Annotated in this window: 49 protein-coding genes (1 of these 49 running past the window's edge); 26 read left to right on the top strand and 23 right to left on the bottom strand. The window is 68.0% G+C overall.

Annotated elements, in window-relative coordinates:
- Both ACO6D6_RS12515 and ACO6D6_RS12510 read left to right on the top strand, forming a co-directional pair.
- On the top strand, window positions 1–788 hold the end of the coding sequence (locus tag ACO6D6_RS12515; protein WP_484785579.1) for an MMPL family transporter. 1858 nt of this gene lie to the left of the window's left edge; the window shows 788 of its 2646 coding nt (coding positions 1859–2646); its start codon lies beyond the left edge, outside the window; its stop codon occupies window positions 786–788.
- The gene (locus ACO6D6_RS12510; RefSeq protein ID WP_484785578.1) at window positions 785–3427 is read left to right on the top strand and encodes an ABC transporter permease; all 2643 of its coding nucleotides are present in this window, start codon (window positions 785–787) and stop codon (window positions 3425–3427) included. Before ACO6D6_RS12515 ends, ACO6D6_RS12510 begins: the two co-directional genes overlap by 4 nt.
- 352 nt (window positions 3428–3779) lie before the next feature.
- On the opposite strand, the gene ACO6D6_RS12505 is transcribed toward ACO6D6_RS12510, so the two are convergent.
- From ACO6D6_RS12505 to ACO6D6_RS12490, 4 genes are all read right to left on the bottom strand, one after another.
- The gene (locus tag ACO6D6_RS12505) at window positions 3780–4748 is read right to left on the bottom strand and encodes a Fic family protein (protein WP_484785577.1); all 969 of its coding nucleotides are present in this window, start codon (window positions 4746–4748) and stop codon (window positions 3780–3782) included.
- 200 nt (window positions 4749–4948) lie between these two features.
- Window positions 4949–6133 carry an ABC transporter permease gene (locus ACO6D6_RS12500; protein WP_484785576.1) on the bottom strand — a complete coding sequence of 395 codons (1185 nt, stop codon included), beginning with the start codon at window positions 6131–6133 and terminating at the stop codon, window positions 4949–4951.
- Entirely contained in the window at window positions 6120–7262 is a 1143-nt protein-coding gene (locus ACO6D6_RS12495; RefSeq protein ID WP_484785575.1) for an ABC transporter permease, read from the bottom strand. Before ACO6D6_RS12495 ends, ACO6D6_RS12500 begins: the two co-directional genes overlap by 14 nt.
- A 1-nt stretch (window position 7263) precedes the next feature.
- Entirely contained in the window at window positions 7264–8247 is a 984-nt protein-coding gene (locus ACO6D6_RS12490) for an ABC transporter ATP-binding protein (RefSeq protein WP_484785574.1), read from the bottom strand.
- 180 nt (window positions 8248–8427) lie between these two features.
- Here ACO6D6_RS12490 and ACO6D6_RS12485 point away from each other — a divergent pair, with 180 nt between their 5' ends.
- Window positions 8428–9585, top strand: coding sequence for a sensor histidine kinase (locus tag ACO6D6_RS12485; protein ID WP_484785573.1), 1158 nt, complete (start codon window positions 8428–8430; stop codon window positions 9583–9585).
- Complete coding sequence (locus ACO6D6_RS12480; protein ID WP_484785572.1) at window positions 9582–10241, top strand: response regulator; 660 nt, start codon at window positions 9582–9584, stop codon at window positions 10239–10241. The genes ACO6D6_RS12485 and ACO6D6_RS12480 overlap by 4 nt, the downstream gene beginning before the upstream one ends.
- 224 nt (window positions 10242–10465) lie before the next feature.
- Here the strand turns inward: ACO6D6_RS12480 and ACO6D6_RS12475 are convergent, their stop codons facing one another.
- A complete protein-coding gene (locus ACO6D6_RS12475) occupies window positions 10466–10873 on the bottom strand; it encodes a winged helix-turn-helix transcriptional regulator (protein ID WP_014847424.1) in 408 nt (135 codons plus the stop codon).
- Between the two features lie 109 nt (window positions 10874–10982).
- On the opposite strand from ACO6D6_RS12475, the gene ACO6D6_RS12470 reads away from it, so the two are divergent.
- The gene (locus tag ACO6D6_RS12470) at window positions 10983–12008 is read left to right on the top strand and encodes an NADP-dependent oxidoreductase (RefSeq protein WP_484785571.1); all 1026 of its coding nucleotides are present in this window, start codon (window positions 10983–10985) and stop codon (window positions 12006–12008) included.
- Between the two features lie 33 nt (window positions 12009–12041).
- A complete protein-coding gene (locus ACO6D6_RS12465) occupies window positions 12042–12230 on the top strand; it encodes an alpha/beta fold hydrolase (RefSeq protein WP_484785570.1) in 189 nt (62 codons plus the stop codon).
- A 296-nt stretch (window positions 12231–12526) separates the two neighbouring features.
- Here ACO6D6_RS12465 and ACO6D6_RS12460 read toward each other — a convergent pair whose 3' ends face one another.
- From ACO6D6_RS12460 to ACO6D6_RS12440, 5 genes are all read right to left on the bottom strand, one after another.
- Window positions 12527–12787 carry a ribbon-helix-helix protein, CopG family gene (locus ACO6D6_RS12460; RefSeq protein ID WP_041696659.1) on the bottom strand — a complete coding sequence of 87 codons (261 nt, stop codon included), beginning with the start codon at window positions 12785–12787 and terminating at the stop codon, window positions 12527–12529.
- A 456-nt stretch (window positions 12788–13243) separates the two neighbouring features.
- Window positions 13244–14155 (bottom strand): aldo/keto reductase, encoded by a 912-nt coding sequence (locus ACO6D6_RS12455; RefSeq protein ID WP_484785569.1) that lies wholly within the window; start codon window positions 14153–14155, stop codon window positions 13244–13246.
- Between the two features lie 29 nt (window positions 14156–14184).
- A complete protein-coding gene (locus tag ACO6D6_RS12450) occupies window positions 14185–15195 on the bottom strand; it encodes an alpha/beta hydrolase (protein WP_484785568.1) in 1011 nt (336 codons plus the stop codon).
- A 44-nt stretch (window positions 15196–15239) separates the two neighbouring features.
- Window positions 15240–16292, bottom strand: a complete 1053-nt coding sequence (locus ACO6D6_RS12445) for an alpha/beta hydrolase (RefSeq protein WP_484785567.1) — start codon at window positions 16290–16292, stop codon at window positions 15240–15242.
- 16 nt (window positions 16293–16308) lie between these two features.
- Complete coding sequence (locus ACO6D6_RS12440) at window positions 16309–17187, bottom strand: aldo/keto reductase (RefSeq protein ID WP_484785566.1); 879 nt, start codon at window positions 17185–17187, stop codon at window positions 16309–16311.
- Window positions 17188–17371: 184 nt separating this feature from the next.
- On the opposite strand from ACO6D6_RS12440, the gene ACO6D6_RS12435 reads away from it, so the two are divergent.
- From ACO6D6_RS12435 to coaBC, 4 genes are all read left to right on the top strand, one after another.
- Window positions 17372–18262 (top strand): LysR family transcriptional regulator, encoded by an 891-nt coding sequence (locus ACO6D6_RS12435; protein WP_484785565.1) that lies wholly within the window; start codon window positions 17372–17374, stop codon window positions 18260–18262.
- 338 nt (window positions 18263–18600) lie between these two features.
- The gene (locus tag ACO6D6_RS12430; RefSeq protein ID WP_484785564.1) at window positions 18601–19350 is read left to right on the top strand and encodes an MIP/aquaporin family protein; all 750 of its coding nucleotides are present in this window, start codon (window positions 18601–18603) and stop codon (window positions 19348–19350) included.
- Between the two features lie 49 nt (window positions 19351–19399).
- Window positions 19400–20923 (top strand): glycerol kinase GlpK, encoded by a 1524-nt coding sequence (glpK, locus tag ACO6D6_RS12425; RefSeq protein WP_484785563.1) that lies wholly within the window; start codon window positions 19400–19402, stop codon window positions 20921–20923.
- Between the two features lie 135 nt (window positions 20924–21058).
- Window positions 21059–22357, top strand: a complete 1299-nt coding sequence (gene coaBC / locus ACO6D6_RS12420; RefSeq protein WP_484785562.1) for a bifunctional phosphopantothenoylcysteine decarboxylase/phosphopantothenate--cysteine ligase CoaBC — start codon at window positions 21059–21061, stop codon at window positions 22355–22357.
- A 126-nt stretch (window positions 22358–22483) separates the two neighbouring features.
- On the opposite strand, the gene ACO6D6_RS12415 is transcribed toward coaBC, so the two are convergent.
- Entirely contained in the window at window positions 22484–23656 is a 1173-nt protein-coding gene (locus tag ACO6D6_RS12415) for a DUF1444 domain-containing protein (RefSeq protein WP_484785561.1), read from the bottom strand.
- A gap of 230 nt (window positions 23657–23886) precedes the next feature.
- Here ACO6D6_RS12415 and ACO6D6_RS12410 point away from each other — a divergent pair, with 230 nt between their 5' ends.
- From ACO6D6_RS12410 to ACO6D6_RS12395, 4 genes are all read left to right on the top strand, one after another.
- Window positions 23887–24249 carry a hypothetical protein gene (locus tag ACO6D6_RS12410; RefSeq protein ID WP_484785560.1) on the top strand — a complete coding sequence of 121 codons (363 nt, stop codon included), beginning with the start codon at window positions 23887–23889 and terminating at the stop codon, window positions 24247–24249.
- Window positions 24250–24539: 290 nt separating this feature from the next.
- On the top strand, window positions 24540–25208 hold the full coding sequence (locus ACO6D6_RS12405) for an ABC transporter ATP-binding protein (RefSeq protein ID WP_484785559.1): 669 nt from the start codon (window positions 24540–24542) through the stop codon (window positions 25206–25208).
- Window positions 25205–27565, top strand: coding sequence for a hypothetical protein (locus ACO6D6_RS12400; protein WP_484785558.1), 2361 nt, complete (start codon window positions 25205–25207; stop codon window positions 27563–27565). The genes ACO6D6_RS12405 and ACO6D6_RS12400 overlap by 4 nt, the downstream gene beginning before the upstream one ends.
- Before the next feature lie 400 nt (window positions 27566–27965).
- Window positions 27966–29405 (top strand): ATP-binding protein, encoded by a 1440-nt coding sequence (locus tag ACO6D6_RS12395; protein WP_484785557.1) that lies wholly within the window; start codon window positions 27966–27968, stop codon window positions 29403–29405.
- Window positions 29406–29643: 238 nt separating this feature from the next.
- On the opposite strand, the gene ACO6D6_RS12390 is transcribed toward ACO6D6_RS12395, so the two are convergent.
- The 6 genes from ACO6D6_RS12390 to ACO6D6_RS12365 are packed head-to-tail and all read right to left on the bottom strand — an operon-like array spanning window position 29644 to window position 37967.
- Window positions 29644–31059: an ABC transporter ATP-binding protein gene (locus tag ACO6D6_RS12390; RefSeq protein ID WP_484785556.1), complete on the bottom strand. Its 1416-nt coding sequence runs from the start codon at window positions 31057–31059 to the stop codon at window positions 29644–29646.
- Entirely contained in the window at window positions 31052–31837 is a 786-nt protein-coding gene (locus ACO6D6_RS12385; RefSeq protein WP_484785555.1) for an ABC transporter permease subunit, read from the bottom strand. The genes ACO6D6_RS12390 and ACO6D6_RS12385 overlap by 8 nt, the downstream gene beginning before the upstream one ends.
- Before the next feature lies 1 nt (window position 31838).
- On the bottom strand, window positions 31839–32819 hold the full coding sequence (locus tag ACO6D6_RS12380; protein WP_484785554.1) for an ABC transporter permease: 981 nt from the start codon (window positions 32817–32819) through the stop codon (window positions 31839–31841).
- Between the two features lie 7 nt (window positions 32820–32826).
- On the bottom strand, window positions 32827–34335 hold the full coding sequence (locus ACO6D6_RS12375) for an ABC transporter substrate-binding protein (RefSeq protein WP_484785553.1): 1509 nt from the start codon (window positions 34333–34335) through the stop codon (window positions 32827–32829).
- A 45-nt stretch (window positions 34336–34380) separates the two neighbouring features.
- Window positions 34381–36138 (bottom strand): ABC transporter ATP-binding protein, encoded by a 1758-nt coding sequence (locus tag ACO6D6_RS12370; protein WP_484785552.1) that lies wholly within the window; start codon window positions 36136–36138, stop codon window positions 34381–34383.
- Window positions 36135–37967 (bottom strand): ABC transporter ATP-binding protein, encoded by a 1833-nt coding sequence (locus ACO6D6_RS12365; protein WP_484785551.1) that lies wholly within the window; start codon window positions 37965–37967, stop codon window positions 36135–36137. Before ACO6D6_RS12365 ends, ACO6D6_RS12370 begins: the two co-directional genes overlap by 4 nt.
- Window positions 37968–38063: 96 nt before the next feature.
- On the opposite strand from ACO6D6_RS12365, the gene ACO6D6_RS12360 reads away from it, so the two are divergent.
- On the top strand, window positions 38064–38723 hold the full coding sequence (locus tag ACO6D6_RS12360; protein ID WP_484785550.1) for a TetR/AcrR family transcriptional regulator: 660 nt from the start codon (window positions 38064–38066) through the stop codon (window positions 38721–38723).
- 137 nt (window positions 38724–38860) lie between these two features.
- Here ACO6D6_RS12360 and dhaL read toward each other — a convergent pair whose 3' ends face one another.
- Together dhaL and ACO6D6_RS12350 are read right to left on the bottom strand one after the other, a co-directional pair.
- Window positions 38861–39481 carry a dihydroxyacetone kinase subunit DhaL gene (gene dhaL, locus ACO6D6_RS12355; protein ID WP_484785549.1) on the bottom strand — a complete coding sequence of 207 codons (621 nt, stop codon included), beginning with the start codon at window positions 39479–39481 and terminating at the stop codon, window positions 38861–38863.
- Between the two features lie 54 nt (window positions 39482–39535).
- Window positions 39536–39778 carry a PLD nuclease N-terminal domain-containing protein gene (locus ACO6D6_RS12350; protein WP_484785548.1) on the bottom strand — a complete coding sequence of 81 codons (243 nt, stop codon included), beginning with the start codon at window positions 39776–39778 and terminating at the stop codon, window positions 39536–39538.
- 81 nt (window positions 39779–39859) lie between these two features.
- Here ACO6D6_RS12350 and ACO6D6_RS12345 point away from each other — a divergent pair, with 81 nt between their 5' ends.
- The 8 genes from ACO6D6_RS12345 to ACO6D6_RS12310 all read left to right on the top strand — a co-directional run bounded on the left by ACO6D6_RS12345 (window position 39860) and on the right by ACO6D6_RS12310 (window position 49966).
- Window positions 39860–40870 (top strand): AMP-binding protein, encoded by a 1011-nt coding sequence (locus tag ACO6D6_RS12345; RefSeq protein WP_484785547.1) that lies wholly within the window; start codon window positions 39860–39862, stop codon window positions 40868–40870.
- Between the two features lie 9 nt (window positions 40871–40879).
- The gene (locus ACO6D6_RS12340) at window positions 40880–41773 is read left to right on the top strand and encodes a 1,4-dihydroxy-2-naphthoate polyprenyltransferase (RefSeq protein ID WP_484785626.1); all 894 of its coding nucleotides are present in this window, start codon (window positions 40880–40882) and stop codon (window positions 41771–41773) included.
- On the top strand, window positions 41770–42717 hold the full coding sequence (locus ACO6D6_RS12335) for an o-succinylbenzoate synthase (protein WP_484785546.1): 948 nt from the start codon (window positions 41770–41772) through the stop codon (window positions 42715–42717). Before ACO6D6_RS12340 ends, ACO6D6_RS12335 begins: the two co-directional genes overlap by 4 nt.
- On the top strand, window positions 42714–44267 hold the full coding sequence (menD, locus tag ACO6D6_RS12330; protein WP_484785545.1) for a 2-succinyl-5-enolpyruvyl-6-hydroxy-3-cyclohexene-1-carboxylic-acid synthase: 1554 nt from the start codon (window positions 42714–42716) through the stop codon (window positions 44265–44267). Before ACO6D6_RS12335 ends, menD begins: the two co-directional genes overlap by 4 nt.
- A 17-nt stretch (window positions 44268–44284) precedes the next feature.
- On the top strand, window positions 44285–44770 hold the full coding sequence (locus ACO6D6_RS12325; RefSeq protein ID WP_484785544.1) for a hypothetical protein: 486 nt from the start codon (window positions 44285–44287) through the stop codon (window positions 44768–44770).
- 215 nt (window positions 44771–44985) lie between these two features.
- Window positions 44986–46515 carry a Re/Si-specific NAD(P)(+) transhydrogenase subunit alpha gene (locus ACO6D6_RS12320; RefSeq protein WP_484785543.1) on the top strand — a complete coding sequence of 510 codons (1530 nt, stop codon included), beginning with the start codon at window positions 44986–44988 and terminating at the stop codon, window positions 46513–46515.
- Between the two features lie 3 nt (window positions 46516–46518).
- On the top strand, window positions 46519–47913 hold the full coding sequence (gene pntB / locus ACO6D6_RS12315) for a Re/Si-specific NAD(P)(+) transhydrogenase subunit beta (protein WP_484785542.1): 1395 nt from the start codon (window positions 46519–46521) through the stop codon (window positions 47911–47913).
- Between the two features lie 106 nt (window positions 47914–48019).
- Entirely contained in the window at window positions 48020–49966 is a 1947-nt protein-coding gene (locus ACO6D6_RS12310; protein ID WP_484785541.1) for an acyltransferase family protein, read from the top strand.
- Window positions 49967–49984: 18 nt separating this feature from the next.
- Here the strand turns inward: ACO6D6_RS12310 and ACO6D6_RS12305 are convergent, their stop codons facing one another.
- Genes ACO6D6_RS12305 through ACO6D6_RS12295 form a run of 3 tightly spaced genes read right to left on the bottom strand, consistent with a single transcriptional unit; the run spans window position 49985 to window position 52973 of the window.
- On the bottom strand, window positions 49985–51682 hold the full coding sequence (locus ACO6D6_RS12305) for a TM0106 family RecB-like putative nuclease (RefSeq protein WP_484785540.1): 1698 nt from the start codon (window positions 51680–51682) through the stop codon (window positions 49985–49987).
- Window positions 51679–52371, bottom strand: a complete 693-nt coding sequence (locus ACO6D6_RS12300; RefSeq protein ID WP_484785539.1) for a demethylmenaquinone methyltransferase — start codon at window positions 52369–52371, stop codon at window positions 51679–51681. The genes ACO6D6_RS12305 and ACO6D6_RS12300 overlap by 4 nt, the downstream gene beginning before the upstream one ends.
- 32 nt (window positions 52372–52403) lie before the next feature.
- On the bottom strand, window positions 52404–52973 hold the full coding sequence (locus ACO6D6_RS12295) for a maltokinase N-terminal cap-like domain-containing protein (RefSeq protein WP_484785538.1): 570 nt from the start codon (window positions 52971–52973) through the stop codon (window positions 52404–52406).
- A 122-nt stretch (window positions 52974–53095) separates the two neighbouring features.
- On the opposite strand from ACO6D6_RS12295, the gene ACO6D6_RS12290 reads away from it, so the two are divergent.
- The 3 genes from ACO6D6_RS12290 (at window position 53096) to ACO6D6_RS12280 (ending at window position 56292) form a co-directional block, all read left to right on the top strand.
- Window positions 53096–53746: an ABC transporter ATP-binding protein gene (locus tag ACO6D6_RS12290; RefSeq protein WP_484785625.1), complete on the top strand. Its 651-nt coding sequence runs from the start codon at window positions 53096–53098 to the stop codon at window positions 53744–53746.
- Window positions 53743–55368 (top strand): DUF6297 family protein, encoded by a 1626-nt coding sequence (locus ACO6D6_RS12285; RefSeq protein WP_484785537.1) that lies wholly within the window; start codon window positions 53743–53745, stop codon window positions 55366–55368. Before ACO6D6_RS12290 ends, ACO6D6_RS12285 begins: the two co-directional genes overlap by 4 nt.
- Window positions 55369–55455: 87 nt before the next feature.
- Entirely contained in the window at window positions 55456–56292 is an 837-nt protein-coding gene (locus ACO6D6_RS12280) for a hypothetical protein (protein WP_484785536.1), read from the top strand.
- A 94-nt stretch (window positions 56293–56386) separates the two neighbouring features.
- Here the strand turns inward: ACO6D6_RS12280 and ACO6D6_RS12275 are convergent, their stop codons facing one another.
- A complete protein-coding gene (locus ACO6D6_RS12275; protein WP_484785535.1) occupies window positions 56387–56653 on the bottom strand; it encodes a DUF1540 domain-containing protein in 267 nt (88 codons plus the stop codon).
- Between the last annotated feature and the right edge of the window lie 367 nt (window positions 56654–57020).

Raw genomic sequence — 57020 nt, 5'->3', positions numbered from 1 at the left:
AGAAACCCGTCGACGCGATCCGTGACGGCATGGCCGCATCCGGGCCGGTGGTGGTGGCCGCCGCCGTGATCATGTTCTCGGTGTTCGCGTTCTTCGTCCCGGAGGGCATCAGCTCCATCAAACAGATCGCCTTCGCTCTCGCCGTCGGGGTGGCGATCGACGCCTTCTGCGTGCGCATGACGCTGGTGCCGGCGGTGATGGCGCTGCTCGGGAAGCGGGCCTGGTGGCTGCCGCGCTGGCTGGACAAGGCGCTGCCCACCTTCGATGTCGAGGGCGAGGTCCTCACGGAGAAACTGAAACTGGCCCGGTGGCCCGGCGGCGACCACCTGCTCTACGCCGAGGAGGTCGCGGTCGAGGGACTGCTGCCGCCCACCAGCCTGGTGCTGGAGGCCGGGAACGTGATCGGCGTCGCGGGCCCCGTCTCGTCCAGGACCGGGTTGGCGCTGGCGCTTTCGGGCAGGCTCGGCATCACCTCGGGGCGCGCCCGGGTGGCGGGGGAGCTGCTGCCCGGAGCCGCCACCGCCGTGCACCGCCGCACCCGCTACGCCGACCTCACCAACGACCCCACCGCCCTGTCCTCGCTGCGCCCCATCCCGGGCAGCGTCGTCTTCGTCGACTCGGTGGAGACCATCGATGTCGGTGACGAACGCCTGGCCGGTCTGATCGACCGGTTCCGCGGCGATGGAACCTCGGCGCTGGTGCTGTGCGCCAGCAGCGAATCGATCCTCGAAGCCCTTCCCGTCGACGGCGTGTTCGTCGTCGACCAGCCCGTCAGGAGCATCCGATGAGACCTGAAAGCATTCATTCCGGACATCGCCTCGGTTGGCCGGGGCTCGTCGTGCTGGCCCTGGTGCCGCTGCTCGCGGTCGGCGCCCTGCTGGGGCTGGTGCGCGGCAGCAACAACCAGGGAATCCAAGCCGCCGTGGTCAACCACGACAAGGCGGTGACCGTCAACGGCCAGATCGTGCCGCTGGGGCGGCAGTTGGCCTCCGAGATGGTGGCCCGGGAGGGAACCAACATCTCGTGGACCATCGCCGATGCCGAGGACGCCGAGGCCGGGTTGAAAGACGGCCGCTACTCCGCCGTGGTCACCATCCCCGAGGGGTTCTCCGAGGCCGCCACCTCCTTCAGCAGCAACGACGCCGCCATCGCGAAACAGGCCACCATAGACGTCGTGGTTTCCAAGAACGCGCCCTTCGCCGACGCGGCCCTTGCACACGACATCGCGGGCCTGGCCACCGACACCATCAACGCCACCCTCACCAAGGCCTACCTGGAGAACATCTACATCGGTTTCAACAAGGTGGGGGAGCAGTTCAAGCAGGTCGTCGACGGGGCGGGCAAACTCAATGAGGCCGGCTCCCAGCTCGCCGACGGCGCAACCACCGCCGCCGAGAACTCCGGGAAGCTCGCCGACGGGCTTGGTGAGCTGTCCACCCAGGGGCAGAAACTCGGCAGCGCCGCGAACACCCTGGCCGAGGGGTCGCAGAAACTCAGCGGCGCAGCGGGAACCCTGGCGGGCGGGGCAGGGAACCTCGCGAACGGCACCCGGAGCTTCGCGGGGGGCATCGCACAGCTGAACGCCCAGGCGCCGCGGCTCGCGGACGGGGTCAACCAGCTCACCGACGGGGCCACGCCACTGCTGGAGGGGGTTCCCGGATACACCTCGGGCACCGTCGGTGTCCTCGACGGGGTGGGTGAACTGCGAAACGGCTTGGCACAGCTCGAATCCAGCCTGAACTCCCAGCTCGACCCGGAGGCCATGAAGGAGGCCCAGGCGGCCCTCGGACAGCTCGTCCCGGCGCTGCGCGAGGCCCAGCAGGCCCTCAAACAGTACTTCCCGGGGGCGAGCGACATCACCATCGAGGAGGTGCGTTCCAAACTCGCGGCCTTCGACGCACAGCTGAACAAGCTCGACTCCACCCTGGCCGGTTACGCCTCCGGTGAGACCCCGCCGCCTTCGGAACTGAAGGAGTTCGCCCAGCGGCTGGTCGCGAACTGGAAGTGCCCGATCGAGGACGCCGAAACCTGCAAGCTGCTCCGAGAGGCCTACCAGCAGGGGGTCGGGGATGCCCTGACCAAGGGTTTCCAGCAGGGGGCGAAAGCAGCCCTCGGGGTGCTGCAGCAAACCGACCCGAAGACCGGAAAGACCCTGCTGGAAACCGCCCGCGGGTTCTCGCGGATGGGATTGGGAATGACCGAGTCGGCCATCAAGCTGCGCGACGCGATGGCCAAGATCGTGCCCGCTGGAACCGATCCCCTGACCGCCCTGGAGCAGCTGCCGTCGAAGATCACCGAGCAGGCGCAGAAACTGACCGGCGGGGTCACGAAACTCCGCGAGGGCGCCGACACCATCCTCACCAAGGCCGAGCCGCTGCGCACCAACGCCGAACAGCTCGGCACCGGCGCAACCCAGCTGCTGGGCGGTTTGCGGCAGCTGCGGAACCAGACCTCCGCGTTGCCGGCCGCGACGGCCCGCCTGGCCGAGGGGGCGAATCAACTCGCCAGCGGATCGTCGAAGCTGGCCGACGGGGCCGGGCAGCTCTCCTCGGGGGTGGGGCAGCTCTCCTCCGGGGCCGGGCAGCTGGCCGACGGCACCGGCAGGTACGTGACCGGCGTCGGCCAGGCCGCCGACGGGGCAACCCAGCTCGCCGCGGGGCTGCTGCGGCTCGGCGCGGGGTCGCGGGAACTGTCGCAGGGGCTCGGGACCTTCCACGACAAGCTCTCCGAGGCCGGGGACAAGCTGCCCAGCTACAGCGATTCCGACCGCGACACGTTGTCGCAGGTGGTCGCCTCGCCCGTGCTGAAGGACGGGAAGGTCTACGAGGCGATGATGGTGCCGCTGGCCGCGCTGCTCGCGGTGGCGGCCCTGTGGCTCGGGTCGCTGCTGTCGTGGAGCTTCGCGCGTCCCGTTCCCTCCGACCTGATCGCGTCCTCCCGCACCAGCGCGACCCTGTGGCTGCGCACCCTCTGGCCCCCGGCCGCGCTCGGAGCGGTCCAGGGCCTGCTGCTCGGCGTCACGGTCGGCATGGCACTCGAACTGACGCCGGGACGCACCATCGGCGCGGCCGCCCTGCTGGCGATGGTCGGGGTGAGTTTCGCCGTCGTCAACCACGCCCTGACCGGCTGGTTCGGCAACGTGGGCCGCGGGATCTCGGTGCTGGCCCTGGTGATCACCGTCGCCCTCGGGCTGACCTCCACCACACCGGGCTGGGTCCAGGGGGTCGCGGGAATCTCGCCGCTGCACAACGGTTTGCTGCTGGTGCGTACCTTCCTGGCCAGCGGGTCGGGCCTGGTGGCGCTCGGCGGGGCGGCCCTGCTGTTCGGGGCGATCGCCGTCGGGTTGTCGTACCTGGCGATCGCAACCCGCCGGCGCCTGACCGCCGACCAGTTCCGCAGCCGCGTGGTAAGGGCAGTGGGGGTGTAACCGGGTCCGGGACGCTCCTGTGCCCTGATCAGGAACCCGGTTGCGCGGCACCCCCGGAACGGGAGCTGGGCGCCGAGCGGGATTCAGGCCGCAGCGACTGCGCCCTGGGGGAGCACGGACCGGATGCCCCCCCAGGCGACGAAGAGCCGCCAAACACCCGGACGACATGACGCCATTTGCATGGTTGAAATGACGCCATATGGACGGTTGCATTGGCGCCAACTGCCGGGTTGGGGCGGCTGCTGGCGAGAGAAACGGGAGGAAGGGCGGCTCGACGACTATCTGCCGCGTTTCACGGATCCGGATGGTGCCGTGCCCTTCCCGTTTCGGGCCCTGCGACCCCGACCGGCATTCACGTGGGGCCTGCGTCGCCGATGATCCGCCATGTTCCCGCCCGGGCGCTGCCGTGCCGGGCCAAATGTCCCGACCGACGCAGCCCGGCGACCAGGCGCTCCGCCGTCCTGCGCGAGCATCCCAGGTGCTCGGCCAGCGTCGCGATGGTCGCATCCGGGTTGGCGCCGAGGAACGACAGCGCACGTTCTCGGCGGTCCCGAATCGAGTGAGTCGTCGTATAGGGAGTGAGCGCGTCACGGATGACCGTGAGCATGAAGGTTACGAAGGCCTCACCCGAGCCCTGCGCGTTCGAGCGGGCGATGGCTCTGTAGTAGCTCTCCTGGCGGTCCCGGATCACGCTTTCGACCGGCAGCCACGCCAGCGCCGGCCGCCACCGCGACAGCAACAGTGTGTGCCACAGGCGTCCCGTCCGCCCGTTTCCGTCCGAGAAGGGGTGGATGAACTCGAATTCGTAGTGGAAGACGCAGGAGACCAGCAGCGGGTGGAGATCGGTCGAGGCCATCCAGCCGAACAGATCCGACATGACCTCGGGGACGTATCGGGCCGGTGTGCCCGCATGTATGAGCCTGCTCCCCTCGAAAACCCCCGCGTTCCCGGAGCGGTACCGTCCGGCGTCGCCGATGAGCCCGCGCATCATGACGCCGTGGACGCGCAGGAGATCGTCCGGGGAGAGGGGGTCCAGGTCATCCATGAGCTGGTAGGCGCGACGAGCGTTGGTCACCTCGAGGATCTGATCAGCGGGACCGAGGACGCGCTTGCCGTCGAGGATGGCCGTGACGGCCTCGCGTGAGAGCGTGTTCCCCTCGATCATGAGGGAGGCGTGAATGGTGGTGATGCGCAGCTCGCGGTGCAGCACGGGGTTCGTACCGAGGGTCGACGCGGGGCCGAGCGCCCCGACGAGTTCGGCGATCTCCATGCACAACCCGTCAATCTCGGAGGTGCGGTTCAGCGGCGGCTCGTAGACCATGCGATCGTCCCCTCAGGTATCGATGTCGTCGCGTCCGGGGCGTGAAGACGATTACCGCCATATTTTACCGCCAGTGGCGGTGATCAATGCCGGCCCGCGTTCGTGTTTTCCTCCTCGTCGTAGTGTGAAAATCTGGAGTTGTGGTCCACATTTTCACGAAGCGTCGTAGAAACCCCGCTATCGCCGGGCATGAGGACCCCTCACAGCGATGACCGCGCCCGGGTGCGGCCCACCGCCATGGCGACGGCGAAGATCGCGACGGCGAACAGGGCGCAGATCCCGCAGTCGGCGAGCAGGGGGCCGATGGCTTCGGCGGACAACGAGGTGGCGGTGAAAGCCCCTGAGATCGCCTGGGCCGCCCAGTAGCCGGGCGTGAGCCTGGCGGCCTGGACGACGGCGTCGGGCATCCACTCGATGGAAACCCAGGAGCCGGCCAGGAAGGACAGCGCCATGCCGCCGATGTTGGCGACCGCGTTGGCCGCGTTCTGGCCCAGGCCGATCTGCCCCACGAGGAATCCGAGCGAGACCGCCACGAGCATGTAGGCACCCAGGGCCGCCCCGACGACCCCCAGCAGCGGCGCCGACGTCGTCACTGCACCGGTCCCGAAGGCTGCGACGGCCAGTCCGAAGATCCACAGCCACCCGACCAGGCCGATGACGAGGCAGGCTCCCATGACCCCGAGGCTGCGGGACCTGCTGCTCACCGGTGCCGCGGTGAGACGGGAACGCACTGCCCGGCGCCCCAGCGACGCCATGAGCGTCGAGATCGTCACGACCGCGAAGGCCATGATCGGGTAGATGGAGAACTTGGCGTAGACGGTGAGGCCGTACGACAGGGGCGTCGCGTCCTGGGCGACCCGCTCGGCCGGGGCGGAGTGGTTCATCGTGTCCCTGGCCAGGGAGACGGCCCGGGCCGGGTCGTCGGTGAGCGTCGAGAGATAGTCGGCGACCTGCCCCAGGTAGGAGTCGGTGCGCACGTTCATCAGCGACCCCGCGGCCGATTCGTATCCGATGACCGTGTCCATCCGGGGCGGTTCGGTGCCCTGGCGGATGGCCTCCTGGAGCCGCTGCCCGTAGCCGGCGGGGATGATGAGGATGTAGTTGATGCGGTTCTGCGCGGTGGCGTCCTGGAAAGCCTGCCTGGAGTCCTCCAGTGGCCTCGCCTCGCCGACGGACTCGACGTAGTCCTTGACTCCGCGGGAGATCGTGGAGCCGTCGCGGTCGATGACGGCGACACTCGCAGTGGCCTGTCTAACCTGGTCGGAGGAACTCCCGGTCTGGGTTGCTCCGGCGAGCAGGCCGAGCAGGGACAGCGCCACCAGATAGACCAGGATGTAGACCCGATGGGCCGCCACCACTTTCAACGAGGTCTTAAAGGTGCTCATGGTTCATCCTCCTGGCACGGATCAGGGCGATGGTGAGGAACAGGCAGGTCATGCCCAGCAGGGCCGCGCAGCTGCGGGCGAAGGGCGCCAGGGAGTCGTAGTAGAGCAGTCCGTAGAAGCAGCGGGAGGCCTGCCACAGGGGGTTGAGTTGCGCCAGCAGCGGGGCACTGCGTTCGACGGAGTCGGCCAGGGCCTGTGCCCCGGTGCCGTACAGGCCGGTGAACAGCGACAGCAGGCAGGTGATCGCGGAGACCATCCCGACCCCCAGCTTCCCGAACGTTCCCAGCACGGCACCCGCCGCGCTCGACATGAGGCTGGCCACTCCGATCGCCACCAGGCACAGCGGCAGGTGCGGTCCGAAGTCCACCCCCACCACCGTCGCGATGAAGGCGAAGGCGATGAGCAGGCAGGCCAGGACACACGCCCACGAGGCCGCGAGCGTGGCCGTCAGCACCTTCCACCGCGGCAGGCCTGCCATGGTTTGCCGTGCTCCCAGGGGTGAGTTGGCCACGATGCCCTGCACGGCGATCATCGCGACGGTCATGCCCATGCCGCTGGCGAAGGCCAGCAGCGCGAAGTAGTAGCGGGTCGCGGGTTTGACGGGAGCCGGCGTCACCGAGACCGGCTGGGTGAAACCGTGCCCGGCCTGAAGGGACATCACCTGCCCAGGTGGTGTTCCGGCCTCGATGAGGGCCTCGTGTTCGGCCCGGGTCTGGGTGTAGGAGTCCATGACCACCCGCAGAACCCGCAGGGACTCCTGCACGTCACCCTTCTGGGTCACGTGCAGCACGGGTTCGCCGTTCTCGACGGCGAGGTAGCCGTTGGTGTCCCCGCGTTTCGCGGCGGCCTCGGCCTCGGATGCGGTGGAGTGGGTGACCCTGGTGATGAGGTGGGGGTCGGCGTCGTCGGCGGAGATCCGTTCCACGAGGGCGTCCAGGCCGGGGGCCGCCCGGTAGGCCTCGTCCTGGACGACGCCGAAGCTCATGGGGCTGGCCTCGTAGGACTCCTCCAGGTTGGAGAACTGCACCATGAAGATGACGGACAAAACGATCGGGAAACCGAGCGTCCACACGATCAGGGCCTTGTCGCGCAGGAGCCTGAGCACCTGGTGGGAGAAAACGGCCAGCATCTCAGGCCGCCTCGTCCCGCAGGGCCCGCCCGGTGATCTCCAGGAAGACATCGTTGAGGGTCGGGGGCTCGGAGGTCACCCGGCCGCAGGTGGCTCCCGCCGCGGCCAGCGCCCCCATGACATCGGAGAGGTTGTGTGCCCCGGGAGAGCACTCGACGAGGACCTCCGGTTCCTGGTAGGTGGCGGTGCGCACGTGCTCCAGGCGGCGCAGACCCTCAAGGGCCTCCTCACCCAGCGGGACCGGGTCCGCGATCTCCACCCGGATGCGCTCACCGGTGCCGATCATGGCCTTGAGTTCGTCGGAGGTGCCGGAGGCGACCTGCCTGCCGCGGTCCATGATGACGATCCGGTGGCACAGCTGCTCCACCTCCTCCATGTAGTGGCTCGTGTAGATGATGGTGGCGCCCTGCTCGTTGAGGTGTTTGATGCCGTCGAGGATCGCATTGCGGCTCTGCGGGTCGACGGCGACCGTGGGCTCGTCCAGGATGATGAGGTCGGGGCCGTGGGCGATCCCGCAGGCGATGTTGAGGCGGCGCAGCAGACCGCCGGAGAGTTTCTTGGGCTTGAATTTCACGAACTTCTCCAGGCCCACGAAGGCGATCGCCTCGTCGACCAGGCGGCGGCGGGTGGCGCGGTCGTGCACGTACAGGGCACAGAAGGCGTTGACGTTCTCCGCCACGGTGAGCTCGTCGAAAACCGCGACATCCTGGGGCACCACACCGATGCGGCGTTTGAGTCCGTAGGCGGTGGGCGTCATGGGCTGGCCGAAAACCCGGATCGACCCCTTGTCGTAGGTGAGCAGTTGGAGGAGGCAGCTGATCGTCGTCGTCTTGCCCGAGCCGTTGGGGCCGAGCAGCCCCAGTACCTGGCCGCGCGGAATTCTCAGGGACAGGCCGTCCACCGCGACGAGTTCCCCATAGCGTTTGACCAGGGACTCCACCTCCACGGCGTGATCCGCGTCCCGGATGCTCCCCTTGAGTTCCATCTCAGCTCCTCGGTTCCCGCCGGTGCATCCGGCTCATGGCTCCCATGCTTCCGCCGCGCCGGTCGCGGCAGAAGTGCTTGCTGTCATGAGCTGAGCGGGCAGCCATGACATCTGTCATGAGCTTTGTCACGGGCGCCGGAAACAGGAGTGCGGGCTGGAGCGCCGGGCCCGGGAGTGCTGGTGATCGCCGATAATCGGGGCGTGAAGGTCTTGGTCGACAAAGGCGTGATCCTGTGCGGCTGCGTCCTGCTGGCCCTGCTCGCCGGTGAGGTGGACGCGGTCGCCGTGATCTGGCTGCTCCTGGCCGTGGCCACGAGCGGATTGAGCATGGCTACTGACCGGTGGCGCTGGGTCGTTGCCGTTCCGGCCGGCTACCTCCTGCTCGGAACCCTCGCGACGGCGTCGGTAGCGGGGGCGCCGCTGGCCGTCCACGACCTGGCGCGCATCGCAGCCCTCGGGACCCGGCGGCAGCGGGTGGTGGCTGCGATCGGCTGCGCACCGTTCCTGGTGTTCGTGGCCGGGCGGGTGCCGGGAACGCCGGTGCTGGCGCTCGTCCCGGTGATCTGCGCGCTCGCAGCCCTTCTGGCGCTGCGCACCACCGAGGAGGAGACCACGCGAGTGCGCCTGCACGCGATGCGCGACGACCTGCGGGAGAAGGTCCTCGCGCTGCAGGACGCAAACGCCCGGCTGCTGCAGGCCCAGGACCACGAACTGCGTGCCGCCGCCCTGTCAGAGCGCACCCGGATCGCCCGCGAGATCCACGACGGCGTCGGGCACGTCCTCACCCGCCTCCTGCTGCGGGTCAAGGCCTTTCAGGTCACCCACCGCGACGAACCGGGCGTCGTCGCCGATCTCGCCACCTTGGATTCGGACCTCGGCGAGGCCCTCGACTCCATGCGCCGATCCGTCCACGCCCTGTCCGAGGAGGGCGAGGAACTGGCAACCTCCCTCAATCTGCTGGGCTCGCGCTGCGGCATCGCTAAGGTGGACGTCGACTGCTCCATGCAGACCGAACCCCCACCGGCGGTGGCGCGCTGCGTCGTCGCAGTGGTGCGCGAGGCACTCACCAATGCCGCCCGCCACGGCCGAGCCGCCTCCGCGCGGGTGGCGGTCACCGACTATCCCGCTTTCTGGCAGGTCACGGTCGACAACGACGGCATCGTCCCGCCCGAGGACGAACCGCTCTTGGACGGCGACAAGAATGCAGGCCTGGGTCTGCGTTCCATGACCGAGCGGGTCGAGGCCCTGGGCGGTAGGGTGCGGATCACCCCGCGACCGCGGTTCACGGTCTTCGCCACGATTCCCAAGGATGCGGCAGGCAGAGAAGGAAAGTCATGAAGGTCCTCATCGTCGACGACGACGCGCTCGTCGCCCAGTCGCTGTCCACGATCCTGTCGGTCGAGGCTGATGTCGAGGTCGTCGGCCTGGGTCGTTCGGGCCCTGAGGCAATCGAGAAGTACCGGGAGCTGAAACCCGACATCCTGCTCATGGACATCCAGATGCCCGGCGGCGATGGGCTCAGCGCGGCCGAACGGATCCTGGCCGGGGACGTGGCTGCGCGCATCGTCTTCCTGACCACCTTCTCCGACGACGAGTACATCGTGCGGGCCCTCAGGATGGGTTCGCGCGGCTACCTCATCAAACAGGACGTCGCCCAGATCGCCCCGGCGCTGCGATCGGTGATGGCCGGGGTGTGCGTGCTGGAGGGGGAGGTGCTCGAACGCAGCGCCACCATGCGGCTGAGCGCCCGGCCGGAACCTGACGGTCCTCAAAACAAACCCCTGAGGGGCACCGTCTTCGCGGCCCTGACCGACCGCGAGTACGAGGTGGTCGAGGCCGTCGCCGAGGGGCTGGACAACGCCGAAGTGGCGGCGAGGCTGTTCATGAGCGAGGGCACGGTGCGCAACCACATCAGCTCGATCCTGGCCAAACTGGGCCTGCGCAACCGCACCCAGGTGGCGGTCATGTACTACCGCTCCGCGCAGGCCGGATAGCGGAGCGCCCACGAGGAGGCCTTGCGGCGATCGCCGCAGGAACCGCAAAGCGCCATCGGGGCGTCGCTGGCCTGCGCAATGACCTGGAACTGCACGTGCTCAAGACCGCCCTCTCGAGCGAGTGCAGAAAGGACTTCAAGAGGGCGAAGAAACGTGGTCCTGATGTGTGACCGACGACGGTCATGGCGGGGTGGGTGAGACGGCGGCGGTGAACAAAGCTTCGGTCACGTTCCGATGTGGGCTTTGCGAAGTGCGGAGAGTCGCTCGGCGAAGCCATCGTGGTCGGAGCCCAGGTCGGGTGCGTTGTGTGCGGTCGTCGGGTCGATTCGTGCGCCGAGCCGTCCGAGTTCGATCAGCAGCGGCACTGTCGCCATGCCTTGTTCGGTCAGCGAGTACCTGCCCTGCTTGCCACGAGTGACTTCGTCCTTGGTGAGGAAGCCTGCTGCGACGAGATCGGTCAGTCGACGTGAGAGCACGGGGGCGCTGATGCGCTCCTCGCTGCCGGTGAGCAGGTCACGGAAGGAGCGTCGGTCGTGCAGGACGATGTCACGCAGGATCAGCAGGCTCCACCGGTCGCCGAGCATTTCGAGGCTCCGATTGATCGGACAGTGTGAGCGGGGCTGGGGAATCATCGGGCATCCTCGCTGGTAGTTGCATTTTGTTACCGCCTACTCTACTCTGGTTTTCAACTGATAACACATTGCAACCAGTTGCCGGGTTTCGCGGCACAGGAAGGACGCCATGAAAGCCTTTGTTCTGGAGAGATACGGTCAATCACTGCGCGCCGTCGACATGCCCGTCCCCGAACCCGGTCCGCGCCAAGTGCTCGTGAGGATGGTCGCCTCCGGTGTCAATCACGCCGATGAACGCACCCGTGTCGGTGAGTTCAAGGCCGTTTTTCGTCTCGACCTGCCGAAGGTGATGGGCGGGGAGCTTTCCGGCGAGGTGGTTGCCGTCGGGGATCAGGTCACGGAGTTCGCCGTCGGGGATCAGGTCTACGGCTACACCGGCGTGGTCGGCATGGGAACCTGGGCCGAGATCGTCGCGGTCGACGCCGAGACCTTGGCGCCCGCGCCTCGCGGCATTCCGCTGGCTCGAGCAGCTGCATTGCCGGTTGTCGCGCTGACCGCCTGGCAGGCGCTCGTGACGATCGGTCACCTTCAGCCGGGTCAGACGGTCCTGGTCCACGGCGGCGCCGGCGGTGTCGGCTCGGCCGTCATTCAACTCGCCAAACACCTGGGGGCCACTGTCGCCACCACGGTTTCGGCGGCCAGCGCTGAAACTGTCAAGGAGCTCGGCGCGGACATCATCATCGACTACCGCAACGACGACTTCGTCGAGAAGCTGACCAACACACCCGTTGACATCGTCGTCGACACCCAGGGGGGTGAGGTGAGCTTCCGGTCGCTTGAGGTGCTGCGCCGAGACGGGATCCTGATCGGTATCGCCGGAACGCCCGACCCGGCACTGGCCGACCAGGCCGGGGCCGGTTCGCTGGTCAAACTCGCCCTGTCCGCCCTCAGCCTCCGGTTGCGTCGCCGGGCCCGTAAACTCGGCGCGCGCTACCGGTTCCTGTTCATCGAACCCGATGGTGAGGCGCTGCGCATCATTGCCCGGCTCGTCGATGACGGCGTCATCAAACCCGCTGTCGATCGGGTCCTGCCCTTCGACGACACTTCCGAGGCACTCGATCAGCTGCTGGCCGGGGGAGCCCGCGGCAAGGTCCTCGTCACCACCATCCCGGAAGAGGTCACAATTCATGCCTGAGAACAACGTCGCCACGGTAGAAAGCGCCACCCGATGGACTTCCGCCCCACCCTCATCGCCAATGGCGACCACGACCGCATGGTTCCGACCTCGCTGTCCGAGGACATGCACCAGCGCATTCCCAACAGCACCGTGGTCATCTACCCCGACGCCGGCCACGGTGGTGTCTTCCACCGATACCAGGAGTTCATTCCGACGCTGTTGGCTCACCTCGACACGTGAGCTCCAGGGCCAATTCTGGTTCATGGCAGAGTTGCAGGGTGGAGGCCTTTGGCGGGCTTATTCAGGACACGAGTCGTCGATACGCGGCTCTGGCTTTCATCGCGTGAATGATCTCGACTTCACCGTCATCCCACAGCAACACGACGATTTCCAGGAGGCGGCCTGCCGTATCCAGCCGATCCTCAATTCACGCTGCGGGTTCTCGTCATCCAGTGGTCCGCCTGCCAGCGCTGACCGCGCGGCAGTGATCGCGTCCTCGTCGCTGATCCCGTGTTTACGTGCGGACAGGGCGACGATCACGCGCGAGCCCACTCGCGCACGGCAGCCCGGATCGCAGCGGAGCGGTCCAGGCCCTCACGCTCGGCGCGCGCCATCAACTCGGCCAGCTCTTCGTCGGAGAATCGCGTCGGCACCACCCGGGAGGCGCTTCCCGCCCGTGGTGGGCGTCCCCAACGCTTCTGCAACTCCTCAACGTCATAGCCCGCTTCGGCCTCATCTGCCCATGCCTGAACCTGAGCATCCGAGACCTCGCGTCCCTGAATCATCCGCTTACCCATGACAACAGTGTATTACGTAATACAAATTGGTTGGATCCGGATCGTGTGGGGCGCCAAGGATTGGTTGTACCGTGGACCTCGCAAGTGATCGCCTGTCTGGATCGCTTCCGTGAGGCGGATGCGATCATGGGGGCCGCTGCTTGTGGTGGAAGCAACGAGTAGGCGTTCCGTGTGTTTCGCGTGGAGTTGAACCATCCCGGGGTTGCTCTGGGACGTTACCCAAAGTCTTCGGCGATGACGCCTGGTGCGTGGTGGTCCGGATGCTTTCGGGGCAGGGTGCTTAAGGATCAGTCCGCCTGTGCTCTCATTGGTTCTTCGTTCCCATTCGAACCGTCATGGCTTCCCGGTACGCGGAACGAGAAATGGTTGTTTCCCTCGGGTATGCGCAGGGGATTGTTCCCCACGAAGCTTCGGTCCGTTGTCGCCCCCTCCGGTGGGCGGGGAACCGCTGGTGTGTCAGTAGAGGGCCGCGCCGGATGGGTCGGCCTTGCGGATGCGTTCGTTGACCAGCCAAGCGATCATCTTCGGGTCGCGGTGATCGAAAATGCGCGGGAAGGAGCCGTCATCCAGGGCGGCGAAGGCGGCCATGTCCTCCTCGTCGAGGGAGAAGTCGAACACGTCGAGGTTCTCCTCCATGCGGGCCCGGCGCACCGACTTCGGGATGACGATGACGTCCTGCTGGATCAGGGCGCGCAGCGTCACCTGCCCGGCGGTTTTCCCGTGTTTCGCGCCGATAGCGGTCAGCACCGGGTTGGTGAAGATGCCGTTCTTGCCCTCGGCGAAGGGCGCCCAGGCCTCGTGGACCACGCCGAGCGAGGTCATGAACTCATGCGCCTCGGCGTTCTGGCGGAAGGGATGGGTTTCCACCTGGTTGACCATCGGCGGGACCTCGGTGAGCAGGGCAATGTCCGCCAGACGGTCCGGGTAGAAGTTGGACACGCCGATAGCGCGCAGCTTGCCTGCTCGGTAGGCCTCCTCCAGGGCGCGGTACGCGCCGGGGAAGTCGGCGATCGGCTGGTGCAGGAGCATCAGATCGATGTAGTCCGTGCCAAGCAGGCGGAGGGACTCGTCGATGGAGGCGGCGGCCCGCTCCTGGGTGAGGTTGACCGGGGCGATCTTCGTCGTCAGGAAGACGTCCTCCCGGGCCAGACCGGAGTCTCTCAGGCCGGCGCCGACCTCCTCCTCGTTGGCGTAGGACTGGGCGGTATCGATCATCCGGTAGCCGACCTCGAGAGCTTCGTGCACGCAGCGCAGGGTCTCCTCCGGCGGGGTCTGGAAGACGCCGTATCCGAGGACCGGCATCTCGACGCCGTTCGCCAGGGCGCGGGTGGGGATGATGTGTGCAGAGGCGGTGTTCGTGATGTTCATGCGCTCCTTGTGTGCTGTGTGCGGGGTGGTTAGGTGGTTGGGAAGGCCTGCTGAAGGAAGGCGTCGTACTCCTCGATCCATCCGCCCTCGGCGCCGAAACCGTGCGGCCAGCCGTCGAGCACACGGGCTCTCAGCGTGACACCGGATCTCGCCAGCACATCCACCTGCGCCTCGAACTGGTCGTAAAAGGGGTCCTTGGTGCCGTAGCAGTAGTAGGTCGGAGCGGCTCCGGTGAGGCGGTTCGGATCGAGTTCCGCCACGGACAGGCGGCCGTAAAAGGAATAGATCATCGCGGTCGCGGCGGCATCGGCGCTCACGGCGTCGAGCGCGTCCGGTGTGTAGTCGGCGTCGAGTTCGGTCGGGGATGTGGCTCCGGACCAGTTCAGGATCGTCTCGCCGCACAGGATGCCGCCGGCGGAGTAGCCGCCCAGCGCGATGTGCTGCGCGCTGGGCAGGCTGTAGTCGGCGGCGTGGGCGCGTACGAACCGGGTGGCGCGGGCCAGGTCGCAGCCGGCCTCGGCCTGCGTGTGGGGCCGCACGCGGTAGTCGACGACGAAACAGTGGTAGCCGAGCGCGGACAGCCGTGCGGCCGTCGGATAACAGTCCGAGTTGTCCCCGCGCAGGGCGAAAGCCCCGCCCGCGCACAGGAGCACAGCCCCCTTGACGGTGGTGTTCCCTGCGGCGGGCACGCTCGTCACTGTGGGGCGGAAGCCCGCCGGGTCGTGGCCACCGCCGCCGGGCCCCGTGGTGGTGGGCGCATTGCCCTCCTCCCACAGGAACAGACACTGGCGGCGGGACGGATCCACCGTCGCCGTCGCGACCGTTGCTTCGACGCCGGCCGGGTCGGGGCTGACATGGCCGAGGTCCACCCCGGTGAAGTCCGGCTGGTCCATGGTGACGAGTTCCCGGACACCGGAAGGACCGGTGTTCGAGGCGCCGGGGTCGCCGGAACCCGTGGCCGGGTCGGTGCATCCGCTGACGGTGTGGCTAACGAAGAGGGCGCCGATGCCAGCGGTGAAGGTGCGTCTCGTGATTGTCATCTCCGTTTCCCTAACAGTTCTGTTGCGTGCCGGCCGGTTCCGGGTCACGGAACGGCGGCGTCGATCCGCGCCTGCCAAAAAGCGGTGGCATCCTCGATCCAACCCTCGGCGGCGGTTCCGACGCCGAGCCCGAAGCCGTGGGGCAGACCGTCGTAGGCGTGGAACTCCGACGGTGTCCCCGCAGCCGCGATGGCGTCGATGCGCGCCTGCATGGTGCGCCAGGGAGCGATCCCGTCCGCAGTGCCGACACAGGCGTAGGTCGGCGGTTCCGTCCCGGAGATCTCCGAGAGCCCCGTGTACTGCATGACGACAGCGCCCGGACCGGGCACGTCATCGCCCCCGAACCGGGAGGGGCTGTGGGAGCCGAGGGAGGCGGCCAGGCGCGCTCCCGCGGAGCCGCCCCACAGCGAGTAGCAGGCGAGGTCCACGCCGAACTCATCGGCGCGGGAGTGAATGAAGGAGACGGCGCGGGCCAGGTCCGCGCAACCGTTCCGAAGACTCGGGCGGTATTGCAGCGTGAAGGCCGTGTAGCCGTGGCGCGAGAGCCACAGGGCGTGCGGCATCGAGTCGTGGATGGAACCCACGTAGGCGAAACCACCGCCCGCGCTGCACACGGCCACGTGCGGACGCTCACCCGTCACCGTGCGCTGCGCCGGGAAGACGAACAAGCCGGTGTCCTTCAGGGTCGGATCTGCCGACTTCTCCGCCTCGGTGTAGATGTCGTGGAAGACGACCTCACCCTTCTCGCGGCGCCCGAGCAGGTCGCCCACGACGTCAACCGTGGTGTTCACGTTGACGAAGGAGTACCAGGGGAGCAGGCCGGCCACGTCGGCCAGGGTGTCACCGGGCCGGGGTGGGTTGAAGGTGATGGGGAACAGGAAACGGCCGTAGTCCTCCAGCAGCGGGTTGTTGATGACATCGGCGATGAGCGTGTCACCGTTCACGACTCCCTCACCTCCTGCTGTGCGTGGGCCCGGGTTCTCAGGGAGCTGCGTGCCCGAGGCCGGGGAGCAGCCCGTGACGGCCGCGAGGATGGCGGCCGCCACGGTGCCTCCCGTCGCGAGACCGAGTTCCCTGCGCGTCAGCACGGATCGCATGGACGAAGCGGCGCTTTCAGTACAGCGTTCCGCCGCCCAGCTGGTTGTTCTTGACGTAGTCACGCAGCATCCACGTGACCGCCTTGGGGTCGTAGTGGTCGAAGATGCGCGGCAGACTGCCGTCGTCGAGTGCGGAGAAGGCCGCCAGGTCCTCGGAGTTCAGCTCGAAATCGAAGACGTCGAAGTTCTCCTCCATGCGGTTGCGGTGAGTCGTCTTGGGGATGACGATGACATCCTTCTGCATCAGCGCCCGCAGGATCACCTGCCCGGGCCTCTTGCCGTACTTCTCACCGATCCCGGTGAGCACCGGGTTGGTGAAAACGTTGTTCTGGCCTTCGGCGAAGGGCGCCCAGGCCTCGTGGGCGACGCCGAACTCGGCCATCACCTCGTGGGCCGCGTCCTGCTGGCGGAAGGGGTGGGTCTCGATCTGGTTGACCGCAGGCGGGATCTCGGCGAGCAGGGCCACGTCGATGAGACGCTCGGGGTAGAAGTTGGATACCCCGATGGCGCGCAGCTTGCCGGCCTTGTAGGCGTCCTCCATGGCGCGGTAGGCGCCGGGGTAGTCACCCATCGCCTGGTGCAGGAGCATCAGATCGATGTAGTCGGTGTCCAGTTTGCGCAGCGACTCGTCGATGGAGGCGGCCGCCCGCTCGTAGTTCATGTTGGCCACCCAGATCTTGGAGGTGATGAAGACCTCCTCGCGGGGAATGCCGCTGGCGCGCACGGCGGCACCGACGCCCTCCTCGTTGTCGTAGGCCTGGGCGGTGTCGATGAGCCGGTAGCCGACATCGAGGGCCTCGGCCACGCAGCGTTCGGTCTCCTCGGGCGGGGTCTGGAAGACGCCGTAGCCGAGCATGGGCATCTCGACGCCATTGTTGAGAGTCTTGTGGAGCATGGTGGTGTCCTTCCGGTGGTGTGAGGCGGTCGGGTCTGCTGGGAGTAGTCCTTGGATGTGGTGACGAAGAGCGGCAACTTTCCCGGTATCGGGTAGTAGGGAATTCTGACCCTGCTGCATCAATTCTCGCCGGAAATCCGGCTTTGTAAAATGCAAATATCGAATTGGTTGATGCGCGAAGCGCATGAGCCGGGATGTGAACCGACACCGCGACGGTACGGAGGGGATGGGTGTGGAACTGGAGCAGCTGAGACAGCTCGACGCCATTGCGCGCGAGGGAACCATGAGCGCCGCCGCCCGCGTCCTGCACATCTCACAACCCGCCCTGTCCCGCTCGCTGGGGCGCCTGGAGACCGAACTCGGCCTGCAACTCTTCGACCGTGCCGGGCGCCGTCTCGTGCTCAACGACGCCGGCCGTGTCGCCCTCGAACACGCACGCCAGCTTCTCCGCGACGAGCAGGCGATGCGCGGTGCCCTGGAGGACCTGGCCCGCCGCACCCGCGCGCTGCGGGTGGGGACTGTCGCGCCTGCGCCGTTGTGGCGGCTGACCGCGCTCATGACGGAGCGTTTCCCGGAGCTCGTCCTGACATCCCGGATGCTCCCCGAGGACGAGGTGGAGGCCGGTGTTCTCGGCGGGGAACTCGATCTCGGCATCACCCTGCACCCCGCGGCCCAGCCGGTGACGCGTTCGTGCCCGCTCATGGTGGAGAACCTCTCCGTCGCACTACCGTTCGGGCATCCGCTCGCGACGAGGCCGAGCGTGGGAACGGCCGAACTCGACGGCGAGACCTTCCTGCTCTTCGAGGGCATCGGATTCTGGCGTGGGCTGTGCGACGAACACTTCCCGAACTCGGAGTTCGTCGTGCAGGAGGACCGCGCCGTCTTCGAGCAGCTCACGCGCAGCTCGTCGTTTCCCTATTTCGTCACCGATGCGCCCTTCTTCGCGGCCCGGCCGCCCGGTCGTGCGGTGGTGCCGATCCACGACGCCATGGCCCGCGCGACCTTCCACCTGCTGGTCCACCCCGGCGGTCGCAGGGAGGTCGTTGACGTCTTCGAATGGGTGCGTGACCGGTGAGGGATGCGGGGCAGCGGCGGCTTTCCCCGGCCTCGGTGCCCAGGGGATGGGGGCGATTCCTGGTTTGGCTGGCCCTTTCATCCCGGTCCGGGCGGAGCAGTCTGTCCGGTGGTTTCCTGCGACCGTGAGCGATCCGGGTGCACGAGCGGATGGTTCGTGCACCGTGCTCAAGAAGTGGTGCATGAACGTGCACAGGTCTTGCGTTTTTCCCGGTGGAAGCGCTTGGCTGTGCCTGTTCGAATGGTTCGGACGGTGACGAGGTCCCGCCTCGTCAGTCCTTGCAAGGGTGCCGCCCCGGCGTCGCCCGTGACAAAGTAGTCAGAACTGGAGTTCTAGAGATGTTCGCCATCTTCCTGTCGGAAGCAGTCGGTTCGATGCTGCTGATCCTCCTTGGCTGCGGCGTGGTCGCAAACACCGCGCTGGCCAAGTCCAAGGGACAAGGAACAGGTTTTCTGTTCGTGAACTGGGGGTGGGGCCTCGCGGTGTTCGTGGGTGTCATCGCCTCCGCCAAGTCCGGTGGCCACCTGAACCCGGCTGTCACCATCGGTCTGCTCGTCAATGACGTCGCCCAGGGAAAGCCCGCCATGGATTTCGGCACGGTGATGGCCTACATCGCTGGCCAGTTCGTCGGTTCGCTGATCGGTGCCTTCCTGTGCTGGGTGGCCTACAAGCAACACTTCGACGAGGAGGCCGATCAGAGTGCCAAACTCGCTGTGTTCTGCACGGCACCTGCCATCCGCAAACCGGTGTTCAATCTCCTCACCGAGATCATCGGCACCTTCGTGCTGGTTTTCGTGGTCATCGCTGGCGGCATCTACACCGACAACGCTGGAAAGACCGGCTGGCTGGGCGCGTTCGGCGTCGCCCTGTTGATCGTCGTCATCGGCACCGGCCTCGGCGGCCCCACCGGATACGCCATCAACCCCACCAGGGACCTGTGCCCCCGCATCATGCACGCCGTCCTGCCCATCAAGGGCAAGGGCGATTCCGACTGGAGCTACTCCTGGGTCCCGGTCGTCGGACCCATGATCGGCGGCCTGCTGGGTGGTCTGCTGGCAGCCCCGCTGCTGGTTTTCCCGCTGCAGTGATCCAACCCAGCCCCGAAAAGATACCGGCGTTTCACGAAGGAGCCATCACATGACAGACACCAAATACGTGCTCGCCATTGACCAGGGAACCACCTCGTCGCGCGCGATCATCTTCGACCACGCAGGCCGCATCGTCGCCGTGGGGCAGAAGGAACACGAACAGATCTTCCCCCGCGCCGGCTGGGTGGAGCACAACGCCGCCGAAATCTGGGACAACGTCCGTGAGGTCGTCGCCCAGGCTCTCGCGAAGGCGCAGCTGAACAAGGAGAACCTGGCCGCGGTCGGTATCACCAACCAACGCGAGACCACTCTCGTGTGGGACAGGAAAACCGGTGAGCCCGTCTACAACGCCATCGTCTGGCAGGACACCCGCACCCAGAAGATCGTCGAGGAACTCGGCGGTGAGCAGGGGGCCGACCGGTACAAGGAGATCGTCGGATTGCCGCTGGCCACCTACTTCTCCGGACCGAAGGTCAAGTGGATCCTCGACAACGTCGAGGGCGCCAGGGAACGCGCCGAGGCCGGCGACCTGGTGATGGGCACCATGGACACCTGGGTGCTGTGGAACCTCACCGGGGGTGTGAAGGGTGGCGCGCACGTCACCGACGTCACCAACGCCTCCCGCACCATGCTGATGAACCTCAAGACCCTCGACTGGGAGCCCTCCATCGCTGCCGACATGGGCATCCCGATGTCGATGCTGCCGGAGATCAGGTCGTCGGCCGAGGTCTACGGCGTGTGTCGTCCGCAGGGTCTTCTGGCCGGTGTTCCGGTTGCAGGCATCCTCGGTGACCAGCAGGCCGCGACCTTCGGGCAGGCCTGTTTCGAGAAGGGCATGGCGAAGAACACCTACGGCACCGGCTGTTTCATGCTCATGAACACCGGCGAGGAGATTGTCCCCTCCAAGAACGGCCTGCTGACCACGGTGTGTTACAAGATCGGCGACGCGAAACCCGTCTACGCGCTGGAGGGTTCCATCGCGGTGGCGGGGTCGCTGGTGCAGTGGCTGCGCGACAACCTGCGGATGTTTGACTCTGCTCCCGAGGTCGAGACCCTCGCGGCGACGGTCGACGACAACGGCGGTGCCTACATCGTGCCCGCATTCTCGGGTCTGTTCGCCCCCTACTGGCGGGCCGACGCACGTGGTGCGCTGGTGGGTCTCACCCGCTACGTCAACCGCGGTCACATCGCCCGCGCCGTCCTGGAGGCCACGGCCTTCCAGACCCGCGAGGTGCTGGACGCCATGGAAGCCGACTCGGGTGTGAAACTGACCGAGCTGAAGGTCGACGGCGGCATGACCGCCAACGAAACCCTCATGCAGTTCCAGGCCGACCAGCTCGGTGTCGACGTGGTGCGTCCCGTCGTCGCTGAGACCACGGCGCTCGGCGCGGCCTACGCGGCGGGCATCGCCGTCGGGTTCTGGAACGGTGAGCAGGACGTCATCGACAACTGGGCCGAGGACAAGCGCTGGGGCGCGGAGATGGACGAGGCCGAACGCGATCGCCTGTACCGCAACTGGAAGAAGGCCGTCACCAAGACCTTCGACTGGGTCGACGACGACGTCGTGGAGTGAGCTGATGATCGAAACGGGCCGCGGGAAACCCGCGGCCCGTTTCCCGTGCCCGGGGACGTGACCTGCTGGCCGCAGGCGGGGCCGACCTGGTGGCGGGCCCGTTTCCCGTGCCCGGGGACGTGGGATCATGGCTTCATGTCAGACACACCCGAGCCCACACCGGCCAGGCCGCGACGCATCGTCGTCGGGGTTTCCGGTTCCATTGCCGCCTACAAGGCCCCCTTCGTCATCAGAACACTTCGGGAGGCCGGGCACGAGGTCAAGACGGTGCCCACCGAGGCGGCGCTGCGGTTCATCGGGGCTCCGGCGTTGGCGGCCGTCTCCGGGGGTCCGGTGTCGTCGGGGGTCTTCGACGACCCGGCCGCTGTCGAACACGTCGCGGTGGGGGAGTGGGCGGAGCTCGTGGTGGTCGCTCCCGCGTCGGCGGATCTGCTGGCCCGTGTCGCGGCGGGACGGGCCGACGATCTGCTCACCGCGACGATCCTCACCACTACTGCGCCCGTGCTGCTGGCCCCCGCCATGCACACCCAGATGTGGCTCAACCCGGCCACCCAGGAAAACGTCGCGACGTTGCGCCGCCGGGGTTTGACGGTGCTCACCCCCGACTCCGGGCGCCTGACCGGCAAGGACTCCGGGGTTGGGAGGCTGCCCGATACCGACCGGATCGTCACCGAGGCCCTGGCCCTGCTGGAGAGCTCGGATGCCGAGGGCAGGCCCAACGGGTTGGAGGGTCGGCACGTGGTGGTCTCGGCGGGCGGCACCCGCGAACCGATCGACCCGGTGCGGTTCCTCGGGAACCGTTCCTCCGGGCGGCAGGGCTGCGCCATCGCGCGGGCCGCAGCGGTCCGCGGGGCGCGCGTCACCCTGGCCGCGGCGCACGTCGATGCCGGCATCCTGGCCCAGCTGCCGGCCTCCGTCGAGGTGATCCCGGTGAACACGGCCCTGGAACTCAACGATGTCGTGCGGCACCTCTGCACCGACGCCGACGCCGTCGTCATGGCCGCCGCGGTCGCGGATTACCGGCCAGCCACCGTTTCGGCCGCGAAGATCAAGAAACACGGCCTGGATGACGACGAGACGGGGATCGTCCCGCCGCCCGTGATCACGCTGGTGGAGAACCCCGACATCCTGGCCGGGCTGGTCTCCGACCCGCCCCGGGGCGAGGACGGGCGGACCCTGGTGGTCGGGTTCGCGGCCGAGACCGGCGACGAGAACGGCGACGTCCTGAGCCACGGGGTCGCGAAGGCGTGGCGGAAGGGCGCCGACCTGCTGGCCGTCAACGCCGTCGGTCCCGCCCTCGGGTTCGGTGACGTGCCCAATGCGGTCGTGGTTCTGGACGTCCAGGGTCGCGAGGTGGCCCGGGCCTCCGGCAGCAAGGACGACGTGGCCAGGGTGCTGGTGGACCTCATCGCCGAGCGCCTGGAGAACGACTGATCACCGCCCCGACCGCGACCGCCAGCCGGCCCTGCCCGAGGAGACGGTGATCCCACTCCGGAAACAGCTCCTCGACGGGGCCCGCACCCGGTGGGGCGGAGCGTGCGTGGCCGGTGGGAAAGCGGTTCAGAGGTCGATGGCCATGTCGGCGATGACCCTCAGGTCCTTCTCGGAGGGTTTCGAGACGATCCAACGGGTCGGCATGGCGTCCTCGTGCCTGGCCACCAGATGGGGCAGACGCGCCATGAGATGTTCGAACCACACGATGTACAGCCGGGTGTTGGAGATGTGGAAACCCACCTGGTCCACGCGTGGAATGCTGGTGGTTTCCAAGTCGCAGGAGACGGCAGCCCAGGTGATGAATCGGTCGTCCTTCACAGCCACGTTGAAACCGGCGATGTGGTCCACCGTCCCGGGGGAGAACTCCTCCAGCTGCGCCCGGCAGTTCTCGTGGGCGTTGCGTTCGGCGCGGAGTTTCAGCATCGTCAGGCGGCGCTGGAGTTCCGGTGAGACCGGGGGCAGGTACTCGCGCCACCTGCCGTCGACCAGCATGTGGGGGACCGGATGAATGATCTCGCGATCATCGACGAGGGGTTCGAGGTCATCCAGCAGGGCGGCCCAGCCGGGTGAGGCCGAGTTGATGAGTACCAGGTCCTTACGCAGGGCCGGGATCACCAGCCACGGGGTGTTCGTGGTGCGCTGGTAGTGGTTCAGCGCGTCGGCCAGCACCTCGGTGTGCGCGAACCAGGACGCCTGGTAGGCGTGCGGGGTGGTGAAGGTCACCACGTCGGGGCCGTGCGGAAGTTCCTGGACCAGTGGCGGCTGCGAGAGGTTCACCAGATTGATGCAGGCCCGTTCCCGAAGCCTGGCCACGTTCTCCGGGCTGCGATCCTCGGGGAGGTCGCTGCTGTTCAGGAACTGGATCTGACTGGGGGTGTCGATCGCCAACCCCATGCCGATGAACTCGGTGAGCCGGTCCCACATCGGGGTCCGGAAACTACCACGTGGCATGAAGTAGTCGATGCTGCGCACCACCGGGACCGCCTGTTCGACGTCAACGACCTCGGAGATCTCCTCGGTCGCCCAGCTGTTGACGATGTGATCGAGGCGCTCCTTCCATTCCTGGCGCGACTCGCCCGGCCGTTGGTCGAACAGGCCGAGGGCCATCCCGACCTCCTTGCCGCCGTGGAACTTCACCTGGACCATGCCCGCCCGGGTGAACTCATCGGGCTGCTCCAAGGGAACCTCCGCCACCACCGGGTAGCGACGCAACAGCTCACGAATGTCCTCGATCCTCATGTCCCAAACCTACGTTCCGCCAAGGCCATCCACGATTCGCAGAAACCAATGCACAAACCGCGGGCCGCCGGCAAAATATCCGAGCGGGTTTGAGGAAGGCTGTGGATAAGTCTCAACATGTCTTGAATCACCCTCTGCTCCATGGCTTGCCGTCCGAGTCGATCAGATCGGCTCACCGCTCGATATGCTGCGTTCAGTCCCTCGCTTTCAGCTGCACGGGATTTTGATTTATGCGTGGACGTGTATGGCTTTTCCTGATCGGTCAGGCAAGTTCTGTTCTTGCCGGGTCCATGATGTTGCTCGCGCTCGGTGTGTGGGCCAAACAACTCACCGGCTCCAACTCCCTCGCCGGGCTGTGCACCGCTGCCGTCATGGCGCCCCGGCTGCTCGGCATCTTTGTGGGGGAGCCTCTGGACCGGCTTCCACGCAAGGCTGCTCTGCTGGTGGCAGACCTTGCGACAGCAGCGGCGCTGGGCACGATGATCCTCGGCGCTGTTCTGGTGGCCAATCTGGACTTCCGCGTCCTGTATCTGGCGGCTGCAGTGGGACTGCTCGGCATCGGGACCTGGGGCGTCAAACGCTCCGCCCGCTGACCAGCTCTCCCGGATGGAACTGGATCGAGACGACGACCTGAGAAATCTGTAGCGGTCCAATGGAACTGCCCATATGCTTCTCGGCGAGAGCAGGAAGCTTTCAATGACACAACCGAGGTGGAGATGAAGAGGTCTCTTCATGGTTGCATCGTCGCGGCCGCGGCTCCCGTGGCTGTTGCGAAGCAGCTGCTCCTGTGCACCGGGTCCGATTACCGGGGATGGAGTGGTGTGTTCTCAAGGGCGGTGGGCAGGCCCTGCCGCACATCGAGATTCCGGCTGGGGTTAGGCTGATGATGCAAGTTCCCGTGAGGGTCGTTGGGGTGGAGTTCAGCTACCCCACCCCGGCGGGTGCCGTGAGGGCGCTCGACGGGGTGGATCTGGAGGTGGCGGCCGGGGAACTGGTCTGTCTCTACGGGGCCAGTGGCTCCGGGAAGTCCACCCTGCTGTCGGTGATCGGCGGGCTCGAGGTGCCGCAGGCCGGTTCCGTCCAGGTGGTGGGGCGCGAGATCGTCGGGTTGCCGGAGGGGGAACGCACGGATCTTCGGCTGCGTCAGGTGGGTCTGGTTTTCCAGGAACACAACCTCGTCGCCCAGTTCACGGCCAGCGAGAACCTCCAGATCGTGCTCCGGGCCCAGGGATGCCGGGATGCCGAGGCGGAATCTCGGCGGCTGCTTGACTTCGTCGGTATCGGGGAGTTGTGGAACCGGATGCCGGATGCCATGTCGGGCGGACAGCGGCAACGGGTGGGGGTGGCCCGCGCCTTGGCGGGGCAGCGGCCGGTCATGCTCTGCGACGAGCCGACGGGGGCGCTTGACAGCGGGACCTCGACAGCTCTGTTCGGGCAGATCAGGGAGCTCACCCGGCGGGCCGGGGTGGCGTGTCTCATCGCCACCCACGACCCCCTCGCGGAGAGATACGCCGATCGTGTACTAGAGATTGTGGATGGTCGGCTGTCATGAAACACCTGATACCGCTGCTGCTCCGGTCGCGGGTGTTCCGGGGACTTCTCGCGGCGGTGTGCGTCGTCGGTTTGGGTGCCGGGATCTTCAGGTGCAGCCTGGACTCCCTCACCCTCAGCCCCGAACAGACCGCTGAAAAGCTGCTCGGCTCGGCGGATGGTGTGCTGGAGACGTGGCAGGAGGGGCAGGTGGAGGTCGGAACCTATCCCGAGCCCCCGGCCCTGCTCGCCACCTCCACCGTGACCACGGTTACGGTCGAGTACTCGGGACAGGCGGACCTCGCCCAGAACGGTGAGGCCCACAGATTCGACTACACCGAACTGCCGCTGCCTTCTGTCGCCAGCCGGGGCCGGTATGAACTGGTGTCCGGGATGTGGCCGACGCGCCCCGGCGAATGCGTGGCGAGCGGTGACGCCGTGGGGCAGTGGTCCTCCACCCATCAGCAATGGTCCGTCAACGTCGTAGGAAAGTTCCGCGAGATCTACTCCCTCAGCGGCAACCGGCTGGCCTGCGCCCCCGGTACCTGGCGGGAGCGCGCCGGAAAGGGGAACAGCAACGAGGTCCTCAGCGCCAACTACTACCTCGAAGGCCCGCGCGATGAACTGCTCAGGTTGAAGACGGAGACCGGTGCGGGCCACGAGACCTCCATCATGCTTCGCACCGATCTGCTGGAGAAGCAACAGGTTTCCGCGCAACGTTTCCTGGGAGGCTACTCGCTGGTCTTCGCCCTGCTCGTGGGCATTCCCTTCGTCTTCTCGGGGATGCTGGCGCGGTGGATCCGGGGAATCCAGCAGGTCCTGGTCCGCTCCGGTATCCGCCCCGGCGTGATGCTCCGGGCCGCCCTGGCCGCTCTGCTCGGCGGGACGTTTGTCGTCTCAGCCGTCGCCTGTGCGCTCGGGATGCTCGCGACTCTGGCATTGCGTCCCCTGCTCCAGCAGGCGAACAGCGGCCTGCCGCTCGGGCCGTGGGAGTTCTCGCTTGCCTGGCTGGTTCAGGTGGCGTTGCTGACCGCAGGCGGGGCGCTGCTCGGTTTCCTGGCGCTCAACGCCTCCCAGCGTGTGTGCGCCCGGCTCGCGGAACGCGCTCCGCGTCCGCTGTCCGCCACCATGTCCGGCGCGCTGGGCTGGGCGGCGCTGGGGCTGTGGGGATTCGCCATCTGGTCGCTGGTCACCTCCGCGGGAAAGCTGTGGCCCATGAGCCTGGGTGTGATCTTCACCGTTCTGGGCACGGTGGCCCTGGCCCCGGGCATGGTCGCCCGGGTCAGCGGTGCCCTGGGACGCAAAGTTGCGTCGCCGAAAGACCTCGCCGCCCGGCTGCTCCGCGAGGACGGGGCCCGGTGGGCCGGGGTCAGCGGGGTGGCGACCCTCCTGATCGGGCTGGTGCTGAGCGTGTTCATCAACATCTCCGCATCCATGAGTGCGCAGATCCTGCTGCTGGCCCCGCAACTCCCGCCGGGCATGGTCCTGCTGCAGGTCACCGATCCCGCGGGGGAACGGATCCCGGAGGATGTGATCGCGCAGTTCGAGCGGGACAACGCCGTTCGTCCGGCCGCCACCCTCCACGACACCTCCTACGGGATCGACGGGGAAGGCGCGGTCCAGGTGTTCGATTCGGTGGAGGAGGCCACCGCCGTCCTGGGACTGACCCCGGAACAGGCGGCCGTGCTGGCCTCCGGAGGCCTGCTCAAGCTGGGCGGGGCCGACGAGGACGTCGTCCTGACGGATTTCACCGACCCTTCGCAGACCATTCGGGTCCGCGTCGTCGGGTTCAAACCCAGTCCCGAGAGGCGGCTGAACACCGGCTACGCCTTCGGGTTGAAAAGTACCGTGCCGGTCGCCGAGGGAAGGGCCGGTGTCTACCGGGTATACGTCGGCATGACCCTGGAGCAGGAAGCCGGTATGGGGCAGTGGCCCGTCGCCTCGGGACACGGCGACGTGCTGGTCAACGTGCACCGACCGGCAACCGGCGCCGATGCCCCGTTGTGGCTGACCATCGGTTTCACCGGTGTGGCGTTGCTGGCCATCCCGCTGCTGGTGTGGACCCTTCAACGCGAGGTCCAGGCGCTGCGTCCCCTTGCCCGGAACCTCACCGCGATGGGGATGCCGGAGAGCTGGGCACGGCGAGTCCTGTCCGGGGTGATCGGCCCCGTCCTGGCGGTGCCGCTCGGGCTCGGGCTCGTCGCGGGGCTCGTCTCGACGGCGCTGCTGCACTGGCTCTACCCGACGGTGTTCGACCTGGCGGGCGTCAACTTCCTCGGCTTGGGGCTGTTCACCGGGGCGCTGCTCCTGGCCGGCGCGCTGGCCGTGAGGCTCGGCGTCCGACAACTCCACACCACCAAACGAGCGTTGGTGATCTAGGTCCTGCCGCGGAACGCTGACGGCCGGGGTCGCAGTCGGCTTCCCGCAACTTCCCACTTAACTTCCCAGGATGGTAAGCCAAGTGGGAAGTTGGGTGGGAAGCTCTGCGGATCGAATGGGGATCTTCTCGGAGCCGGGGTCGTGTCGAGGCCATCCCGCCCCGAAGCTGGTTGAGCCGGCCCCCGAGTCCTTTCCCCGTGCGCGACTCGCGGAAGAAAAACGGTTCGACGTCGTGCGGCGACGTTGAACCGTCGAACCTCCGCGATTCGTGCGCAGGGTGGACGGTGGAAAGGGGGCGGTCCGGGATGCTCCTTCGGTGCGGTCCGGCTCAACCGACTTCCCGCAGCTTCCCACTTAACTTCCCAGGGTGTTAAGTTAAGTGGGAAGCTGGGAGGGAAGCATGGATGAGAAAGAGCTGCGCGAGCTCGTGGAACGACTTCGCCTGGTGGGTGCGGATCAGCAGCGCGTGGAGGTCAAGAGCGGGATCGGGAAAGCGGTGCTGGAGACCCTGAGCGCCTTCTCCAACGGGGCGGGTGGCACCATTCTGGTGGGACTGGAGGAACGCGGGGGGTTCCTGCCGGTGCCTGGCTTCGACGCGATGGCCCAGCGGGATGCGTTGGTGTCCCGCTGCCAGCAAATGACGCCGACGGTGCGCCCCGACATTGTGTTGGTGCCCTTCGAAGGGAACGTGGTGGTGGTCGCCACGGTGCCCGAGATGCTGCCTCGCGACAAACCCTGTCACGTGACCTCCAGGGGACGCTATCAGGGCAGCTACCTGCGGACCGGCGACGGGGACGTGAGGCTGCAGCACTACGAGGTCGACCGGCTGGTGGAGGAGCACGTCCAGCCGGCCTGGGACGAGGAACCCGTGCCCGGGGCCCGCCCGGAGGACCTGGACGCCGATGCGCTCGCCAGCTACCTGGAGGGGCAGCGCCAAAGCCGTCCCCGGACCTTCGCCCAGGGCGATGACGCGGCGCTCAGGCGCCTCCGGGTCGTGCGCGACGGGCATCCCACCCTCGCTGGCCTCCTGGCCATGGGGGAGTATCCGCAGGAGTTCTTCCCCCGGCTCACGGTCACCTTCGCGGTGTTTCCCGGAACCACGAAGGGCGAGATCGGAACGGGGGTGCGGCTGCTGGACAGCGCCACACTGACGGGCCCGATACCCGAGCTGGTCGAGGCGGGGCTGGCGCTGGTCAAGAAGAACATGCGGCAGGGAGCCCTGATCGACGACGTCTACCGCCGGGAGCTGCCCGACTACCCGCTGGTCGCAGTGCGTGAGGCCCTGGTCAACGCGCTCATGCACCGGGACTACTCTCCGATGGCGCGCGGCACCCAGGTGCAGCTCAACATGTACGTCGACCGGCTCGAGGTCATCAACCCCGGTGGGTTGTACGGCGCGGTGACCCTGCGAACGCTCGGGACGGCGGGAATCAGCTCGAGCCGCAACCAGCGGCTGGCCTCCCTGCTCGAGAACGTGCGGCTTCCCGATGGCGGTCTCGTCGCCGAGAACCGGGGAACCGGTTTCGCGGTGATGGCTGCGGAACTTGAGAAGGCCCTCATGCCTCCGATCGAGGTCCGCGACGACCTGGTGAGTTTCACCGTAACCTTCCGTCGGCGTCGGCTGGCCCGTGGGGAACGCAGGAACACGGCCCGCGCGGGGATCGAGAAAGCACTGGAGGAACGGGCCTCGGCGACAACCACCGAGCTGGTGGCCGCGACGGGATTCAGCCGGACCGCCGTCCAGCAGGCCCTCAATCAGTTGATTGGGGAGGGGATGGTTGAGGCGATGGAACCTCCTCGAAGCCCGCGCCAGCGCTACCGCACCAAGGCGGGTGGGTGATACGGGGCAGGGGCATGAATCGGGTGGGTATCTCCTGCTCCCTCGTGGTTTCGCCTGTCTCCTTGTCGTTCCCTTGTACGCGACTCGCGGAAGAAAAACGGTTCGACGTCGTGTGGCGACGTTGAACCGTCGAACTTCCGCGATTCGTGTACAGGGGGAGGGGGTCCTGCCATGCCGCGACCTGATGGGCTTCGCCCCGTGTTTCGTGTACAGGGGGAGGGGTGTTCGCGTGTTGGCTCTAGTCGTTGAGCCTGACCTCCCGGTCGCAGTGGGCGATCACCGCCGGGTCGTGGGTGATCACCAGCATGGGGATGCGTTTCCTGACCTCGGCCAGGACCTCGCAGATGGCGTCGCGGGTGGTCGCGTCCAGGCTGGAGGTCACCTCGTCGAGCACCAGCAGCCGCGCCCCGGAGACCAATACCCGGGCGATCGCGAAGCGCTGCAGCTGGCCTCCGGACAGCTGCCTCGGGTGACGGGTTTCCCAGCCGGGTGGCAACCCGACCAGCTCGGCCGCCTCCTCGACGCCCGTTCCCGCCCCGCCGAGCCGTACTGCCCTGGCATGGGCGCGTGCCAGGGACCGCCCGAGCGACCACGCCGGGTTCACCGAGGTCGCGGGATCCTGCGGCACCCACCCGATAGTCCCGCGCGCCGAACGAGGCCAGTCGTCCAGCCGCGCCGGCAGGGCCGTCCCGGCCACGCTCACCTCGCCGTCGCGCCTCGGCCAGAGCCCGACGAGGGTTCGCGCCACCGTCGACTTGCCTGACCCGGACGGTCCCGTCAACGCCACCGCCTCCCCTTCGAGAACGTCCAGGTCCAGGCCGGTCACGGGAGGATCGGCCAGCCCGGGCGCGCCCGCCGTCAAGGACCGCACGCACAGCACGGGCTCCGCGTCCCCTCGCGTTCCATCGTTCCGCGGCGCTCCCGGGCGGTCCGCGGCCACGACCTCCCGCGCCGGGCCACCGTCGGCGAGACGCCCGTTGCGCATCTCCACCACCCGGCTGGTCAGGCGCGCCGCCACCGCGGGGTCGTGGGTGATCACCAGCAGGGTCGCGTCCAGTTCCGCCACGAGCCGTTCCACCAGACCCAGGGCGGCGTCGACGGCCGACGGGTCGAGCCCGGCGGTCGGTTCGTCGAGCACCAGCAGCTCGGGGCGGCGTGCCAGGGCGCGGGCCAGCGCCACCCGCCGCCGCTGCCCTCCCGACAGCTCCGCCGGGAAACGATTCAGGAAGTCGCGGGACGTCGGCAGCCCGAAGACCTCCAGGGCCTCGTCGCGGAGTCGCTGCGCATCCTCACGCGGACCCCGCGACAACTCCGTCATCAGGTATCCGATGCGGCGGGTCGGGGTCAGCGCCCCGGCCGGGTCCTGGTCCAGCCGGGCGACGCGACGCCGCAGCCCTCGCAGGGCCCCGGGGGAGGCCAACCGGCCATCGGCAACGACGGGCACATCCAGTACCGTCACGTTCCCCGCCGCCAGTTCCAGACCGGGCGCGATCGAACCCAGCAGGGCCAGGGACAGGGTCGACTTCCCGGAACCGGATTCCCCTACGAGCCCGACCCGCTCGCCCCGCTCCACGGCAAGGGCGGTTCCATCCAGGATCGTTCCGGCGGCCGAACGGATCCGCAGGTCGTCGACCTGCACGGCTGGTTCAGTCACGGCGACCTCCGAGGGCATCGACGAACAGGTTCACGGGCACCGTCAACGCCACCATCGCACCCAACGGGGCCAGCACCGCCCACGGATTGAGCCCCAGACCGTCGAGGTTCCGCGACACCATCGTCGGCCACAGGAAACCGGATTCGGCGGCGGTGGTGCCCAGGAAGGAGATGGTGGCCATCAGGTAGAGGGCGGTGATCGTCGCCAAGCCCAGGTCGGCCAGGACGGGACGCAGCAGCACCGGCACCACTTCCCGGACCAGCGCCACCGACGTCCTGTCGCCGGCCACCCGGGCCTGTTCGAAGAACGCCGCCCCCAGCAGTGGCTCCGCGGCCGCCCGGTAGTAGCGGGACGTGAACGGCAGGGTCAGGGCGGTTGCGATCGGGATGGTGGCGTACAGCGACGCCCCGGCGCGCTGATAAACCACCAGCGAGGCCACGATCATCGGTGTCACCAGGACGACATCCAGGACGAACCGCGCGAACCATGCCCCCCGGGCCCGGGTGGCGAGCCACAAACCAGCGGCCAGCCCGACGCCCTGCGAGACCACCGCGGTCAGGAGGGCCGCGATCAGCAACGCCCGGCCGCCCTCCAGGAGCTGGGGCAGCACCGGCCGCCCCAGGTAGTCGTGTCCCAGTCCGCCCGGACCGCCCACCGAATAGGCGAAGGACGTCGTGGCCGCGGAATTCCCGGTCGCCGGCGCCAACCACGGGGCGGCCATGGTGAAAAGCACCACCAGCAGGGTGATGCCGCCCCAGATCCTCGCTGAAATGCTCACCTCACACCACCGCAACCATGCGTTCCTGGCGCGCCGAAAGCGCATCCGCGACGGTGAAGGCCACCACCGCGACCACCATCATCAACGCCCCCGCGGCCATCACCACCGGCACCTCCCTGTCCCCGACGGCCCGCACCAGCGCGAACCCCAGGCCGGGGAAGGAGGTCACGGTCTCGACCACCACGGCCCCACCCAGCAGGTAGGGGATCGTCTGCGCGAGCAGCTGCAGGACGCCGGGAGCCACCGACGGCAGCAGGTGCCCGGACAGCACCCGCCGCCGCGTCAGTCCCGCCAGTTCTGCCTCGCGCACGTAGGGCGCCGCGGCGTGGGCGGACACCAGGGCCTGGATGCGACGGGTCAGGGATGCGGAACACACCAGCCACAGCGACAGCGCCGGCATCACCAGGCAGACGGGGTTCTCCCACACCGTGCGACCCGCGCCGGGCACCGACAGCACCGGCAGCCAGCGGGTCCACACCGCCAGGACGGCCAGCAGTGCGATCGCCACCACGAACTCCGGTATCGCGGCGGTGGCCACCGAGATCCCCGCCAGGGACCGGCTGACCGGATGTCTCGGACGCGCTCCGGTGACGACCGCGACGGGCAGGGTGACCAGCACCAACCCCAGCAGCACCACCGCGGCCAGGCTCAACGACGCCAGGGCCGGTTGCGCGATCGTCTCCGCCACGGGCCGGGACGTGATCAGCGTGGTCCCGGGATCCCCCCGCAGGATGCCCGTCACCCATTCCAGGTAGCGTTCCAGGACGGGCCGGTCCAGACCCATCCGGGCCCTGGCCGCCTCCACCGCGGCGGCCCCTTTCCTCGAGGCGCTCGCAGTTGCCGCGTCCCCGGGCAGGGCCTGGATCAACAGGAACAGCAGAAACGAGGCCGCCAGGCACTGGACTGCGGAGCGCGCCAGCCGCCGCAGCAACCAGCCGGTGAAGGCGGGTCGCTGCGGCGACGCGTCGATGGTTCGTCCCAAGGCCGGATCAGCCGACCGGGTTGAAGGTGGCCTTCGTCAGCCAGGGAACCTCTTGGACGGTGGTGAAGTTCTCCAGCCCGGCCCGGTACGCGGCGACCTGCTTCTGGAAGCCCCAGATCAGGTCACCGCCCTGGTCGTGGATCTCCTTGTTGATCTCACCCACCAGCTTCTTCTGTTCGGCCGCGTCCAGGGTGGAGGTGGCCTTCGCCAGGTTCTGCTGGATCGTCTCGGAGCTGAAACCGGACAGGTTGAACGAATAGTCGGGTATGACCTGGATGCGGAACTCGGTGATGGGATTGCGGTTGATCCAGTAGGCGGTTGCCGCCTGCGCCTGGTGCAGTTCTTCCATGTTGCTGTAGTAGGTCTGCGGGTCGCGTTTGTCGACGGTGACCTGCACCCCAACCTCGGCGAACTCCTGGGCCATCAACTCGGCCGAGGCGACCATGCCCGGCATGACGTCGGCCGCGACGATCGTGAAGGACGTGATTCCCTTCTCCGCGAAGATGCGCTTGGCCTCCTCCTTGTTGGCCACGGTCTGGGCCACGTCCTCCGGGTAGTTGTCGTATCCCTTGCCGAGCATGTCGTTTGCGACCTCACCGGTGGATCCGAGGACGGTGTTGACCAGCTTGTCCCGGTCCACGGTGAGTTTCGCGGCCCGTCGCGCCTCCGGGTCGTTGAAGGGCGCGACGCGGGTGTTGAGGGCCAACTCCAGGGCGGAGGCGGACTCCAGGGTGGGCTCGGCCACCTTGACGTTGGGAGCCCCGGACAGGGTCGTGAGGGCAGCCGAGTTGAGGCCGGTGGCAAGGTCGATCTCGCCGGTGCGCAGGGCGTTGGCCTGGGCCGTGGAGTCGGGGATCGGCACCATCGTGACCTGTGGGATGGGCGGGGTGCCGTCCCAGTACTTGTCGTTGGCGTGCAGCTGGTAGCCGGTGCTGGGATCCCCCTTGTCGACGACGAAGGGGCCGGCGCCGATGCCGGTGAACTGGCCCTTCGGGGCGATGGAGGAGAACATGCCCAGCGAGGATTCGAGGAAATCGGAGGCGGGTTTCTTCAGCTTCAGCGTCGCCGTCGACCCGGATGCGCTGGAGGCCTCGAAGTCGATGTCGGAGTACAGGCTGGCGTAGCTGGGGGACTGGGCGAAATGGGAGAGGGAATCCAGGACGTCCTGCCCGGTGGCGGCGGTGCCGTCGGAGTAGGTCAGGCCGTCGCGCAGCGTGACGGTCCACTCATCGGCGGTGGCGTTGGGTTCGATGGACTTGGCCAGTGACAGCGTCGCCCCCTTCTTGGTCATGACCGCCAGGGAGTCGTAGACGTTGAACGCCAGCAGCATCGAGCCCGGTGAGGTGGCGGTTACCGGGTCGAGGGAATCGGTCGGGGCGAAGAGCGCCCCGATCCTGACCGGCTGGGAGGCGCCCGAGGCCGACGGGGAGCTGCCACCGGAACCGGATGCGCATCCCGTCAGTCCCAGGGCGGCGGCCACGATGACGGCGCCCAGACGCAATCTCCAAGGTTTCATCATTCCTGCTTTCTCGTGTTGCTGTTCGGTTTCTTTGGTTCGGGTTCAGACCAAGGACCATCCGCTGGCGCTGCTGCGGTACTCCCAGAAGTCGCGGTAGGGGCCGTCGATTCCCACCAGGTCATTGTGCCGACCCTGCTGCGCGATCCGGCCATCGGCCCCCAATACCACCACCTGGTCGGCGGCGGCGATGGTTTCCAGCTTGTGGGCGATGACGATCAGGGTGGAGGAGCGCCTCAGTTCCTCCAAGGCGGCCACGATGTTCGCCTCGTTCTCGGCGTCCAAGGCGCTGGTGGCCTCGTCGAGGAGCACGATGGGTGCCCGTTTCAGCAGGGCGCGGGCGATGGAGACGCGCTGCCGTTCACCACCGGACAGGGCCCTGCCGCCCTCACCGACCCGGGTCTCCCAGCCACCGGGGAGCCGTTCGACGATCTCCGTCACCCCGGCGAGGTCTGCGGCGTGGCGCACCTCGTCGTCGGTGGCGTCCTGGCGGCCCAGGCGGATGTTGGCCTCCAGGGTGTCATCGAAAAGGTAGACGTCCTGGAAAACCATAGACAGCTGCGACATCAGGTCCTCGGTGGTCAGCTGCTTCACATCCACCCCGCCAACCTTGAGCTGCCCGGAGTCGACGTCGTAGAACCGTGCGACCAGACGGGCGATGGTGGTCTTGCCGCTGCCGGAGGGGCCGACGAGGGCGCACATCGAACCGCTGGGCACCGTCATCGAGATCCCGCGCAGCACCGGCACGCCGGCCTGGTAGCCGAAATCGACGTCGACCAGTTCGACGCTGCCGTCGGAGGGCACATCGGGGGATGTGTCGGGTTCGGGCAGCACGGGGGAGTCCATGACCTGATCGATGTGGTTCATCATCTGTCGGCGCTCCTCGAAACCGATCATCATGGCCCCGACGTCGCTCAGCATCGTCATGAACCGCAGGCACATGCCGATGGTGACGATCGCCTGCAGCGGGGCGAGTTGCGACGACAGCGCCAGGGTGGCGGACAGGACGATCATGGAGATCACCACGAGTTGGGCGAAGGCGCCGTTGACCATGTTGCCGACGGCCTCCCACCAGAAGGCGCGCCGCGAGTCGCGGTGGTTTTTCTCGAATGCCGTCCTGAGGCCCGGTGGGTTTGGTGCGTTGCAGGAACGCAGCGCCCCTTGGCAGCGGGAGAACTCGATGATGCGGGCCGCCAGTTCGACCTCGGAGGGTTCGGCGATGGCCTTGCCGTGGTTCAGGATGCGCCGTCCGATGATGAGGCCCACGGTCAGCACGGGAGCCGCGCAGGTCAGCAGCAGACCGAGCCGCCAGTCCCAGAACCAGGCTCCGATCCCGATCACGACGCAGGCGGCCGCATCGACCCGCAGCTTGTACAGGAAGTGCGCCACCGACTGCGACAGGGACATCATCTCCTGGCTGGCCATCCGCGACATCCAGCCCGCCGACGACGGATCGAACCAGGACAGGGGCAGCCTCGCGACCTTGTCGCCGATGCTGTGATGGACGCTCTGCATGAAACCGAGCGCACCCAGGTACCCGGTGCGGGTGCCTATGAAGTCGATGGCGAGGGTGCCGACGGCGGTGATGAGCAGAACCACCAGCCAGCCGCCGAAATCCAGCCCCCAGCTCGGGGAGCCCGTCGTCAGGGCTACGGAGGTCGGCAGCAGCGCCAGCAGCGCGAACCCGGTCAGTGTCCCGGCCGCCACACCAATGGTGAGGCCCGTGGACAACTGCCGCCACTGGGATGGTGTCATGAGGCGGCGGTAGCGGGGCAGCAACGCGTTGCGGTTGATGTCGCTCATCGGTGGTCCTCTTCGGCTGGGGCGGTGTGCAGCTCGCCGCTCTGGCGCAGCAGCGCCCGGTAGTGGGGTTCGTCGAGCAGCTCCTCGTGGGAGCCGAGCGCCTGGATGCGTCCTCGTTCCATCACCACGATCCGGTGGGCTCCCCGGATGGCGGCGGGCCGGTGGGCGATCACCAGCACGGTGCGGCCTTTCACCAAGGTGCTCAGGGCCTGCTGGATCTCGGCCTCGGACTCGGGATCCGCGAAGGCGGTGGCCTCGTCGAGGAGCAGCACGGGGGCGTCGACCAGGATCGCCCTGGCGATCGCGATCCGCTGCTCCTGGCCGCCGGACAGTGAGGTGTCGGTGCCGATGACGGTGTCATAGCCATCGGGAAGCGACATCACGAAGTCGTCGATCCTGGCCATTCTCGCGGCCTCCCGGACCTCGTCGAGCCCCGCCCCCGGACGACCCAGGGCGATGTTGTCGCGGACGGTGGCCCGCAGCAGCTGGGCGTCCTGGAGCACGAACGAGACCTTCGAGTAGAGGGTCTCCTCGGTCAGCTGCCGCAGATCGACGCCGCCGAGCCGGATGCTCCCGGAATCCGGATCGGCGAAACGGGCGATCAGCGTGGCCAGGGTCGACTTACCGGAACCCGAGGGGCCGAGCAGGGCCGTCACGGTTCCCTCCTTCAGGGTGAGACTGACGTCGTCGACGGCGAGGGTCTCACCGTAGGAGAAGGTGACGTGATCGAGTTCTACGGTGCACCCTTGGGGGACCTGCGAGGTCTCGGGGTAGGGCAGGACGGGGGTGTCGAGGATGTTGCACAGCCGGATCGCCGCGGCCCCGGCCATTTGGTAGGACCAGGAGATCGAGGAGACGACCTGCACGGCACCGGGGAGCACCAACGCGATCAGCGTGGCCGCTAGCACCTTGGGCAACGTGACCACCCCGGCCTGGATCAGCAGGGCCCCGCCCCCCAGGTTCACCACGAGCAGCAGCGGAATGGAGATCCACGCCATGGAGACGCAGCTGATCGATACCAGGGGCAGCGCCCAGGCACGGAAGAACCGGGAGAACTCGTCGGCGGAATCCACGTAGGCGGAGTGCGCCCTACCGACCCGCCCGAAGGCCTTGACCACCGAGATCCCGGCGACGAACTCGGCCATGGTGGAGGAGACCTTCGCCAGTTTCGCGTCCATCTCCGCGGTCTTCTCCGGCATGCCCTTCATGGAGACGGCGTAGGTGGCCATGTGCAGCGGGATCGTGGCGATGCTGAGCAACCCCAGCCGCCAGTCCAGCCAGAACGCCAGACAGAGGAGGGCCAGCGGGGTCACCACCGCGTTGAGGATCTCGACGGGGCCGTGGGCGATCACGGTGTGGACGGCGCGGGTGTCGTCCTGGACGCCCTTACGGATCATGCCCGAGGTCGACTCGGTGAACCACGACAGCGGGGCCCGGGCCAGGCGCTGCGCGATGCCGCGCTGCAACTGGTCGCGCAGCCTCAGGTCGGCGACGTGGGTGATGAGCAGGCCGACGAAATACAGCAGCAGCTGGCCGGAGAAGGCGCCGATCAGCAGTCCGATCGCCGACCAGGCCCGGTCGGCGTCGACGGCGGTGCCGGAGCTGTGGGCGGCCAGCAGGAGATCACCGAGCTGGACGAGGGCGAGGTAGGGGGCGGTCGTGAGAATGGCCGAGGCGATCACGAACGCCTGCCCCAGCCGCTGCAGTCCGCGCACCGGGGCGGCCAGGCGTTTGATCGCAGCCTGCCCCTCCTGCGCTTTCCGTTTGTTCTCCTCCAGCGGATCGTCCTGCTGGTCCGGTTCGACGCGTTCAAGTTCCTGCGTCGTCATGAGTTACACCTCGAAAGATTGGGAAATGGTCTTCAGTGTTCAATGAGGTTCACCTTAACGCCACGCTGTGACGTGGGCAACGAGTACGTTAACCGCATGAGATCACACGGGAGGCGTACCGGTCCGAAACCGGGCTTCACCCACGACGACGTCGTCACGGCCGCGTTGGAGATCGGGATCCGTGACTTCACCCTCGCGGGGGTGGCCAAACTCCTGGGGGTCGGCACCCCGGCGCTGTACCGCACCATCGCGTCGCGGGACGACCTGCTGCGTGACTGTCTGAAACGGTTGGCCCGGGAGAACAACTTCACCGTCCCCGAAGGCGGGTGGCGAGAACTGCTGCGACACCAGGCCGAGTGGTTGTGGGATCTGGCGGACAAGCACCCCGGGCTCGCGGAGACCTTCCTGGTGGTCACCTGGGCACACCACTACTTCGCCCGGGGCATGAAAACCTGCATCGAAGCGCTGGTCGAACGGGGGTTCAGCCCGGATGACGCCACCTTCGTGGTGGATTTCATCGGCGACACCGTGCTGTGCACCCGCCTGGTGATCGAGGCGAACCGTGCGATCCTCCCGGGGAAGGATGGTGCGGTTGCGACGGGGCTGGAAGCCGCCGTCGAGAACTTCAACCGGGAGAAACTCGCCAAGGATTTTCCGGATCAGCTCGTGCCCAATGAGGGCTGGACGGGCCGGGGTTTCCTGGACCGCAAGATCGAGTTCATCATCGATGGGATGGCCCGGCGGGTCGGCGGGTGAACCACTCCCCAGAATCTCGTGGGACCGGTTTGCTGGCCTTGTTCACGTTCGCTGGCCTCACAGCGCAGGCAAACGTGAACAAGGCCAGCAAACCATTCACAAGGCCAGCGAACCGGTGACGGGAGGGTCGGCGGGGATCAGAGATGCCGGGATGCGCTGTCGAGGATCAAGGCCATGGACACCGCCCCCGGGTCGATGTGTCCGATGGAGCGTTCCCCGTAGTGCGCCGCACGGCCGCGGCGGGCCAGCATGTCGCGGGTGGCCTCGGCGCCCGCTTTCGCGGCGGCGGCGGCCCGGGCCAGGCTGGTGGAGGGGTCCTCGTCGCGTTCCAGGCTCGCGTGTTCGAGCACGTCGATGGCGGGACACAGGGCGTCCAGCATGGTCTTGTCGCCCACCTTCGCCCTGCCCCGAGATGCGATTCCGTCGCGTCCGGCCTTCAACGCCTGACAGACGCTGGAGACGGTGTACGGGGACTGCCAGAGCTGCCCGACGCGCAGGAAGAACGTCCCGTACAGCGGCCCCGAGGCCCCACCGACGGAACTGACCAGGGCCATGCCCACCTGGTTGAGGTACTGGCGCGTGGTGGTGTCCGGGCCGGGGGTGATCGTGGCGGCGGTCGCCATGCCGCGTGCCATGTTCGTGCCGTGATCGCCGTCGCCGATGGCGGCGTCCAGCCCGTCCAGCTCGTCGATGCGGGCCTCGAACTCCGCGGCGGCTGATTTCAGCCAAGCGCTCAGGGCATCAGGGCCGTCAAGCATGGGTGTCCTTTCCGTTTCGGGGCGATCTCCCCGCAGAAGCAGTCGAAGTGGATTTCAGCGCAGGCCGCGCAGGAAGTCCTCGTCGTCGTCGGGGGCGAGAGGGCGCGACCGGGGGCGAGAGGTGGGGCGCCCCGCGAGCAACCAGGCGAACGGACCAGCCACCGGGACGCAGATCACGACGAACAACCACAGCCACCGGGGCATGGCGCGTACGCGAGCTCCCTTGGTCTGTGCAAGTTCGACGACGCAGTAGATGGTGAGCATCACCACTGCGACGAGTAAAAGCACCCTGAGCACAAGACAATTCTAGCTCCCGGAATCCATTTTTCACTCCCGGTGTTAGGGTCGCGTCGCTACCGAGAAGCGAAGGCGGTGACGATGAGCACGGACGTGGCCCGGATGCTGGAGGGGGGAGCGGCGCTGTGGCTGGCGGACGGCCCGGCCCCCCGGCTGCCGCGGAATGTGGGGGCGGTGGTGCAGACCTCCGGCACGACCGGGTCGGCCCGACGCGTCGTGCTCTCCAGGGATGCGCTGCGGGCGGCCGCGGAGGCGGCCCGGGAACGCGTGGGAGGTGACCTGACCTGGCATCTGGCCCTGCCCGGGCGCTACGTGGCCGGGCTGATGGTGCAGGTGCGCTCAGCGGCGGCGGGTCGGAGGACACCCGTGGTTCCCACCGACCTCAAGGGGCTCATCCCCACCGGTGACGGCGACGCCATCAGCCTGGTGCCCACCCAGCTGCACCGCGCCCTGGGGGATGCCGCCGTCACGAAACGGCTGCGAGCCTTCGACCTGATCCTGCTCGGCGGCGCCCCCCTCGGTAACGAGCTGCGGGAACGCGCCCGGGACGCGGGACTGGCCGTCGTCGAGAGCTACGGCATGTCGGAGACCAGCGGCGGGGTGGTCTGGGACGGCAAACCGTTGCCGGGCATCCGGATCGGGCTGCGCGACGGCCGGGTGGGAATTGGTGGCCCGACGCTGTTCGACGGCTACCTGGACGATCCCGCCGCGACCGCCGAGGCCATGGAGGAGGACACGCTGCTCACCCGTGACCGGGGACGCTGGGAGGAAGGCAGGCTCGTGATCACCGGGCGCGTCGACGACGTGGTCATCTCCGGCGGGGTGAACGTCGACCTGGCCGAGGTGCGGGCCGCCGCGGCCCGCATCGACCCGGAGACCGCGGTGCTGGCCGTCCCGGACGCGGAGTGGGGGCATCTGGTGGTGCTGTTCGCCGGGGACGGGAACCTCGGGGCCTGGCGCGAGGCCCTCGCAGGCGCGCTGCCCCGGGCGTGGCTGCCGCAGCGGCTCGTCGTCACCCCGATCCCGCGCACCCCCGGCGGCAAACCGGACCGCGAGGCGCTCAATGGCCTCATCGCGGGCGAGAACCATTAGCATGGCCCCATCATGAGCTTCTCCACGTGGGTGGCCGGTGCCCGGCCCCGGACCCTTCCTGCCGCAGCCGCCCCCATCATGGCGGGAGTGGCCGCAGGTCTCGGAACCACCCCGGCACCGCCCCCATGGCGCCTGATCCTGCTGCCCCTGCTCTGTCTCGGGGTGGCGCTGGCCCTCCAGGTGGGGGTCAACTACGCCAACGACTACTCCGACGGCATCCGCGGCACCGACGACGTGCGCGTCGGTCCCGTCCGGTTGACCGCCTCCGGGCTGGCGCGCCCCGAAGCGGTGAAACGGGCCGCCTTCCTGTGTTTCGGTGTCGCGGCGGTGCTGGGGGGCGCGACCGTCGTGATCAGCGGACACTGGTGGCTGCTGTTGGTCGGGGCCGTCAGCATCCTCGCGGCCTGGTACTACACGGGCGGTTCCCGGCCCTACGGATATCACGGCCTCGGAGAGGTCATGGTTTTCCTGTTCTTCGGGTTGGTGGCGACGGTGGGCACCACCCTGGTCACCTTCGACTCGGCCCCACCGGCTTCCTGGGTGGCGGCCGTCGGGATCGGGGCCCTGGCCAGCGCCCTGCTGGTGGTCAACAACCTCCGCGACCTCACCGCCGACGCCGAGGTGGGCAAACGCACCCTGGCCACCCGGCTGGGTGATTCCGGAACCCGGGTTTTCTTCGTGGTGCTGCTGGTGGTGGGGGCGGTCTCGGTGCTGGGGGTGATGGCGCTCAGCACGCCCTGGGCGGGGCTGGGGCTGCTGGGTTTCGTCCTGGTGCTCGGTCCCGCCGCGCGGCTGCTGGGTGGGGCCATCGGACGTGACCTGATCGCGATGCTCCAGGCCACGTCCTTCACGGAGCTGGCGATGGCCGCCGGGTTGCTGCTGGGGGCGGTGGTCGGCCGGTGATCGTCTTCGACATCCCCCTGCAGGTTCCGTTCCGGGGCGTCACCCGGCGGCAGGGGGTCCTGTTCGAGGGTGAGGCGGGCTGGGCCGAGTGGAGTCCCTTCCGGGAGTACGGCGACCAGGAGGCCGCCGCCTGGCTGAGGGCCGCCGTCGCGGTGGCCCGGGAGGGTCATCCCGAGCCGCTGCGGGACAGCGTGGCCGTCAACGGCATCATCCCGGCCATCAGCCCCGGTGAGGTGGCGCGGCGGGCCGCGGAATCCGGGTGCAGCACCCTCAAGGTCAAGGTCGCGGCCCCCGGTGAGAGTCTCGACGACGACGTGGCCCGGGTGGCGGCGGCCCGTGCCGCCCTGCCCCGCGGGGCGATCCGCGTCGACGCCAACGGGGCCTGGAGCCCCACCCGGGCCGAGGAGGCGATCCGGGAACTCGCCCAGTTCGGTCTCGAATACGTGGAGCAGCCCTGCTCCAGCGCGGAGGAGCTCGCCGAGCTGCGCCGCCGCCTGGACGGCCTGGTCGCGATCGCTGCCGACGAATCCATCCGGCGGGCCTCCGATCCCCTGCGGGTGCGGGATCTCGGCGCGGCCGACGTGGTGGTGCTGAAGGTGCAGCCGCTCGGCGGTGCCGCAGCCTGCCTCGACCTGGCGGACCGGCTTGGGCTTCCCGTGGTGGTCTCCAGCGCCGTGGAGACCTCCGTCGGGCTGGAGGCGGGGCTGCGACTGGCCGCGGCGCTGCCGGAGCTGCCGTTCGCCTGCGGCCTGGAAACCGGCCGGCTCCTGGCCCGCGACGTCACCGAGCACCCGCTGCTGCCGGCCGCGGGCCGGATCGAGGTGCGCCCCGCGCACGTCGACGCCGATCTGCTGGAGGCCTGCCGCGCCGGCATGCGGACCGAGAGCTGGTGGCTGGACAGGTTGCACCGGGTGGCCGCGGTCGCGGGGGTGGAACTGCCGTGAACTCCCCGCTGCTGGGAAAGGTGATCGTGGAGGCCCTGCTGGCCTCCGGGGTCCGGGACGTGCTGCTGGCGCCCGGTTCCCGCAACGCCCCGATCTCCCTGGCCCTCCACGCCGCCGAGACCGCCGGGCTGCTGGGGTTGCACGTCAGGATCGACGAACGCGTCGCGGCCTTCACCGCCCTCGGGATGGCGAAGGCCTCGGGCAGGGTCGTGGCGGTGGTCACCACCTCCGGGACGGCCGTGGGGAACCTGGTGCCCGCCGCCATGGAGGCGCGCGCATCCGGGATCCCGCTGCTGCTGCTGACCGCCGACCGTCCCGCGCACCTGGTCGGCACGGGAGCCAACCAGACCTGCGACCAGCTGGGGATCCTCGGCCCGGCCGCGGTCGGGGTGCTGCGGCTGGCCTCCGGCACGGGCACCGAACCGGCCTGGCGGGCGACGATCACCCGGGCCTGCGCCCTGGCCGCGGGTACCAGGACCCGCCGCCCGGGACCCGTGCAGGTCAACGTGGAGTTCGAGACCCCGCTCGTTGATCCCGCCACCCCCGCACCCGAACCCCAGGAGGTGCGCCCGGTCCTCGCCCCGAGCACCGGCACCGAGGTGTACGAGGTGACGGGGCCGGCCCGCACCGTGGTGCTCGCGGGGGACGCGCCCCCCGTCGTGGGTGCGGAGGCCAGGGCCACCGCGGAGGTGGCGGGGGTCCCGCTGCTGGCCGAACCCTCCAGCAACGCCCGCACCGGCGGCGCCGTTCCCCGCTACCGGGAGCTGCTGCCCGTCCTCGGCCCCGAGATCGAACGGGTCGTGGTCTTCGGGCATCCCACGCTGTCCAGGCCCGTTTCCGAACTGCTGGGCCGCGGCGACGTGGAGCTGATCGTCGTCGCCCCGCACGCCGACTGGATCGATCCCGGGCACGCCGCCGCGCGGGTGGTCGACCGTGTCCTGCTGCCGCCCGGGGATCCCGCCTGGCTGGCCCGCTGGCGACAGCCGGGGGGCGCGGCCCCGCAGGAACCACGGAAACTGACGGGGGAGGCCGTGGCGGCGGAGGTGGTGGCGGCCTCGCGGCCGGGCGAGAACCTGGTGTTCGGCGCCAGCTCCAGCATCCGCTACGCGGACCTCGCGCCGATCAACCCGAACCCCGGGCCCTGCTGGGCGAACCGCGGGCTGGCCGGGATAGACGGCACGGTTGCCACGGCCACCGGGATCGCCCTGGCCACCGGGGCGCCGACGACGCTGCTGCTGGGCGATCTCACCCTGCAGCACGACCTGGGGGCGTTGGCCACGCCCGAAGCTGGACATGAGGTGCGGTTACGTGTAGTCCTTTTGGACGACCATGGAGGGACGATATTCGCATCCCTGGAGCAGGGACAGCCAGCTTTCGCAGCCTCCTTCGACCGGGTGTTCCGGGCTCCACAAGGGGTTGAGCTGGGAGCGGTGGTCCGTTCGATGGGGTGGCGGACGTCAGAAGTTACCTGCATACAATCACTGCGTCGGGTGCTTGCCGAGCCAAGCTCTGACCGTGAGTTACTGCATATTGTTCTGGGTCAGGACTAGCCTGCAAGGAGTGCCGAATGAATACTCATTCAGGGAGGGAAGACAAAGTGCGTCAGTTCCACAAGCCGGTGAGACGACCAAGTGATGTCCTTGAAGAGTTTGATGGTTCCGGGGACCCGGCGGACGAGAGCAGCGCGGCGCACGACACCGCCGCTGTGCTCGTCCACCTGGTGGGGGACAAGGCGGTTCCCGCGGTGCGTGCCCGGCTGGTTGAATACATTGCGGCCGAGGGCATCGAGGACCTTCTGGAACTCTGGTCACGGACGGCGGCGATTTCGCTGCCCGGGTCGCTGTGGCGGTTGCGACAAATCGAACGGAAGCTCCCCGAGGGGCCCGTCGCCGAGGAGGTACGCAGCGTTCTCGCAGGGGAATACGAGGGAGACTTCGGTGATCTGTGCACCCGGGCGGCGATCATTGGCAGACGGCTCGGGCCCCGTTGGGATCAGTTGGCGGCGGAGCTGGAGGGATGCGCCAGGTCCTGGTACGCCGGGACACTCTGGTGATTCGCGAAGTTCACGCTAATATGGATCCAACCGGATCGCGGTAACCCCGGGCTCCACCTTTAGCCGCTGCGAGCGGCCTTTCGCCGAGAGGCGTTCCCGGTCCGGTCCAGACGTTGGGCGGTCGGCGGTTTCGCCGGCCGCCCGTTTCATTTCCGGACACGGTGCCATCCAAACCCCGGGTGCACAGGAAGACCGAGGGACGGTAGCGTGATCCCATGGACGTTGGTGTACCACGGGAGATCGGCGACACGCGTGTCGCAGCAACTCCCAAAACCGTTGCCCAGTTGCGGAAACTCGGCTACCACGTTTTCGTGGAATCGGGGGCCGGTCTCGGGGCCTCATTCAGCGACGACGCCTACCGTGAAGTCGGTGCGGTGATCGTCGACAACGCCTGGAACCGCGACATAGTGCTCGCGGTCGGGGCCCCCTCGGACGCGCAGCTGCTGGACATGCGCCCGGGAGCCACGCTGATCTCCTTCCTGGCACCCAGGCAGGATCCGAGCCTGACCAGGAGGATCGCCGCCCAGGGCATCAATGCGCTGAGCATGGACATGGTGCCGCGCACCTCCCGCGCCCAGGCCCTCGACGCCCTCAGCTCCCTGGCCAACATCTCCGGTTACCGGGCCGTCGTCGAGGCCGCCCACGCCTTCGGGCGGTTCTTCACGGGCCAGGTGACCGCAGCCGGCAAGGTGCCCCCCGCAACCGTGTTCGTGATCGGCACCGGTGTGGCGGGGCTCGCCGCCATCGGCGCCGCCAGCTCGCTGGGCGCCGTCGTGCGGGCGACCGACGTGCGGCCCGAGACCGCGGAGCAGGTCACCTCCATGGGAGCCACCTTCCTGCACGTCGACCAGGCCGACCAGGGGATCAGCTCCGATGGCTACGCCAAGGAGGTCGGCGCCGACTACGCGGCACGCGCCGCCGAGCTGTACGCCTCCCAGGCGCGCGAGGTGGACATCATCATCACGACCGCGGCCATTCCCGGGAGACCCTCGCCCAAGCTGATCACCGCCGAGATGGTGAAATCCATGAAACCGGGGTCGGTGATCGTCGACCTGGCGGCCGTCGGCGGCGGCAACTGCGAACTCACCCGGCCCGGCGAGAGCTACGTCACCGACAACGGGGTGACCATCATCGGCTACACCGACCTGGCCTCCAGGCTGCCCGGGCAGTCGTCGCAGCTCTACGGAACCAACCTCGTCAACGCCCTCAAGCTCATGACACCCGGCAAGGACGGGAACCTCGTCATCGACTTCGACGACGAGGTGGTGCGCAACATGACCATCGTCCGGGACGGGGAGGTGACCTTCCCGCCCCCGGAGATCAAGGTCTCCGCAGCACCCGCCCCGGCCGCCGCGGCAAGCAAGCCACCGACGCCCGTCACACCTGCGAAATCCCCGCGCCCCTGGTGGCACCAGGTGGCCTGGGTCGGCACCGGGTCGGTGGCGCTGATCGCGCTGCTGACCCTCGCCCCGGCGCCGCTGGTGGGTCTGATGGCCGTTTTCGTGCTGGCCATCGTCGTCGGCTACTACGTGGTCTGGAACGTCACCCACGCCCTCCACACCCCGTTGATGAGCGTCACCAACGCCATCAGCGGCATCATCGTGGTAGGTGCCATGACACAGCTGCCCAGCGACAACTGGGTGGTGAGGATCATCGCCTTCGTGGCGGTGCTGATCGCCTCCATCAACGTCTTCGGTGGGTTCACGGTGACCCACCGCATGCTGAACATGTTCCGGAAGGGCTGAGCCGTGCTGACCAACCTCGTCAACGCCACCTACATCGCCGCCGGCCTGATGTTCATCCTCGCCCTGGCGGGTCTCAGCAAACACGAGACCGCGAAGAAGGGCAACGCCTTCGGCATTCTCGGAATGGGCCTCGCCCTGGTGGCCACCAACTACGCCATCGCCCAGCCCGGCGACGGGATGAGCTTCGACTGGACCACCGCGGCCCTGCTCTACGGGGCGATCGCCATCGGCGCGGTCATCGGGATCTGGAAGGCCCGCAGGGTCGAGATGACCGGGATGCCGGAACTCATCGCCCTGCTCCACAGCTTCGTCGGGGCCGCCGCGGTGCTCGTGGGTTTCAACGTGCACCTCTCGGCCACCCACACCGACGTGCTGCACGCCGTCGAGGTGGTGCTCGGGATCTTCATCGGCGCGGTCACCCTCACCGGCTCGCTGGTGGCCTGGGGCAAACTCAACGGTCGCATCGCATCGAAACCGCTGATGCTGCCCGGCAGGAACTGGCTCAACCTGGCGGCGCTGGTCGCGGTCGTCGGGTTCGGCTGGTGGTACGTCGCGACGCTGTCGCTGATCCCGCTGCTGCTGGTGACCCTGATCTCGCTGGCGCTGGGCTGCCACCTGGTGGCGGCCATCGGCGGCGCCGACATGCCGGTGGTGATCTCGATGCTGAACTCCTACTCCGGCTGGGCGGCGGCCTTCAGCGGATTCATGCTGGACCAGAGCATCCTCATCATCACGGGCGCCCTGGTCGGCGCCTCCGGTGCGATCCTGTCCTACATCATGTGCCGGGCCATGAACCGTTCCTTCGTCTCCGTGATCCTCGGCGGTTTCGGTGACGCCCCCGTCGCGGACAGCGGCGAGATGGGTGAACACCGGGAAGCGACCACCTCGGAGGTCGCGAAAATGCTGACCGGGGCCCGTTCCGTCGTGGTCGCACCCGGATACGGGATGGCCGTGGCACAGGCCCAGTACCCCGTCGCGGAGCTGATCGCGCGGCTGCGGGAACGCGGCGTGAACGTGAGGTTCGGTATCCACCCCGTGGCGGGAAGGCTACCCGGCCACATGAACGTGCTGCTGGCCGAGGCGAAGGTGCCCTACGACATCGTCCTGGAGATGGACGAGATCAACGACGACTTCGCCGACACCGACGTGGTGCTGGTGATCGGGGCCAACGACACGGTCAACCCGGCCGCGAACGAACCCGGTTCCCCGATCTCCGGCATGCCCGTGCTCAAGGTTTGGGAGGCAGGCCAGGTGGTGATCTTCAAGCGTTCCATGAGCGCCGGATACGCGGGTGTGCAGAACCCGCTGTTCTTCAACGAGAACTCGGTGATGTGTTTCGGCGACGCCAAGGCCACGGTCCAGGCCATCCTGGACGACCTGAGGTCCGCCACCGGCTGAACCCCGGTCACTCCACCCGGGGAAACAGCGGTGGGGACGCTTTTCACGCCCCGCGCCGTCCAAGAAGGAAGGCGCGGGGCTGGCGAACGGTGCTAGCATGCCGCCCGTGAATTCGCTGCCCGAGGCTCCTGCCCGTCACGGCAACCGGTTCGACGCGCTTGACGGTCTGCGGACCATAGCGGTTGGCCTGGTGGTTCTCTTCCACGTTTCGGCCCCCCGCATGGCGGCCGGGTTCCTGGGCGTGGACATGTTCTTCGTGCTTTCCGGCTTCCTCATCACCTCAGGGCTGATAGCGCAGGTCGAACGCACCGGACGGATATCCCTGGGCGACTTCTGGAGCAGGCGGATCAAACGACTCATGCCCGCCGCCCTGCTGGTGGTGTGCGTCGTTCTCGTCTGGGCGGGGAAGTTCGCGCTGGTGCATCGCCGCGACAATCTCTCCCTCGACGCCTGGTACACGATCTTCTACCTGGCGAACTGGCGTTTCATAGGCTCGGCCTCGTATTTCGAGAACGACGGCACGGTCTCGCCCCTGCTGCACATGTGGAGTCTCGCCGTCGAGGAGCAGTTCTACATCTTCTGGCCGCTGCTGATCGCAGGATTCACCTGGCTGGTGCTGAGGGTCTTCCGGGCCGGGAACCGGAACGCGGTGCGGGTCCTGGCGGGGGTCGCCGTCGTGATCATCGTGGTCTCGGCGGTGCTCCTGGCGGTCCTCTACGCGCCGCGGGCGGCGGAACGGGCCTACATGGGAACCGACGCGAAGGCCTTCGAACCGATGCTCGGGGCGCTGCTGGCGATCCTCGCCGCCAACCCCCGGTTCGCCGCGTGGTGCACCCGCTGCGCCAGGTTCCTGTTCTGGGGTGGCGCGGTCTTGACCGTGGCCCTGTTCGCCGTGCTGGACGGCCCCGCCCCGTTCTACTTCCAGGGCGGTGCGCTGCTCTTCTCGCTGGGAACCGGTGCGCTCATCCTCGGTGTCCGCTACGGACTGGCGACGCCCGAGGCCAAGGTGCTCGCGTTCGCGCCGATCAGCTACCTCGGCAGGATCTCCTACGGCCTGTACCTGTGGCACTGGCCCGTGGCGGTGTGGTTCGGGGTCAACTCCGGAACCTTCCGGCCCCTGCGGGCGGCGGCCGTGCTGGCAGTGACATTCGCGTGCTCCTCCGTCTCATATCACCTGATGGAGATGCCGATCAGGCAGGGGCGGATCGGGGATTTCCTAAAACCGTGGCGGGCGATCGTCGCGGGGGCCACGGCGATGACGATCATGGCCCTGAGCAGCAGCTTCGTGGGTGGCACCCCGCTCGCGCGGGCGCTGCACCTGGGACGCGGCGGGGAGGAGATCAGGCGTGACGTCCTCATGCTGGTCGGCGACTCCGTCCCGTTGCGCATGGCCGATTCCCTGGCCGTGGCCGGGCAGGAACGGGGACTGACGGTCATCGGGACGGCCCAGGGCATGTGCACTCCCACCGGGGCCTTCCTGTACTTCGGGCCCGGCGACAAGTTCGGTGAGCTCTGCCCGCCCGTCAAGGAAGTGCAGGACGAGGCCATCCGGGTCCACTCTCCCGGAATAGTTGTGTGGTGGTCCCGGCACGAGTACATCGACCGCTACGAGGGCGACCGGGTGCTCTCCCCGGAAACGGAGGAATTCTGGGAGGTTCAGCGCCGCGACCTCATCGCCACCGCCGACCGGTTGACGGGGCGTGGGGAGACCCTGGTGGTGGTGCTGACCGAGCGTCCCGGCCTTGGCATGTTGTCGCGCCCCGACAACGAGCTGGCGTCCATGATCGTCAAGTACTCGATCGAACACGACGAGTACCGGCAGCGATTCAACCAGATCGTCACGGAGGTGGCGGCGCAACGCGATGACATCCGTACCGTCGACGGGGACTCCCTGTTCTGCGGGAGCGCGCCGAGCGTCGGTCCCGGGCCGCTGTGCGACGACACCGTGGACGGCAGCCCGATGCGTCCCGACGGAAATCACGTTGACACCAACCGGTTCGGCCCCCAGGTGGCCAACGACCTCCTGGACAAGGCGCTGGCCGCTGCCAGCTGACGGCACGACGCCGCCCCGTCAGGTGACCTCTCCGTCCTCGGGGGATCGGGAATCGAGCAGTTCCATCCACTCCCGGACGTGCCAGGTGGCCCGGACGTCGTCCTCGTTGTACTCCAGCACGCGCCTGCGGGCCGCCCTCCGCTCGGCCGCGTTGCCGCCGTCGACGGCGGTGGCGAACCAGGCCTGCGAGTTCAACCCTCCCGGTTCCTCGTCGCGCCACGAGAAGCCCGCGCCCTTGGTCGCGACCACCTTCAACCCCAGACCGTCCACGGCGACGAAATTGTCGCGGACCAGCTGGAACAGATCCACGAAATGCCCCTTGATGAGGTCGCAGGCGGCCATCAGGTCGGGATGCCCGCTGCGCTGGGCCAGGCGGCGCAGGTGCACCACCTCGTAGTCGGAGTAGTGGTAGACGAGCAGGTCGGGGTGCATCCTCGCCAACCGCACCAACCAGCGGGCGAAGTTGGCGGCGAGCTCCTGTTCCCCGCTGGGGGAGAGGTGGCTGAAGGCGCTGAAGTGCTGGTACTTCTGTTTTCCCGTGGCGCGGTCGGTCAGCAGAACACCCCACAGGTAGGTGCGGTCGCTGTCGTCGGTCTCGATGTCCAGATCCACCTCCACCGGCGCCCGGGGGACCCCGATGGGCTCCACCGACACCTTCTCCAGGGCTACGCCCCGTTTCAGCATCCGGGCGCGCCGGGCCGCGGTGCGCAGCCTGGCCTCCGAGCGGTCGCGATGGGCGGTGAGCGGCAGGTAGTCGGGCAGCAGGGCCTCGACGTCGGCGTCGGCCAGCTGAGAGACCGTCGTGATGCCGAGTCCCATCAAGGTCTGGAGTTCGCGGACGTCGAGGGGGGTTTTGGAGATGCGCAGGGAGATGTCGTCGTCATCCATGCGGGGGCGGCAAGTCTCCCACCAGGCGCACCACTCGCACTCCGGCACCCGGATGGGGCGCACCACCGGGGGACGTGGATCGCCGGGTTCGCGGCCCATCGCCTGCTGAGCGACGTGCACCCGGAAGCCGTACTCGTGGTCGTAGCGTTCCAGCGCCGAACGGAGCCGGTGTCCGCTGGCGGAGGTGCGGGAGAAGGTGCGCAGGAACCGCAGCTCCAGGGGCACCCAGACGATCATCCCCTTGTGCTGGTCGTCGAAACCGATCGCCCCGGCGACGGGGCTGGTGGCCGCTCGGCCGCATGCCTGGAGCAGCCGCCAGTGGTGCGCCAGCTCCAGCAGCACCCCCTGCCGGTAGGAGCGGAACCGGAACCCCGGCAGCGGCTCCAGGACGGTGGGGGAGTTGAGGGCGGAGGCACGCAGCTCATTGGCGTTGCGCTGCTTCTCCAACAGCCGGTAGGGCTTGACACGCAACGGCCAGTAGCCGGGACGCCCGCCCGGTCGGTCGTCGCCGCGCACCAGGGCGTCGGGATGCCCGCAGCGGTGCCCCGGCACGTCCACCGGCAGGTGGCCGCCGACGATCACGGGCGCCCCGGCGTCCATCGCTGCCAGGGTCTCGGCAGGGGGGTGTCCCTCGTCGCGCAGGTCGATCACCTCGCCGCCCCGGCACAGGGTCTCCAGCACGGACTCACGGAACTCCGAACCACCCGAGAACGCCTCCAGCAGCGACTCGTCCAGGGGCTTCTCGGGTTTCGGGGTGCCGGGGTCGAAGGCGTTGAAGGTTTTGACGGGGCAGTTTCGTGCCGCGTAGGGGTCCAGCAGAAAAGTCATTTCCAAGCCCGGTGCAGAGCCACTATGCCGCCCGTCAGGTTCTTCCACTCGACATCCCGCCAGCCGCAGTCCGCGATCAGGTCCGCCAGCTCCTTTTGCGCGGGCCAGGCGAGGATCGACTCGGCCAGGTAACCGTAGGCGACGGGGTTGCTCGAAACCCTGGCCGCCACGGGCAGCACCCGCAGCGCTCCCTGTGCGTAGGCGAACCGCAGCGCCCGGTTCACCGGGGTGGAGAACTCCGCGATCACCAGGCGCCCGCCCGGGCGGGTCACCCGCAGCAGCTCCCGCAGCGCGGCAGCGGTGTCCTCCACGTTGCGCAGGCCGTAGCTGATGGTCACGGCGTCGAAGACCGAATCGGCGTAGGGCAGGGCCAGGGCGTCGCCGCGCACGAAGGACAACCCGGGCTGCTGCTGCTTGCCGACCTTCAGCATGCCCATCGACAAGTCGGTGGGGAAGACGTGCGCACCCGCGTCCAGGAAGGGCAGCGACGACGTGCCGGTACCGGCTGCCAGGTCCAGGACGCGTTCACCCGGACGGGCGGCGACGGCTGCCACGGTTTCCCGGCGCCAACCGCGGTCCCTGCCCAGCGAAAGCAGCGAGTTCAACAGGTCGTAACGCGCGGCGACACCGTCGAACATGGCCGAAACCTCGGCGCGGTTCTTGTCGAGGTCGGCTCGGGTCTGCTGCATGCGCACACCTTAGCGCCCGGCCCCGACAGCTTTCAGTGCAGAACCGCCAACAGGTCGACGCGGTCGATGCCGCGGTGGCGCCACTGGCCCATCAACTGGCCGACGACGTCGTTTATCGGGGCGCGATTGAGTTTGTGCACCACGTGCGGATACCCGGATGTCTCCCCGGCGACCAGGCCGCTGCCGAAAACCTTGATGTTCTTCGGGCATGGCGTGTCCTGCCCGACCTCCACGATGTCGGCGTCCGAGTCCTTCTCCCGGATCACCCGCACCAGTTCGTCCAGGTAGACCGGATCGGTCTGGGCGTCGTAGCAGTAACGGGTTCCCAGCTCCGAGTGCTGGAGGGTTCCGATCAGCGCGCCGCCGTCCAGCGGTTGGGGCCGCCACGTGACGGGGATGTGGTAGACGGCGTCCGTGGAACGCACCAGCATGCAGTCGAGTCCCACCACGTCGTCGGGATCGACGAATCGGAACTTGGCGACGATTTCCAGGTCCGAGGGGTCCCCGTCGAACCACCACTGGTCGGGAAGCCATTGGGCGAGCAGCTCAAGCTTGCTGGGATGCAGTGTGGCCTCGGGTTGGATGCGGGCGATTCCGCTCATACGGTCTACCTCCATTGGTAATTTCCTGAATCTTACACAAAAAGGACAAATGGCGACAGCGGAGATCCGAAGTGTCGCATACCGTTGCGCGGTTCTCTCCCGACCGGCCGGGATGCGCCACAATGGTCGCCGTGGCGAAGAAGGACATCGTTCTCAAGGTTGAAAAGCTGAAGAAGGCCTACGGGCCCGTGACCATCGTGGAGGGTTTCAACCTCAAGGTGGCCGCGGGAGAGGCCGTCGCGCTGACGGGCCGCAACGGCGCGGGCAAGTCGACGGTGCTCAGATGCCTGGTCGGGGCCGACCGCCCGGACGAGGGCACCGTCGAGGTGCTCGGGGTGAAGATGAAGGAGACCAGCCCGGAGATCCGTCGCAACGTCGCCACCGTCATCGACGACCTCGACTTCTTCCCCGACCTGTCCGTCGTGGAGCACCTCGACCTGCTGGCCCGGGCCCACGGGATCGCCGACCCCGACGATCTGGTGGACGAGATCCTCGACGAGGTGCAGCTCGTCCCGCAGGCCGGACAGCTGCCCTCGACGCTGTCCTCCGGTCAGCGGCGACGCCTGGCGCTGGCCACCGCATTCGTCAGGCCCCGGCGGCTGCTGGTCCTCGACGAGCCGGAGCAGCGGCTCGACATCGAGGGCGTCGAGTGGCTCGGGGCCCGCCTCAAGGCGGAGCTGCGGGACGGCCTGGCGATCGTGTTGGCCAGCCACGAACCCAGCCTGCTGGCCGCCATCGGCGCCCGTGAGGTGAGGCTGGGGGAGCATCGATGAGCGACGAACGGTTCGGGGTCATCGGCGAGGTCGACGAGAAACAGCTCCGTCTCCTCGTGCGTGACTGGCGCCGTGGCAGGGCTGACCGCAACCTCCTCCAGGCCCTGCAGGACGCCTATGTGATGGTTTTCGCCCTCGTCCTGATCGGCGCCATGGTGATCAGCTCCATCATGCAGGCCCAGCGCAGCGTGGCGGGTTGCGCGGCCGAGTCCTGCCTGGCGGCCCGGGGACTGCTGCCCTGGGCCGCCGTCGCGGGATTCCTGGCCCTGGCGCTCGTGGCTGCGCGCCTGTTCGGTCCCGTCGTGGCCTCGGCCGCCGAGGGTTTCTGGGTCATGGACGGCAACGTCGACCGGCGCAGGATGCTTGCGGGGCGCCTCATCGCCTCGGTGATCGTGGCTCTGGTTCTCGGCGCAGGACTCGGGGTGCTCGTGGCGGCCCTGGTCGGCGGTGGCGCCACGGAGGTTCTCACCTGGGGGCTGGCATCCGGCCTCGGATGCTTTGGGCTGGTGGCCTTCGCCGCCGCCGAGCAGGGTGTGGAGCGGCGCTGGATCACCACCGCGCTGCTGTGGTTGATCGGGATCATCGCCTTCGCCGCCCTGCTCGTCCTGGTCGCGATCTCCGCCGGGATGGCGTCCATCGGTCTCGTGGCCGCGCTGAGCGTTGACTTCGCTTGGGTGGTGGCGGGCGGTGGTCTGCTGCTGGGACTGATCTCCATCGTGCCCGCCTGGCTCCGGCTGCGGCACATGCGTCGCCAGCGGCTCACCGCGGGCTCGTCGCTGCTCGCGGGCATGCAGGGTGCCGCGTTCGCCCTCGACTTCGCCCTGGTCCGCGACATCCTGGTCGAGGACCAGTCCCGCCGCCGGGGACACGTCCGCCCGACCCGCGGGTCGGGCAGCGGCACGTGGGCCATCGTCCTGCGCGACCTGCAGCGGCTGTGGCGCACCCCCAGGCCGCTGGTGTTCTGGCTGGTCTCGATGGTCGTTCCCTACGCCGTCCATGCGCTCGGCATCGAGGTGCTGAACCCGTCGATCTCCGCCCTGGTGCTGATGACCGCCCTGATCGGTTTCTGCAACACCCTGCGCGTGCTGACCCGCACCAAGGGCCTCCAGCGCTGCTTCCCGTTCGCCCCGGGGGATGTCAGGCAGGCCGCCATGACGGTGCCCGCCCTGCTGGCGCTGCTCTGGGCGGCCGCGACGATACCCGCGTTCGGGGGGATCTTCGGCGAAGGTGGGTTCGATCCGGTCACCGGGCTCTCGGCCTCCCTCATCACCGCGCTGGGTGGCCTGCTGGCGGCCTTCCGATGGGTGTGCGCGAAACCCCCGAACTATGGCGGCCCCATGGTCTCGATCGGGATCGGGGCCATGCCGCCGGGCATGATGTTCTCCTTCATCCGCGGCATCGACATCGTCGCGTTGATAACCCTGCCGCTCGTCCTGGGCTGGCCCTCCTGGATCTCGCTGGGCCTCGCCGTCATCACCTGGCTGGTCCTGCGCTCCGGATTCGATCAGCAGGCCCTGATGGACGAACGTGAGGAGCAGCAGCGCCTGTTGGCGGAGCAGAAGTCCGGGCGCTCCGGCCGTGGCGGGGGAGGCCAGAAGGTGAGGGTGCAGCGGAAACGCTGATCCCGCCACATTCACAGGAGGACAGGCATTCCTTCACGGTTTTCAGTGCGCTAGGCTGACGTTAATCGAGCTGGAAGGCGGGCGCTGATGGCCACTTCACCGGAGGTTTCCCAGGACGTGTGTCTTGAGCGCGCGCGCTCCTTGGCGGGGCGGATGCTGGAAGGTGGGGCGGCCTGCACCTTGGTCGCCTGGCGGATCGGCAGTCAGTACGATTTCGTCGCCCACGGGTTGACCGCCCAGGGGGACATCGTGGTGGCCGTCAGGCCCGATGAGGGCTGCATGCTGTCCACCCTGCCCGCGGGGGCCGGGACAGTGGTGCGGATGGACCTGGTCCGCCACAGTCACGACGTGATGCTCTCGGTCATAGCAGCCTCCGCGCATCTGCTGGGCGAGTTGGTCCTGTTGCCGAACGCGGCCGTGGATCGCCTGCTGTCCGAGGATCAGCTTCCCGAGCGGATCGCGGAACTGGCGCGGATCAGCGGCACCCGGGTCGGGTTGGTGGTCACGGACAGGATCCTGGTGCACGACCACAGTGGGGTCACCCCGATCCCGTGGGAGGACCTCCTGGAGGCTCAACCGGAGGTGCCCGAGGTCTGGTACGACGACTTCGAGGCGCACGACATCGTGGCCTCGCAGGGATGCTCAGCACTCCGCCAGGTCTGCCGAGCCGTGATCGATGGCAGGATCCCGGGGCAGGCCAGCGTCCGTCCAAGCGCACCCGGGCTGTGCGGGCATGTGCTCGACAAGGTCTTCTGCATCGACGTCGACCGTTTCGGGGTCACGTTGATGCACATCGGGGAACACGAGACCGCCACGGTCTTCGCAGGTTTTGAGGTGCCTCCCGTGACGCTGCCGGCGTTGGCGGCTCAGGTGACGCGCCTCGTCGATGGCTCGGGGCCGGTGCACTCCCAGCGGTGCATCTGACGGCTGGTCCCGAGAACCACTCAGGCCCCGCGCCGAGCGGGGCCTGAGCCTTTTTGCTTTCAGACGTGGCGGCCCTGTGGGCCGTTCAGGGGAGTCAGCGGGCCTCGTAGGAGGTGCAGACGCCGTCAACCACGGTGACGCCGGATGCGCTGCAGAGCAGATCCTTGTTGTGGGCGCATTCGAGGCGCTGGCAGGCGCCGACGCGGCCATCGGCGGTGGGCAGGCCACCGCGGGCGTCGAGGGTGATGAAGGTGGTGCAGGCCGAGGTGCCGTCGACGGTGATCGCGAAGGCGGTGCAGCCCTGGTTGTTGAAAGCGCAGGTGGTGGTGTTGCAGGACTTGACGGGAGCGGCGGTGGGCATTTCTAGGACCTTTCGTCTGTGGTGCATCTGACGAGAAATACGCTACGTCCGTTCCCAACCCTCCGCAAGCAAGAGAACCCTTTGCTGACTTGGGTAAATACACAAAATCGACGCGTAATTTCCCGGCTTTAGCGGCTATTGTTTTTTCGAAAATCAAAGGCTTGCGAATTGCTTTCCGGTGACCGGGTGGGCTGTGGGGGGAAATCCCTTGTGAGGGGAGAAGGAAGAGGAAAGGCTTGCCTCGAATCGGCTGGCTCGGGTCGCGTCGCTCCTTCCCGTGGTCCGTTTGTCCTTCTGAGGAAACGCTTGCCTTGTGGTCGTGTGCTTGCGCTACAGCGCAAGCGGACGGGGGTAAGGCAGGCGGACG

The sequence above is a fragment of the Arachnia sp. genome, assembly GCF_057238465.1.
The sequence above is the reverse complement of the archived record's forward strand: the minus strand, read 5'-3'. Positions and strand labels throughout refer to the sequence as shown.

Bases quoted from the DNA above. Each gene is read 5' to 3' on its own strand.
- ACO6D6_RS12410 (WP_484785560.1), top strand. From the start codon at position 23,887: ATGCGTGGACGTGTATGGCTTTTCCTGATCGGTCAGGCAAGTTCTGTT.
- ACO6D6_RS12275 (WP_484785535.1), bottom strand. From the start codon at position 56,653: ATGCCCACCGCCGCTCCCGTCAAGTCCTGCAACACCACCACCTGCGCT.
- ACO6D6_RS12285 (WP_484785537.1), top strand. From the start codon at position 53,743: ATGAGCGACGAACGGTTCGGGGTCATCGGCGAGGTCGACGAGAAACAG.
- ACO6D6_RS12280 (WP_484785536.1), top strand. From the start codon at position 55,456: ATGGCCACTTCACCGGAGGTTTCCCAGGACGTGTGTCTTGAGCGCGCG.
- ACO6D6_RS12455 (WP_484785569.1), bottom strand. From the start codon at position 14,155: ATGAACATCACGAACACCGCCTCTGCACACATCATCCCCACCCGCGCC.
- coaBC (WP_484785562.1), top strand. From the start codon at position 21,059: ATGTCAGACACACCCGAGCCCACACCGGCCAGGCCGCGACGCATCGTC.
- ACO6D6_RS12480 (WP_484785572.1), top strand. From the start codon at position 9,582: ATGAAGGTCCTCATCGTCGACGACGACGCGCTCGTCGCCCAGTCGCTG.
- ACO6D6_RS12415 (WP_484785561.1), bottom strand. From the start codon at position 23,656: ATGAGGATCGAGGACATTCGTGAGCTGTTGCGTCGCTACCCGGTGGTG.
- ACO6D6_RS12475 (WP_014847424.1), bottom strand. From the start codon at position 10,873: ATGATTCCCCAGCCCCGCTCACACTGTCCGATCAATCGGAGCCTCGAA.
- dhaL (WP_484785549.1), bottom strand. From the start codon at position 39,481: ATGCTTGACGGCCCTGATGCCCTGAGCGCTTGGCTGAAATCAGCCGCC.
- ACO6D6_RS12325 (WP_484785544.1), top strand. From the start codon at position 44,285: ATGAATACTCATTCAGGGAGGGAAGACAAAGTGCGTCAGTTCCACAAG.
- glpK (WP_484785563.1), top strand. From the start codon at position 19,400: ATGACAGACACCAAATACGTGCTCGCCATTGACCAGGGAACCACCTCG.
- ACO6D6_RS12375 (WP_484785553.1), bottom strand. From the start codon at position 34,335: ATGAAACCTTGGAGATTGCGTCTGGGCGCCGTCATCGTGGCCGCCGCC.
- ACO6D6_RS12495 (WP_484785575.1), bottom strand. From the start codon at position 7,262: ATGCTGGCCGTTTTCTCCCACCAGGTGCTCAGGCTCCTGCGCGACAAG.
- ACO6D6_RS12290 (WP_484785625.1), top strand. From the start codon at position 53,096: ATGGTCGCCGTGGCGAAGAAGGACATCGTTCTCAAGGTTGAAAAGCTG.
- ACO6D6_RS12450 (WP_484785568.1), bottom strand. From the start codon at position 15,195: ATGACAATCACGAGACGCACCTTCACCGCTGGCATCGGCGCCCTCTTC.
- ACO6D6_RS12320 (WP_484785543.1), top strand. From the start codon at position 44,986: ATGGACGTTGGTGTACCACGGGAGATCGGCGACACGCGTGTCGCAGCA.
- ACO6D6_RS12365 (WP_484785551.1), bottom strand. From the start codon at position 37,967: ATGACGACGCAGGAACTTGAACGCGTCGAACCGGACCAGCAGGACGAT.
- ACO6D6_RS12305 (WP_484785540.1), bottom strand. From the start codon at position 51,682: ATGACTTTTCTGCTGGACCCCTACGCGGCACGAAACTGCCCCGTCAAA.
- ACO6D6_RS12370 (WP_484785552.1), bottom strand. From the start codon at position 36,138: ATGAGCGACATCAACCGCAACGCGTTGCTGCCCCGCTACCGCCGCCTC.
- ACO6D6_RS12395 (WP_484785557.1), top strand. From the start codon at position 27,966: ATGGATGAGAAAGAGCTGCGCGAGCTCGTGGAACGACTTCGCCTGGTG.
- ACO6D6_RS12470 (WP_484785571.1), top strand. From the start codon at position 10,983: ATGAAAGCCTTTGTTCTGGAGAGATACGGTCAATCACTGCGCGCCGTC.
- ACO6D6_RS12400 (WP_484785558.1), top strand. From the start codon at position 25,205: ATGAAACACCTGATACCGCTGCTGCTCCGGTCGCGGGTGTTCCGGGGA.
- ACO6D6_RS12435 (WP_484785565.1), top strand. From the start codon at position 17,372: ATGAGCCGGGATGTGAACCGACACCGCGACGGTACGGAGGGGATGGGT.
- ACO6D6_RS12445 (WP_484785567.1), bottom strand. From the start codon at position 16,292: ATGCGATCCGTGCTGACGCGCAGGGAACTCGGTCTCGCGACGGGAGGC.
- ACO6D6_RS12460 (WP_041696659.1), bottom strand. From the start codon at position 12,787: ATGGGTAAGCGGATGATTCAGGGACGCGAGGTCTCGGATGCTCAGGTT.
- ACO6D6_RS12405 (WP_484785559.1), top strand. From the start codon at position 24,540: ATGATGCAAGTTCCCGTGAGGGTCGTTGGGGTGGAGTTCAGCTACCCC.
- ACO6D6_RS12440 (WP_484785566.1), bottom strand. From the start codon at position 17,187: ATGCTCCACAAGACTCTCAACAATGGCGTCGAGATGCCCATGCTCGGC.
- ACO6D6_RS12295 (WP_484785538.1), bottom strand. From the start codon at position 52,973: ATGAGCGGAATCGCCCGCATCCAACCCGAGGCCACACTGCATCCCAGC.
- ACO6D6_RS12505 (WP_484785577.1), bottom strand. From the start codon at position 4,748: ATGGTCTACGAGCCGCCGCTGAACCGCACCTCCGAGATTGACGGGTTG.
- ACO6D6_RS12465 (WP_484785570.1), top strand. From the start codon at position 12,042: ATGGACTTCCGCCCCACCCTCATCGCCAATGGCGACCACGACCGCATG.
- ACO6D6_RS12500 (WP_484785576.1), bottom strand. From the start codon at position 6,133: ATGAGCACCTTTAAGACCTCGTTGAAAGTGGTGGCGGCCCATCGGGTC.
- ACO6D6_RS12300 (WP_484785539.1), bottom strand. From the start codon at position 52,371: ATGCAGCAGACCCGAGCCGACCTCGACAAGAACCGCGCCGAGGTTTCG.
- ACO6D6_RS12510 (WP_484785578.1), top strand. From the start codon at position 785: ATGAGACCTGAAAGCATTCATTCCGGACATCGCCTCGGTTGGCCGGGG.
- ACO6D6_RS12345 (WP_484785547.1), top strand. From the start codon at position 39,860: ATGAGCACGGACGTGGCCCGGATGCTGGAGGGGGGAGCGGCGCTGTGG.
- ACO6D6_RS12360 (WP_484785550.1), top strand. From the start codon at position 38,064: ATGAGATCACACGGGAGGCGTACCGGTCCGAAACCGGGCTTCACCCAC.
- ACO6D6_RS12490 (WP_484785574.1), bottom strand. From the start codon at position 8,247: ATGGAACTCAAGGGGAGCATCCGGGACGCGGATCACGCCGTGGAGGTG.
- ACO6D6_RS12430 (WP_484785564.1), top strand. From the start codon at position 18,601: ATGTTCGCCATCTTCCTGTCGGAAGCAGTCGGTTCGATGCTGCTGATC.